47 protein-coding genes and 2 tRNA genes (1 of these 49 only partly in view) are annotated in these 57,671 nt (G+C 40.9%); 37 read left to right on the top strand and 12 right to left on the bottom strand.

Annotation, left to right across the window (positions count from 1 at the left end; translation table 11 throughout):
* Nucleotides 1–61: 61 nt before the first annotated feature.
* From KDU71_RS08555 to KDU71_RS08545, 3 genes are read right to left on the bottom strand one after another with little or no spacing between them, the layout of a single operon-like run.
* Nucleotides 62–1,549, bottom strand: coding sequence for a RagB/SusD family nutrient uptake outer membrane protein (locus tag KDU71_RS08555; protein ID WP_212189636.1), 1,488 nt, complete (start codon nt 1,547–1,549; stop codon nt 62–64).
* 20 nt (nt 1,550–1,569) lie between these two features.
* Nucleotides 1,570–4,575 (bottom strand): SusC/RagA family TonB-linked outer membrane protein, encoded by a 3,006-nt coding sequence (locus KDU71_RS08550; protein ID WP_212189630.1) that lies wholly within the window; start codon nt 4,573–4,575, stop codon nt 1,570–1,572.
* A 29-nt stretch (nt 4,576–4,604) separates the two neighbouring features.
* Entirely contained in the window at nt 4,605–4,994 is a 390-nt protein-coding gene (locus KDU71_RS08545) for a hypothetical protein (protein WP_212189628.1), read from the bottom strand.
* Between the two features lie 418 nt (nt 4,995–5,412).
* On the opposite strand from KDU71_RS08545, the gene KDU71_RS08540 reads away from it, so the two are divergent.
* A complete protein-coding gene (locus KDU71_RS08540; protein WP_212189626.1) occupies nt 5,413–8,214 on the top strand; it encodes a triple tyrosine motif-containing protein in 2,802 nt (933 codons plus the stop codon).
* Nucleotides 8,215–8,251: 37 nt separating this feature from the next.
* On the opposite strand, the gene KDU71_RS08535 is transcribed toward KDU71_RS08540, so the two are convergent.
* Nucleotides 8,252–10,174 carry a PD40 domain-containing protein gene (locus KDU71_RS08535; RefSeq protein WP_212189624.1) on the bottom strand — a complete coding sequence of 641 codons (1,923 nt, stop codon included), beginning with the start codon at nt 10,172–10,174 and terminating at the stop codon, nt 8,252–8,254.
* A 274-nt stretch (nt 10,175–10,448) separates the two neighbouring features.
* Here KDU71_RS08535 and KDU71_RS08530 point away from each other — a divergent pair, with 274 nt between their 5' ends.
* The 4 genes from KDU71_RS08530 (at nt 10,449) to KDU71_RS08515 (ending at nt 13,462) form a co-directional block, all read left to right on the top strand.
* Nucleotides 10,449–10,838 carry a hypothetical protein gene (locus tag KDU71_RS08530; protein WP_212189622.1) on the top strand — a complete coding sequence of 130 codons (390 nt, stop codon included), beginning with the start codon at nt 10,449–10,451 and terminating at the stop codon, nt 10,836–10,838.
* Nucleotides 10,839–11,054: 216 nt separating this feature from the next.
* A complete protein-coding gene (gene rbfA, locus KDU71_RS08525; protein WP_212189620.1) occupies nt 11,055–11,393 on the top strand; it encodes a 30S ribosome-binding factor RbfA in 339 nt (112 codons plus the stop codon).
* A 2-nt stretch (nt 11,394–11,395) separates the two neighbouring features.
* Nucleotides 11,396–12,217 (top strand): class I SAM-dependent methyltransferase, encoded by an 822-nt coding sequence (locus tag KDU71_RS08520; RefSeq protein ID WP_212189613.1) that lies wholly within the window; start codon nt 11,396–11,398, stop codon nt 12,215–12,217.
* 6 nt (nt 12,218–12,223) lie between these two features.
* Nucleotides 12,224–13,462, top strand: a complete 1,239-nt coding sequence (locus tag KDU71_RS08515; RefSeq protein ID WP_212189611.1) for an FtsX-like permease family protein — start codon at nt 12,224–12,226, stop codon at nt 13,460–13,462.
* On the opposite strand, the gene dusB is transcribed toward KDU71_RS08515, so the two are convergent.
* Nucleotides 13,438–14,436, bottom strand: a complete 999-nt coding sequence (dusB, locus tag KDU71_RS08510; protein WP_212189609.1) for a tRNA dihydrouridine synthase DusB — start codon at nt 14,434–14,436, stop codon at nt 13,438–13,440. The two genes, KDU71_RS08515 and dusB, sit on opposite strands and share 25 nt — an antisense overlap.
* A 157-nt stretch (nt 14,437–14,593) precedes the next feature.
* On the opposite strand from dusB, the gene KDU71_RS08505 reads away from it, so the two are divergent.
* The 3 genes from KDU71_RS08505 to KDU71_RS08495 all read left to right on the top strand — a co-directional run bounded on the left by KDU71_RS08505 (nt 14,594) and on the right by KDU71_RS08495 (nt 18,555).
* A complete protein-coding gene (locus KDU71_RS08505; protein ID WP_212189607.1) occupies nt 14,594–16,549 on the top strand; it encodes a histidine kinase in 1,956 nt (651 codons plus the stop codon).
* Between the two features lies 1 nt (nt 16,550).
* Nucleotides 16,551–17,306 carry a LytR/AlgR family response regulator transcription factor gene (locus tag KDU71_RS08500; protein ID WP_212189605.1) on the top strand — a complete coding sequence of 252 codons (756 nt, stop codon included), beginning with the start codon at nt 16,551–16,553 and terminating at the stop codon, nt 17,304–17,306.
* A gap of 166 nt (nt 17,307–17,472) precedes the next feature.
* Nucleotides 17,473–18,555 (top strand): hypothetical protein, encoded by a 1,083-nt coding sequence (locus KDU71_RS08495; RefSeq protein ID WP_212189603.1) that lies wholly within the window; start codon nt 17,473–17,475, stop codon nt 18,553–18,555.
* Here the strand turns inward: KDU71_RS08495 and KDU71_RS08490 are convergent.
* Nucleotides 18,552–19,070, bottom strand: coding sequence for a DNA-3-methyladenine glycosylase (locus tag KDU71_RS08490; protein ID WP_212189601.1), 519 nt, complete (start codon nt 19,068–19,070; stop codon nt 18,552–18,554). The genes KDU71_RS08495 and KDU71_RS08490 overlap by 4 nt on opposite strands.
* Nucleotides 19,071–19,340: 270 nt before the next feature.
* Here KDU71_RS08490 and rplM point away from each other — a divergent pair, with 270 nt between their 5' ends.
* From rplM to tsf, 4 genes are all read left to right on the top strand, one after another.
* Complete coding sequence (gene rplM / locus KDU71_RS08485; RefSeq protein WP_212189599.1) at nt 19,341–19,796, top strand: 50S ribosomal protein L13; 456 nt, start codon at nt 19,341–19,343, stop codon at nt 19,794–19,796.
* Nucleotides 19,797–19,801: 5 nt separating this feature from the next.
* Nucleotides 19,802–20,188: a 30S ribosomal protein S9 gene (rpsI, locus tag KDU71_RS08480; protein WP_212189597.1), complete on the top strand. Its 387-nt coding sequence runs from the start codon at nt 19,802–19,804 to the stop codon at nt 20,186–20,188.
* Between the two features lie 111 nt (nt 20,189–20,299).
* A complete protein-coding gene (gene rpsB / locus KDU71_RS08475) occupies nt 20,300–21,121 on the top strand; it encodes a 30S ribosomal protein S2 (RefSeq protein WP_212189595.1) in 822 nt (273 codons plus the stop codon).
* A 39-nt stretch (nt 21,122–21,160) separates the two neighbouring features.
* Nucleotides 21,161–21,988 (top strand): translation elongation factor Ts, encoded by an 828-nt coding sequence (gene tsf / locus KDU71_RS08470; RefSeq protein ID WP_212189593.1) that lies wholly within the window; start codon nt 21,161–21,163, stop codon nt 21,986–21,988.
* A 348-nt stretch (nt 21,989–22,336) separates the two neighbouring features.
* Here tsf and KDU71_RS08465 read toward each other — a convergent pair.
* Both KDU71_RS08465 and KDU71_RS08460 read right to left on the bottom strand, forming a co-directional pair.
* A tRNA-Gln gene (locus tag KDU71_RS08465) sits at nt 22,337–22,407 on the bottom strand.
* Between the two features lie 42 nt (nt 22,408–22,449).
* A tRNA-Gln gene (locus KDU71_RS08460) sits at nt 22,450–22,520 on the bottom strand.
* Between the two features lie 236 nt (nt 22,521–22,756).
* Here KDU71_RS08460 and KDU71_RS08455 point away from each other — a divergent pair.
* The 3 genes from KDU71_RS08455 to KDU71_RS08445 all read left to right on the top strand — a co-directional run bounded on the left by KDU71_RS08455 (nt 22,757) and on the right by KDU71_RS08445 (nt 27,580).
* Nucleotides 22,757–25,699, top strand: a complete 2,943-nt coding sequence (locus tag KDU71_RS08455) for a glycosyltransferase family 117 protein (protein WP_212189591.1) — start codon at nt 22,757–22,759, stop codon at nt 25,697–25,699.
* Nucleotides 25,700–25,822: 123 nt separating this feature from the next.
* Complete coding sequence (locus KDU71_RS08450; protein WP_212189589.1) at nt 25,823–26,401, top strand: helix-turn-helix domain-containing protein; 579 nt, start codon at nt 25,823–25,825, stop codon at nt 26,399–26,401.
* A 735-nt stretch (nt 26,402–27,136) separates the two neighbouring features.
* On the top strand, nt 27,137–27,580 hold the full coding sequence (locus KDU71_RS08445; RefSeq protein ID WP_212189588.1) for a YybH family protein: 444 nt from the start codon (nt 27,137–27,139) through the stop codon (nt 27,578–27,580).
* 289 nt (nt 27,581–27,869) lie between these two features.
* On the opposite strand, the gene KDU71_RS08440 is transcribed toward KDU71_RS08445, so the two are convergent.
* Nucleotides 27,870–28,385 (bottom strand): C40 family peptidase, encoded by a 516-nt coding sequence (locus tag KDU71_RS08440; protein ID WP_212189587.1) that lies wholly within the window; start codon nt 28,383–28,385, stop codon nt 27,870–27,872.
* Nucleotides 28,386–28,558: 173 nt separating this feature from the next.
* Here KDU71_RS08440 and KDU71_RS08435 point away from each other — a divergent pair, with 173 nt between their 5' ends.
* The 5 genes from KDU71_RS08435 to KDU71_RS08415 all read left to right on the top strand — a co-directional run bounded on the left by KDU71_RS08435 (nt 28,559) and on the right by KDU71_RS08415 (nt 36,263).
* Nucleotides 28,559–31,633, top strand: coding sequence for a glycosyltransferase family 117 protein (locus tag KDU71_RS08435; RefSeq protein ID WP_212189586.1), 3,075 nt, complete (start codon nt 28,559–28,561; stop codon nt 31,631–31,633).
* Between the two features lie 3 nt (nt 31,634–31,636).
* On the top strand, nt 31,637–32,257 hold the full coding sequence (locus KDU71_RS08430) for a polysaccharide deacetylase family protein (protein WP_212189585.1): 621 nt from the start codon (nt 31,637–31,639) through the stop codon (nt 32,255–32,257).
* 97 nt (nt 32,258–32,354) lie between these two features.
* Nucleotides 32,355–33,623, top strand: coding sequence for a phosphoribosylamine--glycine ligase (gene purD / locus KDU71_RS08425; protein ID WP_212189579.1), 1,269 nt, complete (start codon nt 32,355–32,357; stop codon nt 33,621–33,623).
* Nucleotides 33,624–33,628: 5 nt separating this feature from the next.
* Entirely contained in the window at nt 33,629–34,609 is a 981-nt protein-coding gene (locus KDU71_RS08420) for a hypothetical protein (protein WP_212189577.1), read from the top strand.
* 4 nt (nt 34,610–34,613) lie between these two features.
* A complete protein-coding gene (locus KDU71_RS08415; RefSeq protein WP_212189575.1) occupies nt 34,614–36,263 on the top strand; it encodes a carbamoyltransferase C-terminal domain-containing protein in 1,650 nt (549 codons plus the stop codon).
* Here the strand turns inward: KDU71_RS08415 and KDU71_RS08410 are convergent.
* The 3 genes from KDU71_RS08410 to KDU71_RS08400 all read right to left on the bottom strand — a co-directional run bounded on the left by KDU71_RS08410 (nt 36,258) and on the right by KDU71_RS08400 (nt 41,385).
* Nucleotides 36,258–39,362 carry a PAS domain-containing hybrid sensor histidine kinase/response regulator gene (locus tag KDU71_RS08410; RefSeq protein WP_317195163.1) on the bottom strand — a complete coding sequence of 1,035 codons (3,105 nt, stop codon included), beginning with the start codon at nt 39,360–39,362 and terminating at the stop codon, nt 36,258–36,260. The two genes, KDU71_RS08415 and KDU71_RS08410, sit on opposite strands and share 6 nt — an antisense overlap.
* A gap of 40 nt (nt 39,363–39,402) precedes the next feature.
* Nucleotides 39,403–40,224, bottom strand: a complete 822-nt coding sequence (locus tag KDU71_RS08405) for a substrate-binding domain-containing protein (RefSeq protein ID WP_212189571.1) — start codon at nt 40,222–40,224, stop codon at nt 39,403–39,405.
* Between the two features lie 90 nt (nt 40,225–40,314).
* Nucleotides 40,315–41,385, bottom strand: coding sequence for a lysylphosphatidylglycerol synthase transmembrane domain-containing protein (locus KDU71_RS08400; protein WP_212189569.1), 1,071 nt, complete (start codon nt 41,383–41,385; stop codon nt 40,315–40,317).
* Between the two features lie 152 nt (nt 41,386–41,537).
* Between KDU71_RS08400 and KDU71_RS08395 the strand changes: the two genes are divergently transcribed.
* The 17 genes from KDU71_RS08395 to KDU71_RS08315 form a co-directional block, all read left to right on the top strand.
* Entirely contained in the window at nt 41,538–41,732 is a 195-nt protein-coding gene (locus KDU71_RS08395) for a DUF1289 domain-containing protein (RefSeq protein ID WP_212189568.1), read from the top strand.
* An 18-nt stretch (nt 41,733–41,750) separates the two neighbouring features.
* Nucleotides 41,751–42,236, top strand: coding sequence for a DUF7004 family protein (locus tag KDU71_RS08390; protein ID WP_212189566.1), 486 nt, complete (start codon nt 41,751–41,753; stop codon nt 42,234–42,236).
* A 223-nt stretch (nt 42,237–42,459) separates the two neighbouring features.
* Nucleotides 42,460–43,134 carry a murein L,D-transpeptidase catalytic domain family protein gene (locus tag KDU71_RS08385; RefSeq protein WP_212189564.1) on the top strand — a complete coding sequence of 225 codons (675 nt, stop codon included), beginning with the start codon at nt 42,460–42,462 and terminating at the stop codon, nt 43,132–43,134.
* A 41-nt stretch (nt 43,135–43,175) separates the two neighbouring features.
* Complete coding sequence (locus KDU71_RS08380; RefSeq protein WP_212189551.1) at nt 43,176–44,840, top strand: L,D-transpeptidase family protein; 1,665 nt, start codon at nt 43,176–43,178, stop codon at nt 44,838–44,840.
* A gap of 158 nt (nt 44,841–44,998) precedes the next feature.
* Complete coding sequence (locus tag KDU71_RS08375) at nt 44,999–45,502, top strand: MarR family winged helix-turn-helix transcriptional regulator (protein WP_212189549.1); 504 nt, start codon at nt 44,999–45,001, stop codon at nt 45,500–45,502.
* A 112-nt stretch (nt 45,503–45,614) separates the two neighbouring features.
* Complete coding sequence (kamA, locus tag KDU71_RS08370) at nt 45,615–46,928, top strand: lysine 2,3-aminomutase (protein WP_212189547.1); 1,314 nt, start codon at nt 45,615–45,617, stop codon at nt 46,926–46,928.
* The gene (gene ablB, locus KDU71_RS08365; RefSeq protein ID WP_212189545.1) at nt 46,894–47,751 is read left to right on the top strand and encodes a putative beta-lysine N-acetyltransferase; all 858 of its coding nucleotides are present in this window, start codon (nt 46,894–46,896) and stop codon (nt 47,749–47,751) included. The genes kamA and ablB overlap by 35 nt, the downstream gene beginning before the upstream one ends.
* A gap of 192 nt (nt 47,752–47,943) precedes the next feature.
* Complete coding sequence (locus KDU71_RS08360) at nt 47,944–48,153, top strand: winged helix-turn-helix transcriptional regulator (protein WP_212189544.1); 210 nt, start codon at nt 47,944–47,946, stop codon at nt 48,151–48,153.
* Between the two features lie 203 nt (nt 48,154–48,356).
* Nucleotides 48,357–49,790, top strand: coding sequence for a sodium:solute symporter family protein (locus tag KDU71_RS08355; protein WP_212189543.1), 1,434 nt, complete (start codon nt 48,357–48,359; stop codon nt 49,788–49,790).
* A gap of 240 nt (nt 49,791–50,030) precedes the next feature.
* Nucleotides 50,031–50,483, top strand: a complete 453-nt coding sequence (locus KDU71_RS08350) for a GNAT family N-acetyltransferase (protein WP_212189542.1) — start codon at nt 50,031–50,033, stop codon at nt 50,481–50,483.
* 8 nt (nt 50,484–50,491) lie between these two features.
* Nucleotides 50,492–51,565: an alanine racemase gene (locus KDU71_RS08345; RefSeq protein WP_212189541.1), complete on the top strand. Its 1,074-nt coding sequence runs from the start codon at nt 50,492–50,494 to the stop codon at nt 51,563–51,565.
* Nucleotides 51,566–51,570: 5 nt separating this feature from the next.
* Complete coding sequence (locus KDU71_RS08340; protein WP_212189540.1) at nt 51,571–52,182, top strand: MarC family protein; 612 nt, start codon at nt 51,571–51,573, stop codon at nt 52,180–52,182.
* 211 nt (nt 52,183–52,393) lie between these two features.
* On the top strand, nt 52,394–53,524 hold the full coding sequence (locus tag KDU71_RS08335; RefSeq protein ID WP_212189539.1) for a hypothetical protein: 1,131 nt from the start codon (nt 52,394–52,396) through the stop codon (nt 53,522–53,524).
* Nucleotides 53,525–53,530: 6 nt separating this feature from the next.
* Complete coding sequence (locus KDU71_RS08330) at nt 53,531–55,108, top strand: BCCT family transporter (RefSeq protein ID WP_212189538.1); 1,578 nt, start codon at nt 53,531–53,533, stop codon at nt 55,106–55,108.
* A 279-nt stretch (nt 55,109–55,387) separates the two neighbouring features.
* Nucleotides 55,388–56,089: a DUF1361 domain-containing protein gene (locus KDU71_RS08325; RefSeq protein WP_212189536.1), complete on the top strand. Its 702-nt coding sequence runs from the start codon at nt 55,388–55,390 to the stop codon at nt 56,087–56,089.
* A gap of 48 nt (nt 56,090–56,137) precedes the next feature.
* The gene (locus tag KDU71_RS08320; protein ID WP_212189535.1) at nt 56,138–57,316 is read left to right on the top strand and encodes a hypothetical protein; all 1,179 of its coding nucleotides are present in this window, start codon (nt 56,138–56,140) and stop codon (nt 57,314–57,316) included.
* Between the two features lie 9 nt (nt 57,317–57,325).
* Nucleotides 57,326–57,671, top strand: partial view of a sensor histidine kinase gene (locus KDU71_RS08315; RefSeq protein ID WP_212189533.1) — the 5' end (the start) only. The gene runs 1,685 nt beyond the window's last position; only the first 346 of its 2,031 coding nucleotides appear in the window; its start codon is at nt 57,326–57,328; its stop codon lies off the right edge, out of view.

The following is a 57,671-nucleotide window of genomic DNA, read 5'->3' as shown; positions in this document are numbered from 1 at the left end:
TTTATTTATTGCATATTAAGTTTGGAAACAGGAGGAGGATAACTCCTCCCATCCACTATCGTTATTCGTCCTTAATTGGCCCGGCCAAATTTGGATTCAGATCCTCCTGAAACAAAGGAATCGGCAAATATTCGTGCTTACCCGTTTCGAAACCATCCAAAACACTGGCTGCTTTACCTGTTCGTACCAGATCGAAGAAGCGGTTACCCCACTCAACTGAAAGCTCTGCGCGACGCTCATCAAGGATATCATCAAGGGTGATACCAGAAATTGGATCCATGCCGGCTCTTCGCCTTACCTCATTAAATGGAGTTGACACATCACCGCCAATTTGCAATTTCGCTTCGGCATTCATCAGTAAAACATCAGCGTATCTCAAGACTCTGATATTATTGTTTGAACCATAATCGTTACGACCAGGCGTCATCTGGTCTTTGGGCAAATAAGCTTTCCCATTATAGTGGGCTTTAATATCCATATAGTTTGGTTCAAATATCTCTATTGCATCACCGGCAGGCGTAGTTGCCCCCGACTCTAAAACAGCTACATCCCAACGAACTTCCTCATTACGCCCTTTCATGAAGTCAAGAAACTCGGGACGCAATAACATGAATCCCCAACCACTAATAGGTGCGGGATTGTTTCGTGGTCCCTGGTGCTGAAACCATGCACCACCATATACCTGCTGTCCGTCACCTGTATCAAAATCAGTAAACTGTAGTTCATAAAGCGATTCCGGCGCTAATTTACCTGGCACTTTAAACAGGTTGTAGTAATCATCATACAGGTACAGGCCAGCCTTCTCAATGATATCATCCGTTAATGATGCCACCATATTATAATCGCTTTCCATTAAGGCTACTTTAGCCTTTAGAGCCATAGCTGCGTATTTCGTAACTGCCCCTTTTCTGTCGTTTTGTGTCTCAGGTAAATGCTCTATGCAGAAATCCAACTCCTCATAGATATATGCTCTCAACGATTCTACACTATTGCGATATGGTTGATAAGGGATACCATAGGTAATATCATCAGGATTAATAATAGGAGCATTCCCCCACAAGTTGCTTATAAAATAGTAAGCTAATGCACGATGGAATATAATCTCGGCATCGTATTGGTCAGCCAAGGCCAACTGTTCTTCAGATACCAAATGCTCTCTAAAGTTTTCAATCAGTTCCTGGTTATCATGTGTTGCAAACACAATCTTGTACAAGGACACCCAGGTATTGTTTAAGGCCCAAAAACCTTTTGCCTGGTTGTAGTTAAATTCCTCAAGGTATAAATATTCGCCCTGATCACTTTCTGAGCCTCCTCCTTTAGTTACTTCGTCACCGCGTATGTTTAAAAGTGGCCACATTTCCCATTGAGCCAATCGTTCGCGTGTTGTGGCGTATACACCTGAGACAGGCCCATACATCAGGCTGCTATCAGTGTAATCTATCTCGTCGCTTGGCACTTCACCTTCCTGGACAATATCCAGCCAATCGTTACATGAGCTTAATAGAATAAGTCCCATGAACAGAGCAATATATTTCGTTATCGGTTTCATAATATCTATGTTTAGCTTCATTAAAAATTAAGACGTAACCCTAATGAGAAGATGGCAGGAATAGGGTAAACTGATTCATCAATACCTCCTGGTACTTCAGGCGTAAAACCGTTTGATGAAAAGAAAGTGTATGGTCTGTCGGCATTCAGATACACCTGCGAAGCTCCTAATCCGAATTTATTCATTACAGAAGTTGGAATATCATACGATAAACGTACATTCTGAATACGGAAATAGGAACCATCCTCCAGGAAGAAATCATTTAAACGACCTGTATTCCAAGGGTTGTATAACCCTTCGGCCGAAGGGGTACTGTTAGTTGAGCCAGGACCTGTCCAAACACTGTTGGCCAGATTAGCATCAACGTTATTGGCACCGTGCTTATTAATATCGGCTCTGCGGCGGTTAAAAATAGTAACACCATGTACGCCCTGAAAAGTAGCTGCCAGTGTAAAGCCTTTGTAACCAACAGCCATGTTGATACCATAAGTAAAATCAGGATTTGGATCTCCTAATAAAACACGGTCATTGTCATCAATTACTCCATCGCCATTGGTGTCAACATATCTGAAATCACCAGGTTTTAAGCCATTGGCACGCGCAATCGGATCGGCATCAATTTCAGCCTGGGTCTGATACACGCCATCAGTTTTCCAACCATAGAAAGAGTAAAGAGCTCCACCCACGTATGAACGCTGAGGAAATTCAGCAGACCCGGTTTGTAGGTAAGGTTCACCTGACAGGTCGGTTACACGGTTTTTGATGGTGGTGATATTACCGCCAATTGAATAGTGAAAATCCTTACCAATCTTGTCAGACCAGTTTACCATCACCTCAACACCAGAGTTACGAACCGAACCGGCATTTTGCAACAGATTACCATTACCCATTGGCAAAGTGGTTAAAATTACCATATTGCGTGTTTCGCGATTATAATAATCAGCCTCAACATTTAGTCGATAGTCAAACATTTTGGTCTCAATACCAATGTTCTTCTCATCCACCAATTCCCACTCCAAATCAGTGAAAATACGGTTGTTAATCATCCCCGGCACTAAGGAACCTCCGAAAATACCTGAGCTACCTAAATCGCCACCGGCAATTGAACCAAAAGCACTATTAGCTGGTACGCGGTCGTTACCTAACAATCCCCACGATGCACGTACTTTTAAGTGATCAATCTTAGCACTTGTCAAACCAGATGCAAAATCTTCCTGCGAAACAACCCAACCAGCTCCTAAAGAAGGGAAGTAACCCCACTTTTGCTGGTATTTCGATGAGCCATCGGCACGCATTGTAAGAGATAACAGATACTTGTGCTGGTAGTCGTATGAGAAACGAGCAAAAACAGACATACCTCTAAAACGCGTACCTCCATCGTCAGATGTTCTTGTATCGGCAATACCCGAGTTCAAATAGTCTTTGTTAGTGACTCCTTGAGCTGTACCATTTAACCAACGGAAATTTTCTTCGCGTACAGATAAACCACCCATTGAGGTTAGGTTATGATCTCCCCAACTATTACGCCATGTAACGGTATTATCCCACACATAATCGTAATTCCAATTATTTGTCTTACTCAAAGAATTAAGCACTTGCTGAGTATTCCCCACTTTATATTCGGGAACATAGGCAGTTACAGCTCCATAGCGAAAATCCATATTCATGGCTGAACGAAATACAATATCCTGACTATCAAAAGGACGTAGCTCAGCATAAATATTAGGCATAAAACGCGTAATATCTGACTGATTGTCGCTATGGTAGTAAGCACGTGCTACAGGATTGGTGTAATACGTGTCGTAACCCAGGTTATGAGGATTACCATATGGCCTAGGAAATGATTCTCCATCGGCTAGATTATCATCATAAACGGCGTACATTGGATTATTGACATAGGCCTGAAACCACGCCGAACCATCGTCTGTCATGCGTTTTTCTTTGGTTAAGATGGTGCTAAACCCCACTTTTAACTTTGATGATACATCGTAATCTACTTTACCACGCAGGTTCAAACGGTCATAATACCCGGTTGAATTCATTATTCCATCCTGGCCGAAATACCCTAAACTAAACGCATAGGCTGACTTCTCATTTCCTCCATTCAGAGAAAGGTTGTGATTTTGAATAGGCGCAGAGCTTCGTATCAATTCATCGTACCAATCGGTTGACACTGCAGGAATACCATTAGTACCACCCCACCGAGCGATGGCCGCATCAACATATTGTTCATTGCCGGCTGCACGCATTAAAGTAGCATACTGCTCAGAGTTGGCCATATCCAAGCGCTGTGTTACCGATTGCACCCCATAGTAGCCATCATACGCTACCTGCATGTCACGGTTTTTAGAACCTCCTTTGGTGGTGATGAGTACCACCCCATTTGCTGCACGAACACCATAGATAGCAGCTGCCGATGCATCTTTCAACACCGACATTGTTTCAATATCGTTGGGACTTAAGAAGTTAATATCATCTAAGAACATGCCATCTACCACATACAAAGGATTGGAGTTTTGAATCGATCCAACCCCACGAATGCTTACCTGCGGGCCTTCACCCGGCACACCTGAGTTAACAATGGTTACACCAGCTACCTTACCCTGAACGGCTCCCATAGCTGATGATGCACTCATCGAGGTAATCTCTTCGGCCGATATGGTGGCAATTGGCGAAGTCAAATCTTTAGATTTACTGGTACCATAGCCAATCACCACAACCTCTTCCAAATCACTGGCATCGGCTCCCAAGGTCACTTCAAAATAATCTTTATCGCCAACTAATATTTCCTGACTAACCATACCAATGTATGAGATCACTAAAACATCATCGGGCGAAACTCCTTCCAGAACAAATTGTCCTTCAAAGTTAGTTGCAGTACCGGTGAGTGTTCCTTTAACAAGCACACTGGCGCCTGGCAGTTCAAAGCCGGCGTCATCGCGTATCACGCCTGTTACTGTTTTTGCATCTTGGGCTAGGGCAATATGACCAATTAGCCAAAATGCTATTAACAATCGTTTAATCATAATAATTGAAATTTATTTAGTTATTACTGTTAATCCTTTGAGAAAGGCAATTCCTTGCCTGCAAATTGTTGTTCAATCCTATTTGTATCCACATCAACTACATATGGCATCGTAAGACGGTGTTGTCCATCAACTATTTCTACTGGTGGCAGCCCACTTTCAAGAAGCGTACCATTTTGCCAGATATCTATCTTCTCATATGGATTTGATGATAGGTCATTATAACTACTGGTGCACATGCGCAGCATCTTTCCATTTAAAATGACAGTTGCTTTTGAGTTGACACCTTCAAAAAAAAGAAAGTGCTCAACCATTTCATCATCCGAACTTAAATGGAACTCCTTTTGATAGATTGCTTGACCTCGGCAGTATTCATGAGTTGTGTAGGTGCCGTTATTCCAATGATAAGGTAAAACCACCTAATCCGCCTTTTTATTAATACCTGATAAACTAAAGTTCCATCCTTTGTGAAAGGATATTTTTTGCAATTGGGCATTACTCAATCCCTGCCCAAAGAATGAGATCAGAAGTAATAATAAAGCATTTTTCATTTGCCTGGAATTAATGGATTTTTAGCTTCACAAATATTTTGAAAAGGGTATGATTTGCCTGATTTATTGATACATCATATATACATCATTTATTCTCAAATACCCACACCCCCCTGTTTTAATGACACTTATAAACCACATTACCTTTGTTAAAAAGTCTTACAGAGACGTATTGATTGCATCAAATACATCATTGATTGCATCACAAAATTGTGATTAAAACAAAATTTGAATAATATTGAAACAATTTATTTAGTGACCAATTAGCCAAATTAACATCGACTTAATGACTAGGATTGTTATCATATTCCTGTACTTACTCTACTCTATTAATTCCATTGCCACAGACATTATTAAACCTTCTACACAAAGGTTTATAATAACTCCCAGAATATCCAGTTTTACAAAGCATGATTATAACGCCGAGAACCAGAACTGGAGCGTTTGCAGTTCGGAAATTGGCGCCGTTTATTTTGCTAATTCAATGGGCCTGTTGCGCTTTGATGGCGAAAACTGGAACCTATATGAAACACCCAATGTTTTAAGAGCCGTTTACTGCAGCGGCGACACCATTTATGTTGGAGGAAATGGCATTATGGGCTATTTCTTAGAAAGTAACCTGAATGCCGGCTATCATGCCCTGGCTACTATTTATAATGATATCTGGAAAATATTCGCATCGGATAAATACGTCATATTCCAGGCATTTAACCGCATGTATCACCTTAATGAGCATGGCCATATAGGCATTGAACGCATTGAAGAAGGCAACACCACCTTTGCCTATCCCATTGATAACGAGATTTTTTATCAGCTTAGTCATGGCAAGCTGATAGCACTTACGCCCAACGCTAAAGAACGAACCCTATTAAATAGTCCCGCTCTTAATAAGTACATGATAAAGTACATTAGCAAAACAGTTCATAATGAGTATTTGCTGGGAACCCTTAATAATGGCCTTTTCCAACTAAAAGACGGGCGATTAACTCGCCTTCCATCGGCACTCAATGATTTTTTAATAAAATACCAACTTAACAAGGCCATATACCTGTATGACGGATACTATGCTTTTGCAAGCATGAATGGTGGTGTTATTATCGGCAATTTAGAGGGGGAAATTAAATACATCTTTGATAACAGTAATGGTTTAAGCAGTAACCGAATTCATGGCCTACACCATCAGAATGATGGTCAATTATGGATAGCAAGCGACAATGGCATAGCATTCGTTGATTTAAAAAGCCCTTTTCTATACTTTAACTATAAGAACAATCCTTTAGGCACTTATTATGATGCCCTTTCATACAACGGTAACTATTATATCGCCACTAATAAAGGCGTGTATGTAGCCAGGCCAGATACCTTTCATACAAATATATTTGATATTGAATTGGTTAAAAATTCAGAAGGACAGGCCTGGAATCTGGATGTCATAGACAAGGAACTGTTTGTTGGCCATAACAACGGCACATTTCAGCTGGTAGATGAGCAATTAACTAAGATAGCCGATGTTGCTGGTGGCTATCACTTTTTACAAAGTGATATAGATAGCAGCATAATGTATGAAACATCGTATTATGGATTAGCAGTTTACACCAGACAACAAGGTAAATGGCAGTTTGATTTTAACATTAATAATATGGAGGGACTAACCCATGATGTTATAGAACAGAACGATGGCTCCCTCATAGTCACGGGTTCGTTAAAAGAGGCTTATCATATTACCATTGACCATAACAGTAAGAAAGTACAGATTGAAGACATCAGCAAGCATGCTGCTTTTAATAGTTCTAACTGGATACGTGCCTTCAACTTAGATCATCAAACCTACCTGGTGGCCAGCGACACCACACTTCAATTTAAAGAAGGACAGCTCATTCCTGCTCATAAGGCTTTGGATAAAATAAGTTACATCTCCGAAGCAATAGGCAACTATTGCTTTATAAGAAAAAAAGGGGCCCTGGAGTTATTTAATTTTAAAAAGAATGAGTTGGTTGAAATCCCTTACAATTTAACACACATTGAGAATGAGCTGGTTTATAAATATGAAAACATTACAAAAATTAAGGAGCATGAGTGTTTCTTTTGCCTGTCTGAAGGGATTGCCTATACCAATATCGAAAACTTAACAACAGCCAAATACAAACAGAAACCCACACTCATCACCAATATTGAATACAGCAACAACCGAACCGGAGAAGTGGGCCAGCATGATACCATCCAATCGGCTGTTCCGCACATATACAATACGGTGAAATTCACGTTTACAGCACTTAATTATGAATCAGATGCGATTTATGAATTTTACCTGGATGGATATAGTCAGAATTGGCAACGAATAACAAGCAGCAATGAGGTCGTATTTCAGGATCTGCGAGAAGGCCAATACACCTTTAAAGTGAAACAAAAAGGAAGTTCGCTGTATGCCAAACATACCTTTAAAATAGCTCCGCCGTATTATCGAACCATCTATGCGTATTTTGTATATGGCTTGCTGATTGTTAGTTTGTATATAATCAGTATTTCTTTGTACCGCCATTTTATCAGAAAACAGACCTATAAACAACTAATTGCTAAACGAAAAAAGTTGCATGAACAAAACATGGAACTAAAGCAAAAACAGCTGGATGAAGAAGTAAAAGAACTACAAAGTGAAGTCACACTCAAAAATGATAAGCTCTCGAACTTGCTGCTGCAAAATAGTAAGAAGAAGGAAATAATAGATAGCATTCAGCAAGAGCTTCAACAAATAAGGCAAAATGAGAAGTATGTTAGCTCAAGACATATAGATAGACTGACTCGCATGATAAAAAGTAATTTTAATGAGCAAAAGGATTGGCTGATGTTTGAGGCAGCCTTTTCCGAAGCAAACAATCACTTTTTTAAAAAGCTCCGGGAAAAACACCCTATTCTGACGGATGAGGACTTAAAGCTGTGTGCTTACCTAAAAGTGAATATGTCATCAAAAGAGTTGGCTCCAATATTTCAGATTACAACCCGAAGTGTAGATCTTAAAAAGTACCGACTGAAAAAGAAATTGGGACTAAGTCGTGAACAAGGCCTAAATCATTATTTACAAATCTTTTAGAGACTAACCCAATCTACACTATATATCAACAAGAAAATTACTTGAGTTGTAAAGCCTCCACCTCACTCAATCGCCTCACAAACGAATCATCAAACTTACCCGATTGTTGAATTCTCTTTTGTGTGCGTTTGGCTGTTGGATAATCAATATATGCTCCGTATAAATAGCGGGTATAACCATCTTTACACTTGATCGTACGGATATCATCCACATCAAGACCTTTCAGATAGAGCGATGCAAATAGAGGACGTCTTTTCAAAGCCAACACCTGAAGCGTGAAATAAGGCGTGTATTCTATGTGTTTGATGTCTGCCTCAATAGCTGCCACGGCTGCAATATTCTGCTCAGAGAGTGTTTTGGCAACAATCACTCTTTTTAGAGGCGGTGTCATTTGTATCTCACTAAAAGAATATACTTTGGGTTCCTTTTGATAGGCCATCTCCGGCTCGACTGTAATTACTGATTCGCCCATTGGCTGGTTGATGGCCATCTGCTCAATGGAATATTCATGACCTGTTTCTAGAAACATTGTGTATTTCCCGCTTTGTTCATCAGGGCGGTAATCACCAACCAACTGACGGTCGGTCATGCGGGTTACCATTAATCGAATGGGTCCACGTTTCATATCGGCACTACTCACCTGCCCTTCAATAACCGCCAGTTCACCTTCAAAGGCCGCATCAAACTCCACCTTATAAATATCTGAACCACCATAATTATCATCAAAGCGTGACGATGCGTAATAAGCATGGCTCTTATCAAGACTGGGCAGGAAAAAGAAATCATCGTCAGGGGTGTTTATCGGGTATCCCAGGTTAACTGGCAATGACCATGTGCTATCAGAATTCATTTGGGCATAAAACACATCCAGTCGCCCCATAGAGTTATGTCCCTCCGAGGCAAAATACAAAGTACGGCCATCAGCATGTATCATGGAAGTTTCTTCATCAAACCTTGTGTTGATGGATGACCCCAGGTTACGAGCCTCTCCCCATCGTCCATAGGCATCTTTTTTACACATGTAAATATCCAGGCCGCCATAGCCCCCCTCACGGTCACTTGTAAAAAACAAAGTACTCCGGTCACCCGACAACGAGGCATGCGTTTCATCAGCTGGCGTATTGATAGGGTATGGTAATTTCACAGGCTCAGTCCACTCTCCTTTTTCCAGATAACTTACATATATACTTTTACCATCATTATCGCTACGATAAATAAACAGGCTATTACCATCGGGCGACAAGGATACTCCCGACTCATGCACCGGGTTCTTAAAAAAAACATTCAGGAGTTTGGCCTTTTCCCAATGTGCCTTTTCATTGGCCGATACATATACCTTTTCTGGAAACTGACCATCGGCTAATTCCGGCAGCTTGGCTTCAGGACGACGTGATGTGAACAACAATACATCTTCATATACATTAACTAACGGACTATGATCATCATACCTGCTATTCACAGCTTCCCCCAGGTTAGTAATAGTTAACTGTACAGGATTAGCTAAAAACACTTTGGCATTCCTACAATTATTGATTTCCTGCTCAATCTGTGCCTTAAAATCAAGGTCAGCATTATCAACTTTGGTTAGCAGAACATTATATACCAATATGGCGGAATCTGGCTTAAGCGAAACCTGATAGGCTTCTCCTAATGCCATCATAAAATCGTGCCCCAGAGGTGTTGCCTGGTCATCGGCACTTAGCTGACTTAAACCAGTTTGTAATGCAGGAATAGCTGATTCAGCTCCTTTGTTGGTATTTAAATAACATAAACCCAAATGCAAGTAGGCCTCTGTAAAGGTGGGAGAAGTCTTCACCAGATTTGAAAACGCACTAATGGCCTTTTCATAGTCATCTGATTCAGCATAATTTAATGCTTTAAAAAATGCCTTTTGTTCCTGGCGAACATTCTTCTTTTGCTGTGCTACTGACCAATTGCCAATCAATAACACAACTGCCAACAGAATTAGTTTAGTCCTAAAAATTATCATATAGTTATCCCGAACTACATATTCATCGCAAAATAAGTCAAATTTCCGTAAATACTTATCTATCAAACAAAAAAATGTTAACAAATGTTTACCAGGTCTTTTATCGCCGAAATGCAAATCCACTATACTCCTGAATACCTGAATCTTAATCCACATAAAACGACAAGTTTAATTTTCGACCAAACGCGCAGGAATAATATCAACTTGGCGTCCAAGGATTAATATTGAATAAAAACCGAACAAAATGAGCAATAAATTAGTTGTATTTACAGTTATTTTAATAGTTGCAGGCGCTTGCAACCTTAAAAGTAGTCAGAGGCAAAATTGGAGTGCCGAAGATATGGCCAAGAGGCAAACAATTATGATGCAGGAGGCTCTGCAATTAACTGAAGAGCAAAGGAGCAAGATTGAGCGTATTAACCTTAAGTTTGCAGACCAATTCAAAAAACTGAGGGACAATACTCAAGGAGATAGAGAAAAAATGCGTATATTGAGAGATGATTTACGTGACGCCAAATACAAAGAATTAGAAGCAGTGCTCAGTACTGAGCAGTTTGAAAAATATATAGTGCTCGAAGAAGAACGGGCGAAAGAAATGAGAAATGGGCACAGAGGTGAAAGAGGCGATAGATAGCCCATATTTTTTCATAATTGGTAAAAGTTTTGGTTTGAGAGACCTGTGATTCAAAGGAGTTGCAGGTTTTTTTTCGACCATATTATTGGTCATTCATTGATATGAGCCTGTTGTAAGAACAATATTTCCACCGAAAAAGCGTAATTTCGTGCTTTTAAACCAATGCAATAAATATGTGCATTGTTTGACAAGCATATTATATAGGAAACTAGTTACATGGATTCAACGAGACAAAAGAAAATATCCCGCCTTCTGCAAAAAGAAATAAGCGAAATCTTTCAGCGCGAAATGCGGGCTGTATGCCTTGGCACTATGGTTACAGTGACGGTTGTAAGAATATCACCAGATCTGGGGCAAGCCAAAGCATATTTAAGCATCTTCCCAACAGGAAATATTGACGAGGTGATGAAAGGAATTAATGAACAAAGTTCTCAAATCAGATTTGCCCTAGGTAAACGGGTTGGTAAACAAATGCGCATCATCCCGGAACTACGCTTCTTTGTTGATGACAGCCTCGATTACCTGGATAACATTGATCGTCTATTAAAAGATTAAGCATGCAGTACGATCCAATTAAACGTTCATTAGGAAAAGTATTTAATCAAACGCCTGCATTACGCATCTTTTTTTACCGCTTACTCGATCTTCTCTTACTCAGGGCCTGGTATATACGACGCGAGTTACGCCGGGTAGCGCGCCAGAATCAAAAAGAGATGCAAGTGCTGGATGCCGGAAGCGGATTTGGTCAATATGTGTATTATATGTCGTCGCTTGGCAAGCAGTGGACCATTAAAGGCGTTGATGTTAAGGAAGAACAAATTGCTGACTGCAACCAGTTTTTTGAGAAAATTAAACGCCACAACCGGGTGGTCTTTGAATATGCCGACCTCACAAAATTTGTTAATACAGAAGCCTATGATCTAATTCTTTCAGTAGATGTGATGGAGCATATCCTTGAAGACGAATTGGTTTTTGCCAATTTCTACCAGTCGATGAAAAAAGATGCAACGCTTATTATCTCTACACCATCGGATATGGGAGGCTCAGATACACATCACCACCACGAAGACGAAGGCGTGCATGGTTTTATTGATGAACACGTGCGAGATGGCTATAACGCCGAAGATATCAGAAAGAAACTGACAAAGGCAGGGTTCAGAAACATTCGAACATCCTATACATATGGGAAAGCCGGTAATATTTCATGGCGCCTTTCAATGAAATTTCCTATTAAAGCACTCAATACCACCAAGTTATTCTTCATTGCATTGCCATTCTATTACCTGGTTACTTATCCAATTGCCTTCGTACTCAACTGGATAGATATTAGCACACGTCACAGCAAAGGAACCGGTTTAATGGTAGTAGCCCAAAAGTAATAACGCATGAAGTTAGCCTTTGACATAGCGCGCCGGTATTTATACGCCAAGAAATCGCAGAACATTATTAACATCATCTCGATGATTTCGGTTTTCGGCGTATTAACAGGCAGTATGGCTTTGGTAATCGTGCTATCTGTCTTCAACGGGGTGCATGGTCTAATGGGCGATCTGTACACAGCTTTCGATCCTGATTTAAAAGTTGTACCCTTAACGGGGAAAGTAATATCTACCGACTCAATACCTTATGAAGATATTAAGCAAACCGAAGGTGTGCTAAGCATCTCAGAGGTACTGGAACATCAGGCACTACTTCGATTCCGCCAGCGCAAAATACCCGGCATGATTATGGGTGTTGATACCATGTTTAATAAGGTGAGCAGCATCGATTCAATAATGATTGATGGCAAGTATGAGCTAAAATACAAATCGGAGTTCAGAGGGGTTATTGGTAAACGTCTGGCCGATCAGCTGGCTATTCGGCTCAATTTTGTGACACCGCTTACCATGTATGTTCCCAAGCGCCTGGGCAATGTTAACATGATGGCACCACAAAATGCTTTCAGGCAAGAATACTTAAGCCCATCAGGTTTCTTTGCCGTCAATCAGGAAGAGTATGACGGACAATACCTGATTGTTGACATTGAACAAGCCCGAAGATTATTACAATACGATGACAAAACCATCTCGTCGCTGGCCATTAAGGTAGATGACAATGCCGACATAGCGAAAGTAGAAAAAGCCATTCAGGCATTGGCTGGTGAGCAAATGAATGTATTGAACCAACAGGAACAACACGAGGCGTTTTATAAAGTGATGAAGGTGGAAAAGCTCATGGCCTACATCATACTTAGCTTTATTATAGCCATTGCAGCCTTTAATATTGTGGCCAATCTGGCCATGCTTATTTACGAAAAGAAGGAAAGCATTTTTACGCTTAAAAGCATGGGTGCTAATAAGCGTTTAATCACCCGCATTTTCATGACTGAAGGCTGGTTAATTTCAGTTGCTGGCATTATCATAGGCTCATTGCTGGGAATTGTCATCGTTTTAGTGCAAGAACATTTCGGCATCATCAAATTTAGTGGCAGTGGCAATTATATAACCGATGCCTACCCCGTGGTGCTGCAATGGACAGATGTGGTCCTGGTCATTATTACCGTTTCCATTATCAGCGCCCTGGCAGCCTGGTATCCGGTAAGAGTGATTGTTGGCAGGTATTACGCCGAGTCAGCCTCTGAATAATCAGCATACTTATCGCCAATTTGCATAAGCACTTCTGATATCCCGGCAACTGTCTTTTCTCTTAACAGCTGGATACGCAATGGCCTGATATCAGGTAGATTTTTAAACGGAATGGCCAGATGGCGGCGGGCATGCAGTATTCCACGACGCTCTCCAATCATTGCGCAGGATTTTTGTACAATCTCATCCATCAATTGAGCCTGCTCTTTAATAGTCAAAGGCGGAAGCAATTCACCTGTATCCAGAAAGTGCTTTATCTCTTTAAATATCCATGGTCTTCCAATGGACGCCCTGCCAATCATCAAACCATCCACATTATAATCATCAAAAAACTGCTTGGCCTTCTGCGGGCTGTCAACATCGCCGTTACCAATAATTGGTATGTTGATGCGCGGATTTTCCTTCACTTTCCCAATCAGGGTCCAGTCGGCTATTCCATTGTACATTTGCTCTTTGGTGCGCCCATGAATACACAAGGCCTTTACGCCAACATCCTGTAATTGCTCTGCCACCTGCTCAATCACCAGCGATTCACTATCCCAACCCAATCGGGTTTTGGCAGTAACAGGTATATTTACAGCCTTTACAACAGCATCGGTAATCGCCAGCATCTTTGGGATATCCAGCAAAAGACCTGAACCACTTCCTTTACCGGCAATTTTTTTAACCGGACAGCCAAAATTCAAATCAATCACGTCAGGATTAGCCGCTTCAGCCATTTTGGCTGCCACCACCATCTTCTCTATATCATTTCCATAAATCTGTATCCCAACAGGTCTCTCCGCATCCATCAACTCCAGCTTGCGCAACGAACGATTAACATTGCGCACCAATGCATCGGCCGACACAAACTCGGTATACATCATATCTACTCCCTGCTCTTTGCAAAACACCCGGAATGACGGATCAGTCACATCTTCCATTGGTGCCAAAAACAATGGTTTATCCCCTAATTCAAGCTTTCCTATCTTCACAGCCTTCTATAATTTTCGTGCAAATATATATTTATTCCCGCCTTGGTAGTGTTTATAACTTGGTTAATAACTTTCTGTTCAAATAAAAACATTCACGCTTAAATTTTTATAATTTGTACTAAAGTGTAAATTAGCCGTTCACTAAAGTCGAAGAATTTTGGATCTGAGAAACACACTCATCATATTAATTACCTCGTTCGTATTATTCAGTTGCGACTTTCAAAAGGCGGAAGTTTCTGATGAACTGATAGAAACATCTGTATCTGCACAGGATTCATTGATGATTGAACAGCTTATTTTACAATCGAATGAAACGTATGATGCCAGCTCGGGCAACTTACCCGCTTTTGACAACTACCTGAAGGAGGCTGAAGATATGGCGATAAAAGGTGATTTCAACAACTACCTTTTCAATATTTATACACTTGTAGGTCAAAGGCTCCGCAACAAATCCTACTATTCTGATGCTATGAAGATGCTGCAAAAGGCACTTAACATAGCCGAAGCCTCAAACAACCTGCAGTTTCAAACAAGAGCTTATAACCAAATAGGCGTTATATTTCGACGAATAGATGAAAACCCACAGGCGCTGGATATGCATATGAAAGCGCTCCAACTAGCCGAACAATGCAATGACTCACTTAGCCTTAGCAAGGCCATTAACGGAATGGGTAATGTAAGTATAGCCATGGAAAGGTATCATTCGGCCATTGAATATTTCAGACGCGGGTTACACATATCCGAACGGATGAATAATATGCTGGGTATGGCCATTAATACCAATAATATTGGTGAAGCTTACATGAAGCTGAACCAGCTGGATTCGGCCATGTATTATTATTTTAAATCACTTGATTACAATACGCAAATCAACAGCCGGGTGGGCCAATCCATCTGCTACAACAGCATAGGCAGTGCCTATATAGCCAAGCAGCAAAACAGATTGGCACTCGACTACCTTTTAAAAGCATTAGAGATCAATCAGGAGTTGGAAGATCGTATGCTTACCTCGGTTAGCTACACACAAATAGGTAAAACATACCTGAATGACAATCTGCCAAACCGGGCCATCACCTACCTGGAGCAAGGCTTAAACATGGCCATGGAAATTGGCTCGAAATACACAGCCGAAGAAGCAGCATCACTGCTCTCAAAAGCCTATGAGCAAAACCAGCTATACAATCGCTCCCTTGAATACTACAAGCTGGCAACAAGTTTTAAGGATAGTATACTTAATGAGAAAAATCTGTTTCATATGGCTTCCATTGAAGCCAAATACAACAATACCCTGCAGCAACTGCAAATAGATGAATTGAACAAAGAAGCATTGTTGCAAAAAACATTGCTATCCAAGCAGCGCTCGGTGCTTGTGGCAACAGTAGTTGTAGTAATTGTACTGGTGGTAGTTGCCATGCTCATAATATTCCAGGGAAGACTGCGCAGTCGTTATAAAAACCTGCGCTTTCAGCAGCGCCTGCTGCGCTCCCAAATGAATCCGCATTTTATTTTTAATGCTCTAAGCGCCATACAGGTATTTATATTGGAAAACAACATGGAGAAGTCCAGCCGCTTTTTATCTGACTTTTCCAAGTTGATGCGACATGTATTACGCAGTAGCAACTATGAGTTTATCCCCATCCAGGAAGAAACCGAAATGTTGCAATACTACTTGAAAATACAGCAACTTCGCTTCTCCCCGCCCTTTACATTTGATATTATCATCAGCGACGAAATAAAGAACAACAAGGTAGTTATCCCGCCTATGCTGATTCAACCATTTGTAGAAAACGCAATAGAACACGGCCTTAAGCCACTGGGTGAAACTGGCAAGCTTATTGTTCGCATTCTCAAAAACGGGAATCAAATGATTCTGGAAGTAGATGATAACGGCCTGGGCATTGATTATCAGGATCGATTAAGCAAAAGCGAAAAACAGCACGAATCGATGGCTATAAAGATTACCCAGGAAAGACTTAGCATATTAGAGAAAGACACAAAACAGAAAACAACATTTGAAATCTTCGACAAAAAGAAGAAAGACCCGTTTGAAAGAGGCACAATAGCCCGCATATCAATACCTTTAATCACCCAGGAAACAACCTTAAAAACCTGAAATGAAACGAATAAAAACATTAATAATAGAAGACGATCCGCTCAATGCATTAGCTGTATGCAGGGTTATTGAAAAGCACTTCCCTGAGATCAACATCGTTGGCAAGGCTGAACGAGTGAATGAGGCAGTTGACAAAATAAACAGCCTTCAACCAGAGCTTTTATTAATGGACATTCACTTAATTGATGGAACCTCATTTGACGTTATCAAACTTTGTAAAAACATGGACTTTAAGATCGTATTTATGTCGGCCTATCATGAGTACGCGGTTAAAGCCTTGCAGCATGCTGCAGTTGAATTTGTATTCAAACCATTCGATATTAACGAATTGGTAATTGCCATTGACAAAGCCATTGACGAACTGCTTGACCAGAATTACAGACTCAAAATACAAACCCTTTTCAATAACATCGAACACAATGAGCATCAAATAATCTTACAGGGTAAAACCAACTTCAGAGTGTTCAATGTCAACGAAATTGCTTGGGGCAAAGCGATTCAGGGAGGAGCTAATTTCTACATGACTGACAACAGTTACTACTTTGCAGCTAAACCTTTGAGGCGCTATGAAGCCATGCTGACTGATCATTCTTTTTTCAGATGTCATCCACATTATTTAATCAACCTCAATCAGGTTAAAGAAGTTAAACCCGAATTACAGCGCATAAAAATGAACACTGGCGATGAAGTAATGTATGAAGATAGGCGTTACGACCAGTTAATTGAACTACTGGAGCTAAGTAAGATGTATGCGTAATTATTCCAAATAACAAATCGATTAAAAAAATTTATCTTTTTTTATAACTTTTTTATCGCAATAAAGTATTAGTAGGTGAGTGTTTAAAAATTGGGAAATCATCTAACTAATTAAGCAAATGTTTCGTGGGATTGGTGTACTTTGTTGTGTGGTATTTTGGTGCAGTATGAGTCTTGCACAGGTTGACCAAACCTGGCGATATTACTATCCTGAATTCAAAGAAAACGCAGGCAACAACCTGTATTTCAGACTTGAAAACAACAACTTCGTTAAAAACAACGAATACTTCGGCAACTACATTGAAGGATATACCCTAATGGGTTACACAGCCCAACCCTCATTGGTTTATTATGCAGGTTCCCGTTTACGAATAAAGGCAGGTGTGCATGTCATCCAGTTCAGTGGCATGAACGAATTCACAGAAGTACTACCAACATTTTCTATACACACAAAACTTACCGACAAACTTGATTTAATAATGGGGGGACTTAAAGGCGATATACACCACCGATTAATAGAGCCTTTATTCGATCCTGAAAATCAATATACACGCCCCATAGAAAACGGATTTCAGTTTGTATATACCTCTGATAAACTATGGTTGGACACCTGGGTAGACTGGGAGCAGTTTATCTTTTTAGGCGATGATAAACCTGAAAAATTTACCGCTGGTTTGAGTACCGAATTTACACTTACAAAACCAGAAAGCGATTTCAGTTTGAGCATTCCCGGGCAACTTGTGGCCACTCATCTAGGAGGACAGATAAGTAACTATAGTGAACGTATGCAATCATTAGCCAACCTGGCAACCGGACTAAAAATGAGCTACGATATTGGAGAGGGATTTATCCGAGACATTGGCATTGCCACCTATTTTGCTACTTATCATGATCTCACTGCTCAATCTGGCTGGGATTTCACCAATGGTAATGCCATATATCCGGTAGCAGAGGTCAACTACAAATACGGCACATTAATGACCGGCTTCTGGCGAGCGCACAATTTTCTGGCACCTAAAGGAAATTCTATATTTCAGTCAACATCCAACTACCAGCCAGGGTATTACACCGAATACCGCAACTTAATTACTTCAAAATTGAGCTTTACCAAAACGTTTATGAAGCAGATAAAGTTTAGCGCTATGGTAGAAACATACTATGATGTGCCAGCCAGTCAGTTTGACTATTCTTATGGCATTAACCTGGTATTTACACCTAACTTTTTTATTTCGAAAGTTAAGTTTGATTAAGGCATCAGCCATTCAAAACGCCACTTCTTATTTCGCCACTCTTCAGGAGCATAATCAATTCCGATTCGCTCGGTCCGGCGAACTGTACCTGCTACTATTTCTTTCGAGTCTTCGATCCACAAACGTGAAGAGATGACAATTGATTCGCCATAAAAGCTTTTGTCAAGATGCAGAACCTTCCCCACCCGGCCCGGTCCGTCTATATTTTTAACTGCACGAATTAATACCGCTTGTGGTTCATCATTTTGGCCGGTAACAATATTCAACATCCAATACATCCCATAAATTAAATAGACATAAACCACACCACCTTCGTGATACATGACTTCGGTGCGACTTGTTCTTCCTTTACTGGCATGGCAGGCACCATCTTCCTCACCACGGTACGCTTCAGTTTCAACAATCACAAATCGTTCTTCCCGGCCGTCATTAAAACGTCGAACCAGCACCTTACCCAGTAGAGAACTGGCCACCACCAAAACATCCTGGCGAAAAAAATCTACATCTAACCTCATAGTTTAAATATCAATCCCTGCCAACTACATATGAACCATTTAATAACGAAGTTGTCCCTTAATAATGATTTCAGCAAACATTAGTGCTTTTTTAATCAAATAATTAGCACAATAAAAATAAAAGCAGTAATTTTGCGGCCGATTATTATCCGAGCCGAAAGGTATGGCCTTCAGTTTCAAGGCAGTTGGGGTGGGACCTGATTGTTGCGATTCGAACGCGCTACCTTTGCAAACTGTTTATTAATAAGTCGAATTTTAAAAAGGAAGACTGTGGATACGTTAAGTTACAAAACGATTTCAGCCAACAAAGCGACTGCCAACAAAGAGTGGGTTGTGGTAGATGCTGCTGATATGGTATTAGGTCGTTTAGCTACAAAAGTTGCTAAACTACTTAGAGGAAAGTATAAGCCAAATTATACACCTCACGTAGATTGCGGAGATAATGTAATTATCTTAAACGCAGACAAAATCAAAATGACCGGTAACAAGTGGGACCAGCGTTTATTTTTCTACCATAGTGGTTACCCAGGAGGACGTCGCGACGTGACGCCTGCGGAAATGTTCGCTAAAAAGCCGGAAAGATTAGTTGAAAGAGCTATCAAAGGTATGCTACCTAAGAACCGTCTTGGACGTCAGCTTTTCAGAAACTTATATGTTTATACTGGAACTGAACACAAGCACGAAGCTCAACAACCTAAAGTAATTGATATTAACGCCATTAAATAAGTACTATGGAAGTAATTAATGCGATTGGTAGAAGAAAAGCGGCTGTTGCTCGTATTTATGTGAGCCAGGGAAGTGGTAATATCACTATCAATAAGCGTGAATTAGCGCAATATTTCCCAGCTGCAACATTACAATATATTGTAAAACAACCATTAAACACCGTTGGTGTTGCTGACAACTACGACATTAAAGTTAACCTTTATGGTGGTGGTTTCAAGGGACAGGCTGAAGCAGTTCGCTTAGCTATTGCCCGTGCACTTGTAAAAATTGATGCTGAAAGCAAGCCGGCTCTTAAGGCGGAAGGTTTCATGACTCGTGATTCACGTGTTGTTGAACGTAAGAAGCCAGGTCGTCCTAAAGCACGTAAGAGATTCCAGTTCTCTAAACGTTAATATTTATCAGGTGTGTTTAGTATCTAAATCTTTAAGACTTCTCAACGTATTATTGGGGAACTACTTGAAGATTGATTTAAACAGAAAGTAAACAACTTTAAAAAAATTACAATGCCAAGAGTTAATTTCGAGGAATTATTGGAAGCAGGTGTACACTTTGGTCACCTGAAAAGAAAGTGGAACCCAGCCATGGCGCCTTACATTTTCATGGAGCGCAATGGAATCCACATTTTAGACCTTCACAAAACTGCTGTGAAGATCGACGAAGCTGCTGATGCACTTAAACAGATTGCAAAATCGGGTCGGAAAGTGCTTTTTGTAGCTACTAAAAAGCAAGCTAAAGAAATCATCGCTGATAAAGTTGGTGGTGTAAACATGCCTTATGTTACTGAGCGTTGGCCAGGTGGTATGTTAACCAACTTCCCCACTATTCGTAAAGCGGTGAAGAAAATGACTTCTATCGACAAAATGATGGCTGACCCAAGTCAGTGGAAAAACTTGTCGAAGAGAGAAAGGCTTCAAATTACCCGTCAGCGTGCCAAACTTGATAAAACTTTAGGTTCTATCGCTGACTTAACACGTCTTCCTGCTGCAATGTTTGTTGTTGACGTAATGAAAGAGCACATTGCTGTAAAAGAAGCTATTCGTTTGAATATTCCTGTATTTGGTATCGTTGATACTAACTCAGATCCAGCACCAATCGATTTCGTAATCCCTGCTAACGATGACGCCACTAAGTCTATCGAGCTGATTACTGAGGTGATGACTAAGGCTATTCAGGAAGGATTAAGCGAGCGCAAAGTAGAGAAAGACAACGAAGGATCGAAAGAAAAGAAAGCTCGTGCTAAAAAAGCTGAACCTGCAAAGGAAGCAGCTAAAAAAGAAGAAGCTCCTGCTAAAGAATCTTCATCAGAAGAAACTGCAGGCGAGTAATTCGATTATTTTTGTCTAACAACTTTAAAAAATTATATCATGGCTATTACTGCTGCTGACGTAAGCAAACTAAGAAAAAGTACCGGTGCCGGTATGATGGATTGTAAAAAAGCTCTAACAGAAGCTGAAGGCGATTTCGACAAAGCTGTTGAAATCATCCGTAAAAAAGGACAGGCTATCGCTAACAAGCGTGCCGACCGCGAAGCTACTGAAGGAGTTGTTTTGGCAAAAGTTACCGCTGACAAGAAAAGAGGTGCGTTAATCGTATTAAACTGCGAAACTGACTTCGTTGCTAAAAACGAAAGCTATGTTGATTTCGCAATGACAATTCTTGATTTGGCAATTGCTGAAAATCCAGCTGACTTAGAAGCTTTAAAAGCGTTAGAATTGAACGGCCGTCCAGTTGCTGAGTTAGTTTCTGAGCAAAGTGGTGTAATCGGCGAGAAACTTGATTTAGCTGCTTACGAAGTAATCAGCGCCGAATCAGTTACTGCCTACATCCACGCTGGTAACAAGTTGGCTACTTTGGTTGCTTTCAACCAGGCTGACATTGACGAGCAAGTTGGTAAAGACGTTGCTATGCAGGCTGCCGCAATGGCTCCTGTAGCTGTTGACGCCGACAGTGTACCTGCTGATGTTAAAGAGAAAGAATTGGAGATTGGTAAAGACATGGCCCGTAACGAGGGTAAACCAGAAGCAATGTTGGAAAAGATTGCAATGGGTCGTCTGAACAAGTTCTTCAAAGAAAACACTTTAATGGAGCAAGCGTTTGTTAAAGACAACAAAGTAACTATTAAGCAATACCTTGACAATACAAGCAAAGGCTTAAAAGCTGTTGACTTCAAACGTTACACTTTGAACAACTAGTAGTTAATCATTCTACTTTATATAAAAGGGAGCAAATAGCTCCCTTTTTTTTGCTATATACCAAACCCATCATTTAAAGCCCTTACCTCATTCCATTATTAATTGGCTCAATCCCTTAGAGTACCTGAAATTTGCCAATTATTAAAGAGAAATTCAAATAGCCTAAGCTAAAACTTTAGATGAAAGAAGGCAATTTAGAGAGAACCCCGTGCGAATTACTTCGCTCTACAAATCGTTCATAAAAGAGGGCAAAAACTGGGAGTTCTAGTTAGGTTATTAGAAAAAGATACAAACAGAATGGTAGTAATAAAAAAACGCCTCCCAATCTATTGAGAAGCGTTTCGGACGTTGTCTCACAAGGATTCGAACCCTGACTAACTGGACCAAAACCAGTTGTGCTACCATTACACCATGAGACAAACTTATCAAAAATAAACCTCCTTTTTCAGGAGGTTAAGTTGTTGTCTCACAAGGATTCGAACCCTGACTAACTGGACCAAAACCAGTTGTGCTACCATTACACCATGAGACAATTCCCATGCTTTTGTTTTAAAAGCGATGCAAAGATAGAGAGTTTTTCTTTCAATGCAAGAAATTTTTTCAAAAATATTGGCTTGAATTCGTTAGCCTGTATGACTCAGAGAGTTTTATGACACCAACAACCAATAGAGTCTTAACTGATGTTACATACATAAAAACAATCACCCGGATGTAGTAAGTGAGTATCAGTGATAAAAACTATCTTTAAGAACAAAATAGCACGAAATCATGATTTCAACCAAAAAGCTTAACCTCGTATTGGGCTGGAGCCTCTTTATTATATCATCAATCCTGTACTGGAGCACCATGGCACCCACAGTTAGCTTGTGGGACTGTGGCGAATTCATCGCCTGCATGGCCAAAATGGAGGTCGGTCACCCACCAGGGGCACCCTTTTACCTGATTCTTGGCAAAGCCTTTAACCTATTCGCTTTTGAACCATCTCAAATAGCATATACAGCCAATATCTTATCGGTTTTTGCATCAGGTGCAACGGTTATGCTTTTGTATTTTTCGGCTGAGCACATGCTTCGTAAGCTATTTAGTCAACATACCCAGACACTTAAAGGCTATTTACTACTTGCTGGTTCAGCTGCCATTGGGGCGCTTGCCTTTGCAGTATCTGACACCTTCTGGTTTTCAGCTGTTGAAGCAGAGGTATATGCCCTATCTGTATTTTTTACAGCTCTTTGTTTCTGGCTATTCCTCAAATGGGAAGATGCCAATAGCCAAACAGGCTCGGGTACTCGCTGGCTGGTACTGATTGCCTATCTGATGGGCATTTCCGTAGGTGTTCACTTGCTAAACCTGCTTATCATTCCGGTGTTGGTATTGCTGATATTATTACGTCAAAAAGCATTCTCGTGGGCATTACTGGCCAAAGCAATGGCCATTGGTGGCGCTATATTAGGACTTTTACTTTTTGGCATCATACAAAACGGGCTTTGGCTGGCAGGTAAAATGGAAATTTTGATGGTCAGCAGCTGGGGGTTACCCATTAACGCGGGCTTATTAACCTTTGCTGTAATAGTGTTTGGTGGCTTGTTTTATGCGGTTTTTGCCACGCTAAAAAAGAACAACTGGCAACACATGCTGGCGGTATGTACCTTGGTATTTATGATTGGCTACTCTTCTTATGCCATGATTATTATTCGGGCCGATGCCAATACACCTATCAACCTGAATGATCCTTCAAGCGTTTTTTCGCTGGACAGTTTTCTGAACCGCGAACAGTATGCACAGAATCCACTTTTATACGGCCATTACTACAACACAGCTGCAGGCGATTTGCAATACAAAGATGCTTATCGCAAAAGCGGTCAAGGCTACGAATCGTATAAAAAATCAGACAGCTATGATTATGACGATAAGGGCTGTGGCATCTTCCCAAGGATGCATAGCAACAACCCTGCTCATAAATACGGCTATCAGCAATGGGCCGGGGCCAATCCTAATAGTACTGAGAAACCTTCATTCGTTACTAACCTGCGCTTCTTCTTTAATTACCAGGTCAACCACATGTACATTCGCTATTTCATGTGGAATTTTTCCGGGCGCCAGAATGACGAACAAAGCCACGGCGATATTCAGAAAGGCAACTGGATTACAGGCATTCCGTTTATTGACCATAGCATAGAAGGCAGCCAGTTACACAGCTTGTCCGTCAGCAATCCATCGCGCAATGTCTATTTTATGCTGCCCCTCATTTTGGGTTTAATAGGCATTGTGTCGCTGATAAACAAAGGCAAAAACAGCAAGAAGTACCTGGCCGTAACGGGCTTACTTATGCTGATGACCGGACCGGTAATTATCCTTTACCTCAATCAAACACCATTTGAACCCCGCGAGCGCGATTACGCATTTGTCGGCTCATTTTTTGCATTTGGCCTTTTCATTGCGTTTGGAGCTTTCGCGGTTATCAATTTCATCTACTTAAAAACAAAAAGCTATTTGTCGGCGGGACTGGGAAGTATTTTGGTGCTTGTAGCTGTGCCGCTTTTGATGGTGACACAAAATTACCATGATCATGATCGCTCGGGAAGAGAATTTGCACTGATGCAGGCCAAAAGCTATCTCAACTCTTGCGAACCCAATGCTATTCTGTTCACCTATGGCGACAACGACACCTACCCCCTCTGGTATGCGCAGGAAGTGGAAGACTACAGAACCGATATTAGAGTAATTAACTACGGCTTAATGGGTGCCGATTGGTGCATACAGCAGCTGGCGGGTGCCATTAATCAAACACCCCCTACTTCGCTAAGCATCGCACAGGAACGCTACAAAACAGGCAACCTTGACTACGCATTATTGCTGGAACAAAGTCCGGAGTATGCACCCTTGCAGAGTGTTGTGCAATTCATTGGAAGCAACAAGGAAACTTCGAAACTACCCATGCAAAATGGCATGAAGGTGGACTTTTCGCCGGTTAATCGCTTCACACTACCATACGATGATAAGGACACCCTTAAATGGCAATGTCCCAAGCGTGTGTTGTATAAAAATGACATTGCCCTGCTTGATATAATCGCCAGTAACAATTGGGAACGCCCCATTTACTTTACCATTGGTGCCGACCCGGAAATATTCAACGGCCTGGAGAAGCATTTAAGGTACGACGGATTGGTTTACAAACTTGTGCCCCAAAGGCAGCAAGACAACACCCCTATCTTTTACGATACTGATCAACTGCTCAACACCTTCATAAATAAAATTGATCTGGGAGATGGCTCACTAGCTTATTACGATCACTATTGCCGTCGTACATTTGATGTTATCAAATACCGTCAGATTGGCAACCTGCTTGCTGCCGATTTACTGGAGCAGAAAAGAATGGAGGAAGCACAGGCAGTCGTCTTAAAAAGCCTGAAGGAATTGCCCATTGAGGCTGGCCCTGATGTGGCCGGCAACCTGCCGCTTGTTCATTTAGCCTTTGAGTGCGGACTCGAAGAAAAAGCGCTGCAATATGCCAGTTACCTGTTAGGCCGACACCTGAACAACCTCCTATGGTATGCTGCTTTGCCCCAGCGTAAGCAACAATTTGCAGCCAACACCTTTCAGCAGGAGCTTGAAAAAGGCCAATTGGTGAAAATGGTTTTGGATACCATCAATGATCCGGTACTAAACCAACAATTAACCAACGTTTATAAGCAACTAGGCATAGAGCTATAAATCTAATTATTTGCCAATTAACGAACTATGTCGTGAAATTGTCATGAAAATGACACCATCAAAAAGTAATTGTCGATAGGGCATTCAACTAAATTAGCCCTTGAATCAATCACACAATCTACTATGAGCACACTGCATTCAGGTCTTAAAATTAAACAGGCACGAGAAGCTAAAGGATGGTCACAAGAAGTTTTGGCCGATCAAACTAAACTCAGTGTAAGAACCATTCAACGCATTGAACAGGGACAAACACAACCAAAAGGAAATACGCTGTTACAAATTAAACAAGTACTGTTTCCCAATACTGAGGCGCCGTTTAAAGATGAATATAAGAACAATCGCCTACTAACCATCCTGAATCTGTCTGCCCTGAGTTATCTGTTGTTTCCAATAATAAACATCATTCTGCCGGCCCTTATTTGGGTGGCCACGCCGGAAAAAGATGACCGATTTAATAAGAGTGCCAAAACCACACTGCTGATTCAAACCTTTTGGTGTGGTCTATTGGTTATTGGCTTCTTCTTTATTCGTTATATCGACAGCCTAATGTATCAACAAAATGGTGCTATTACGGCCACAAGAGTGATGGCATCAGAATGGTTTATAATTGGATGGGTGGCCATTATGTACCTGCTAAACGCTTGCATCATTGTCATACGCAGTATCAGGTGCTGTAAAACGCCACAGAAGGCTATTGTTTAAGTAATAACCTGAGTTCGATTAAAATTACAGAGCTCAAAATTTCTTAAATAACTGATTTACAATGCGAGTTTCAGAAGCGTAGCGAGCTACGGTGATGAAATTTAAAGCAGTAAATCAATTATTCAAGGAAAAGCTTAGAGTTTCACTTATAAATATTCATTTTCATCGTCATATCTGTTCACCATAGCTCGCTATTCTTTCACAAATATTCCTTGAAACTAAACATTTATAAGCGATTTGAGCCAGTAATTTTATGTCGAACTCAGGTTAATAGTGCAGCTCCCATTAGCCTTTAGTCATCAATACATGTATTCATTATAAAATACCATCCATATCGATACACCGTATATCCACCAACTTTTTATTTTTTTTCCGATACACGATGTATCGAGCCAAAATTAAAAAAACGTCGATACACGGTGTATTTTTGCTACTTGGAGCTTGTTGAGCCAAATACACGGTGTACTTTGCATTTTTGGACTTGGCGAAGCAAATACACGGTGTATTTTGACTTTTTGACACTCAGCGGGCCCGATACAAGTTGTATCCGGCCATTTTGATACTAAAACACGCAAATACACGGTGTATCGGGTCCACCAGATAGTAAAATGGTAAAATACACGGTGTATCGACTATTTTAATCTCCCGCCAACGATACATTTTGTATTATCCACACTTGACTTTAGGTTTTAAACCTTGCTACCTTTGCCTTTTCACACCCTAAAAAATGATACTATGAAACGTATTTTATTAATTAGCACCCTGCTTATTGGCTGGGGCATCCATGTGGCATATGCACAAAGTGCCGAGCAAGAAATTAAACAAACCATTGAAGACATGATTCAGGCTGGTCTGGACAAAGATGTCGACAAGACCTTATCATACTGGGATCAATCGCCTTCATTTACCTTCATTGCCGATGGCCATCAATATGATTTTATGGCCTTTAAAGACATGTATACCGATTTTCTGAACAAGGTGGAATCGCAAGAAGTCACCGAAAACAAACTGACTGTTAAAGAAATTGGGAAATACAAAGCACTGTGCATCTGGACTGGCACCGAAAAGGTAAAAATGAAGGAGCAAGAACCATTTGAATCGAAATGGATTTCAACCCTGCTGATGGAAAACAAAAAAGGTGGATGGGTTATCCTTCATGGACATACTAGTCACTTTTAATCTTATTTATCTGGATTTTAAAGGAGGATGTACGGAAATTAAGAGAGACATTTTTATACTAATAATCTATAACTTCATCACCTCATCCCAGCCTTTCCGCTCTGGCGGAATAAATCCTCCTCAAGGAGAAGGTGACATTATTTTAAAAGACATCCATCTCTAATACAAGATGTTATATTCATTTAGTAGTAGCTTCCTCTCCTTGAAGGAGAGGATTGAGGAGAGGTGTTTTCTTATAAATTATAAGTTTATTATTATGATTTTTTGATTTTCGGACCCCCCTTTTTTTTCACCACAATCTGGTCCCAAACAAAAAGCCCTTCTTCCAATGCTTATCGCGCAGGTTGGATATAATACATCCGTTCGAAGACGAAACATGGATAAACTCATCATCTCCCAGGTAAATACCCACATGGTTGACCAGTTTTTTACTCCAATCCATATGAAAAAACACTAAATCGCCTCTTCTCAGGCGGTTCACTGCATGCACCTGTTTACCATACCGACCTTGTTCTTCTGAAGAGCGAGGTAATTTTACCCCATGCTTCATGAAACTAACATAAACGAGTCCGGAGCAATCCAATCCTTTATGATCAGTTCCGCCCATCCGGTGCTTTACACCCAAATAATAGCGCGCTGAGGTCAACACCTCTTCAAGCTCCGCCCCACTAACATCTATCTTTTGCTCTACGCCACTTGCCCTATACAATTTCAGTTGCTTTTTCACTTCATTATTTTGTGCATCAATGGCGTTAGCACACAATAGAGTCATGATTAACAACATTAAACAATATTTCAGCTTCATTGGAAATGATTTTGTATAAAGTTAAAAGATTTTATTAAAGCATTGTCAGCTACCAATATTGCAAATAATGTAAAGGTCAAACAAACAAAAAATTGTATTTTTGGAACTTGTCTAAAGGAAAGGCTCGCACAGTCTTCTATCAACAGACTCTATTGTACTGAAATTAAGTAATTATGAAGCAATATACGCGTTTAAATCTGATACTCGGCTGGCTCACTTTTTTCATTTCCGCCACCGTTTATACCATGACCATTGAACCCACAGCCTCTTTTTGGGACTGTGGCGAATTCATTTCAACATCCTATAAGCTATTGGTGGGACACCCTCCCGGGGCACCATTTTTTATGATAGTGGGTCGTTTCTTCTCTTTATTCGCACCTGATACAGGTTCTGTTGCTTTTATGATTAACATGATGTCGGCCCTGGCCAGTGCATTAACCATCATGTTCCTGTTCTGGACCATTACCCATTTAGCCAAAAAAATATTTATCACTGAAGAAGAGCCGCCTATCTGGCGCACCTGGTCAGTAATGGGTGCCGGTTTGGTAGGTGCTTTGGCCTATACTTTTTCGGATACCTTCTGGTTCTCAGCTGTTGAAGGCGAAGTTTACGCCATGTCATCACTGTTTACGGCCGTGGTATTCTGGGCTATTCTTAAATGGGAAAATGTGGCCGGGCAGCCCTATTCAAACCGTTGGTTGATTTTAATTGCCTACCTGATGGGGCTTTCCATTGGCGTTCACCTTTTGAACCTGTTGGCTATTCCTGCTATAGTTATGGTGTATTACTTCAAAATGTTTGAAGTCAACCGAAACAATACCATCAAAGCTCTGGCACTGTCAGCGGTTATCCTTGGCGGCATTTTATATGGTATTATACCAGGTGTTGTAAAAGTAGCGAGCTGGTTTGAGCTGGCTTTTGTTAACGGATTCGGACTACCGTTTAACACCGGAGCCATCTTTTACATGATTCTTTTAGTAATTGCACTCATAGCTGGTATTCTAATCACCTACAAAAAGAAAATGGTGATTGCCAACACAATAATACTGGCCGTAACTGTTATCATGATTGGCTACTCATCATTTGCCATGATTGTGATTCGCTCATTCGCCAATCCACCAATGGATCAGAACTCACCTGAAGATGTATTCTCGTTGATGTCGTACCTGAACCGTGAGCAATATGGCGATCGCCCGTTATTTTTCGGACAGAACTACAACTCACCACTCGACCGCGAAGCAATGCGTAATCAAAAGGGAGCCCCTGTTCGCATTAAAAAAGACGGCGAATACAAAACAGTGGATCACCGTCCTAAATATGAATTTGATGATCGCACCACAACCCTGTTTCCACGTATGTATAGTCGCGAAGGCCGTCATATAAATGAATATCAAAAATGGACTAACCTGAAGGGTAAGCGTGTAACGATTGAGGACGAAACAGGTCGCCCAAGCACCTTGATGGTGCCTACCATGTGGGAAAACTTTAAGTTCTTTGTCAATTACCAGGTCAATCACATGTATTTCCGCTACTTTATGTGGAACTTCTCTGGCCGTCAAAACGATATTCAGGGTAATGGCGAAATACATAAAGGGAACTGGATAACAGGCATTAAATTCCTTGATGAATCTCGTCTTGGGGATGAAGAACTTCTGCCAGACACCTACAAAAATAACCCGGCACGTAACAAATATTACATGCTACCGCTTATCCTTGGTTTAGCTGGGTTATTCTTCCAGTATAACGCTGGCAAAAACGGCAAGCAAGGTTTTTGGATAGTGATGCTGCTATTCTTCTTAACCGGATTGGCGATTGTACTATACCTGAACCAGACACCATTGCAGCCACGTGAACGTGATTACGCCTATGCCGGCTCTTTCTATGCATTTGCCATCTGGATTGGCTTGGGAGTATTGACTATTGTCAATGGCATTAAACGATTTATGCCGGGTTCGGTAGCTGCCAGTTTGGCAACCGGTTTGTCATTGGTGTTGGTACCAGGCATTATGGCTAACGAAAACTGGGATGATCACAACCGTTCAGAAAGGTATGTTGCCCGCGATTTGGCCTATAACTACCTTAACAGTTGTGCGCCCAACTCCATCATATTTACCAATGGTGATAATGACACCTTCCCTCTTTGGTATGCCCAGGAAGTGGAAGGTATCAGAACGGATGTGCGCGTTTGTAACCTGAGTTACCTGCAAACCGAATGGTACATCGACCAGATGAAGCGCAAAGCGTATGAATCGGATCCGCTGCCATTCTCATTGGAGCACGATCAATATGTCACCGGTAGTCGTGATGTGGTGTACCTCTTGGATCGCATCAAGGGTGCAGTGGATTTGAAAGAAGCCATTAAGTTTGTGGCCAGCGACAATCCTAAAACCAAGCAAGTGCCAGAATATGCAGGATACCTGGAGTACCTGCCTTCTAAACAGTTTAAGCTACCTGCTGACAGTTTAAAGGTGCTGCAAAGAGGCATCGTATCCGAAGATGCTGCTCACTTAATCACTTCAGAGTTAGACATCAACCTTCAGAAAGACATGATTCTGAAGAATGAATTAATGATACTGGATATGCTGGCCAATAACGATTGGGAACGCCCCATCTACTTTGCTGTTACAGTAGGTTCAGATAACTACGTTAGCCTGCAGGATTATTTCCAGCTAGAAGGTTTTGCCTACCAGGTGGTACCTATCAAAACGCTTAATAACGACGGACAATATGGCCGCGTTGAGACCGAGCGTATGTATCAACATGTAATGGAAGACTTCAAGTGGGGTGGTTTTGAAAATCCAAATGTATACCTGGATGAAAACCATCTGCGGATGGCAACCAATATCCGTAATAACCTGTCACGCCTGGCTACGTCGCTTATTGATGAGGGCCAGAACGACAAGGCCAGAAACATTCTGGATAAAAGCATGGAAGTATTAAGTGCCGAGCGTGTGCCTCACAACTATTTCAGCATCTTTTTGGCTGAAGGTTACTTCCGCATTGGTGAATTTGAGAAAGGTGATGAGATACTAACAGCACTGGCCAATGAACGCCTGAAAGAGTTGGAATACTTCAACTCATTGCCATCTTTCAAACGTGCAACAGCCGGAAGAGAACCAGAAACAGCCATGGCTATTTATATGGAAGTAGTGAAGATGGCTCAACGATATAACCGAGAGGACTTAATGAAGTTCCTGGAGAAAGATTATGAGAAAAACATGCAACGCATGGGCTTCTTCAACGAGTAAAACATGAGTTGGAAAGTTCAGCCACCAGCTGCACTCAGGGCCTTGTTCCCCCACACACTGTGGCGACAGAAAGGTGTAGGTAAAACACTTTACCTCACCTTTGATGACGGTCCGGTTGAAAAGGAAACGACTTGGGTGATGCAGTTACTGGAGCAATATCAGCTCAAGGCCACGTTTTTTTGCGTCGGCGAAAATGCCCATAAAAACCAAGGGTTACTGGCTGAACTCGTAAAGAAAGGTCATAGCGTGGGGAACCATGCCTATAACCATTTGCCTGCGTGGAAATGTTCACGCGAGGCCTATTTTGACAATATTGAAAAAGCAAAACCATATATACCTGGCGGGTTGTTTCGGCCTCCGCACGGACAATTGTATCCTTGGTATATGCGAGCACTCAATGACCAGTTTAAGCACATCGTCATGTGGGATGTTCTATCCATGGACTATGACAATCGCCTGAGTCAGCATGAAGTACTGGCCAATGTTATGGACCATACACGTGATGGCTCTATACTGCTTTTTCATGATTCGAAAAAAGCCTGGAAACGGATGAATTATGCGCTTCCTGCTGCTTTGGAAAAATTGTTGGAACAGGGCTACCAGTTTAAACCACTGGAAATGTGACGTTGAACACGCATTTATTGAATTGATAAAACATTAATACAATAACCAGATTATTGAAACCATCTTGTTTCGGTAGGCTGATATTAATACCTAGAACATGAATATTTTACTATTAGGCTCGGGAGGACGTGAGCACGCATTGGCTTGGAAAATGGCACAAAGTGAAAAACTAACACAATTGTTTATTGCCCCTGGTAATGCAGGCACCAAAGAAGTAGGCACCAATGTCAACATCAATCCTAATGACTTTGAAGCCATCAAAGCTTTTGTTATTGACAACAACATCAACCTGATTGTTGTAGGTCCCGAGGAACCTTTAGTAAGAGGTGTGAAGGATTTCGTATTAAACGATCCTCAAATTGCACATGTACCGGTAATAGGTCCAGGTAAAGAAGGTGCTAAACTGGAAGGCAGTAAAGAATTTGCCAAAGCATTTATGATGCGCCATGACATCCCAACTGCAGCCTATCTGTCAGTCACACAAGCTAACCTGGAAGAAGGGCTTGCTTTCCTGAAAACACTAAAAGCACCTTATGTGCTGAAAGCCGATGGCCTGGCAGCCGGTAAAGGGGTGCTTATATTAGATGAAATAACCGAAGCAGAAGCTGAGTTGAAAGAAATGCTCAGTGGTAAGTTTGGTGATGCTTCCAGCACCGTGGTGATTGAAGAATTCCTAAGTGGTATCGAGCTATCGGTATTTGTATTAACCGATGGCCATGGCTATGTGGTTTTGCCCGAGGCCAAAGATTATAAACGTATTGGAGAAGGCGACACAGGCCTTAACACTGGCGGCATGGGTGCAATCTCTCCGGTACCATTTGCCGATGACGTATTCATGAAGAAAGTTCACGATCGCATTGTTAAGCCAACGATAGATGGTTTAGCTAATGACAACATCCCATATAAAGGTTTTGTGTTTATCGGCTTAATGAGCGTTGAAGGCGAACCTTATGTGATTGAATACAATGTACGCATGGGCGACCCGGAAACAGAGGTGGTGATCCCACGTATTAAAACAGATTTAGTTGACTTGTTTGAGGCGGTTGCTGCCGGCGAATTGCGCAAGAAAACCATTGAGGTTGACGAGCGATTTGCTACTACGGTGATGTGCGTTTCAGGAGGTTACCCTGAAGCCTATGAAAAAGACAAAGAAATAAGCGGACTCGAGAAGATAAGCGAAGGCCTGGTTTTCCATGCCGGAACAGCCGATAAGGACGGGCAGGTAGTGACCTCTGGCGGTCGTGTTATTGCCATGACAGCCTATGGAAATACCAAAGAAGAGGCCTTAAAGCAATCTTTTGCCAACGCGCAAACAGTCACTTACGAAGGAAAATATTTCCGTTCAGATATCGGATTTGATTTATAGTACTTATGCTTTTTAGAACACTCAACAGAAACGACATTGTCGCATTGGCCCTCATGCCTTTGCTACTGATAGGGTTTTGGATCAATACCCTTTTGTTTGATCAATCGCCCAGTTTCCCATACGATCATAATCCAATGCCTCTTTGGGACTTGGTGATCGGTGTTCTGAAAAGTAATCATTTACTGGCATCAGTTATCAGCCTGCTTATTGCGCTGATAATGATGTTCAGTGTCAATAGGGTGGTCAACAGGTATAACCTGTTTAACGGACAAACCAATCTGCCCGGCTTTATATATATGCTTTTGGTCAGCGCCTACCTGATGGCCCAGAAGCTGCACCCGGTATGGTTTTTCACGCCACTCCTTATTTTAGCCATTGAACGCCTCTTTTCGGCTGCCGGACAGCGCAAAGCGATGACCTGGTGCTTTGAGGCGTCATTCGCGCTATCACTTGGTACGCTGTTTTATGCCAAAGGTATCTATTTTATGGCCTTCTTATGGATGATCATGTTTATCCTACGCCTCCTAACGATTCGCAGTTTCATGGCATCCATCATTGGTCTGGCGCTTCCATATTTGTTTTCATTTGCCTATTATTTTTGGTTCGATCAGGCAGATGTGTTTTTAGAAACTGTGGTAGAAAACTTTATTTCACCCATTGCCTTTTTCAATCATACTATTTACTCGCAGATATACAATGGTTTCATCATTTTCCTGGTATTCGTTTCAATTCTTTCGGTAGTCAGAATACTGCCAGCCATTAAAATTATCACGCGAAAGCACTACCGGATATTTATTTGGCTAATTGTATTGTGTGTTGTGGCCGCTATTACCCCCTACTATTCGCTGGAAGTGATGCCCATTTGGGCCATTGGCACATCAATCGTTTTAGGAAGGTTTCTGTCGCTTATCAGGCGCCGGTTTATCCAGGAGTTGATCTTATTTATTATAGTGGCAATCACTATTGCCGGCCAGTTTCTTATCTAATCACATGCATCGTTCAAAGCCTACATTAGCCATATACGGTATTCAGGATCGTATAAATAGTGATACGCCTTTTTATGTACACGACCATGCCTTGACATTAATGGATCAGGGCAAAGTGATTAAACACCTCACACTGGAGCGGCTAACCCGTAAAAAGCATGATAACACACTGCATGAACAGATTTATGAACTACTGAAACAAGCCGGATTATTAAACGATACCGACTACGACCTGGTTTTTATAGATAATGTGGTTGGCCGAAGCTTTATTTCTACTTGCGGCCGCTTTCGCTTCGAAGCCCCCTTGCACGATTCATTAGCTGTTAAACCTGAGAAAGGTCGGTGCTGGTGGTTAGATAAAGAAAAAGAAGCTTATGCCCTCAACCACGAACTGGCTCATATAGGTGCCTGTCTGCCATTTTATGGCGCGTTTAAAAACGACAGTCTTCTTGTTCATTTTGATGGTGGAGGGAGTCTGAGCAACTTCTCGGCTTTTGGTTATTCAAATAAGCAACTAACAGCATTGGAACACCACTGGGATTTTAAATACCTGTCAGGCTTGTTTAATGCCAATGCGCTTGTTTTTGGTATTATAGGGGCAAAGTTTAAAGAGCAGAACAGTGTACCCGGAAAGATGATGGGACTAGCGGCTTATGGTACTTACCGCAAAGAACTGGAAGAATGGCTAGTCGCTAATAATTACTTTTCAGACATTTGGGGTTCTAAGAAGGTATTTTTTGAAGCTGTTAAATCTGACTTTAATATTGATATCCAACACCTTAACCTGGATAACACCTTTCTACAGGACATAGTAGCCACCATGCAAGGTATTTTTCAGCGCGAACTATTCAGCAAGCTCAGTGCTTTAAAAGAGGATGGTGACTACAAACAGCTCTACTATTCGGGAGGCTCAGCACTTAACATTGTGGCGAATACACAGATTGTGGATGCTAACTTATTTGACGATGTGTACATACCTCCTTGCACGGAGGATAGTGGCCTGTCACTTGGAGCTGCTGCACTTTTTGAATGGAATAAAGGCCATGAGGTATCACTCCATTCACCCTACCTTAACAACTGGCTGCCTGATGAAGTAAACTGCGAATTTGGCGCTGCCGATATAGAGGCTTGTGCACAGGCCTTACTCCAACAAAAGGTAGTGGCTGTATGCAACAATGCTGGCGAAATTGGACCACGCGCACTTGGGAATCGTTCTATACTGGCACTGGCTAACTCAAAAACCCTAGCCGATAAGGTCAGCATGACACATAAAAAACGCGAATGGTACAGACCGGTAGCACCAATTATGCTGGAAAAGAATGCCAGGTATTTTACTAATCGCAATTCTATAAATCACCTGGCGAAATACATGCTACTTGACTTTGAGATAGCAGAAGATAAGCGAGCAGAAATCGAAGGCGTTGTGCATGTAGATGGCACTTCACGTATTCAAACCATCAGTGAGACAGACAATGCCTACATTTATGCTTTATTGAGCCTGTTGGATGAAAAATATGGCATTAGAGCACTGATTAATACATCCTTTAATGTGCGTGGCGAACCAATCGTTCATTCCAAGGAAGGTGCGGTAAAATCAGCTAAGAACATGCAGCTGGACGGTCTGGTATTAAATGGTAAATACCAGGATTTATAACCATTTATCAATTATATTTTCCAAGTCATCCATCTTCACCGGTTTGCCTATGTAATCATTCATCCCGGCTTCTATACACACTTCCCGGTCACCTTTAAGCGCATTGGCAGTCATGGCTATGATGGGTAAATCAACTTTCTCTTCGCGCAACTTACGAGTTGCATCAAGTCCATTAAGCACAGGCATCTGTACGTCCATAAATACCAAATCTATCTGGTCCTGTTCTTCACCCGTTAGCATATCAACCGCTTCCTGTCCGTTATTGGCAATATTAGTCTGAAGCCCTAAACGGGACAGCATCTTCTCGGCAATCTTCTGGTTAATGATATTATCTTCAACCAACAGAATCTTTTTGTCTTTAATCCGCTCCTTTAGCTCAGCTACCTGTGCTTCAGCAGTACTCACATCATTCTTTCCTTCCACCAGCAGCTTCTCAATCGCACTGAATAAATCAGCATGTTTAACCGGCTTTTGCAACACGGTATCCACCCCTTTGAATTCCTCCGGATTTTTCCATCTGTTTTCAGATGAGAATAAGATGATCTTAATTCCTTTTTGCTTGCGCTTTACGGTTTTAAGGAAGTTATCGTCTGCCTTACTAAACACATGGCTATCAATAATCATCAGGTTGAACTCAGAATGCTCCTCCAACATCGACAAGGCCGATTTCTCATCGTTCACTGTATCAGATTTAATCTGCCAGTTATTAAGGGTTTTCTTAAGCAGTAATAAGTTGGTTTTATGATTATCAACAATCAAGGTGTTGACATGTGCAAACTGCTCCGTATTGAGCTCAAGCGTCTTATGGTTTTTATCGATCACAAATGGCAGCGTAAAATGGAAAACCGATCCTGGATTTTCCTTCGACCACATGAAATTTGGATTTGGACTCTCCACCCAAATTTTACCTCCCATGAGCTCCACCAACATTTTAGAGATGCTGGTACCAAGGCCGGTGCCGCCAAACTTGCGTGTGGTTGAACCGTCCGCCTGTGTAAATGATTCAAATATCTTTTCCAGCTTATTCTTAGGGATGCCAATACCAGAATCTTCCACCGAGAAGTGCAAAGTCAGATTAGTACCTTTCTGCTGTTCAATTTCCACTTTTAGCACTACCTCACCCTCAGAGGTAAACTTAACCGCATTACCCATCAGATTAACCAACACCTGTATCAGACGACTCTCATCACCGATCAGTACAGGCGGAATGGTTTCCTCTACATCATTTAATATCTCAATGCCTTTCTCGAGCGATCGGAATGACATTTGGTCCATCAGGTAATCAACCGTAGAGCGTAGATTAAATGCGTAAGATTCAATCTTCATTTTACCGGCTTCAATTTTCGAGAAGTCGAGTATGTCGTTAATAATATTGAGTAAGTTATCACACGAACGGCCAATAATTGACACCACATTTTTCTGCTCTTTACTTAAACGTGTTTTGCCAAGTAATTCAGTGGCCCCTATGATACCATTCATTGGCGTACGTATCTCATGACTCATATTGGCCAAGAACTCCGACTTCGCTTTATTCGACTCTGCTTCTTTTTTCTGAATCTCTTTTTGCGCACTAATATCCATAAAGGCCTCAAGGAACACTTCTTTTTGATCCAGCGAAATCGGAATAATGTTCTTCAATATCTCGCGTGAAATATTATTCTCTTTTATTTCCAAACGCTCTTCCAAGGACGCCACAATAACTCCTGTTTGTTCATCCTTATACTCCTCCTTTTTGGCCGTAAAGAAAAGTTCATCGTATGAGCTATTAATCAGGTGTTGCAAGGCTTCCTCACCGTTGGCAAAACCCATTATTTTAGCGGCCGTTTTATTAATCTGGATAATTTGCTTGTCTTTATCTACAATCATTACACCTACGGGCAGATTATCGGTAATGGTAGATAAGGCTTTATTTGATTCTTTCAACGACTCAGTCAACAGCCTTTTCTCTGTTGTATCCTCCTTGATAGCCACATAATTAGATATGGTCTTATCCTTACTCAATACTGGCGAGATTAACACCTTCTCCCAGTATACGTTACCATCATCTTTAGCACTGGATATCTCTCCCTGCCACACCTGGCCTTCTTGTATGGTTTGCCACAACATATCGGCCAGCTCATTTTTCTTATTCTGAATCTGAAAGAAGTTAGCATTTCCACTTTCCAACTCACTTTTTGAGAAACCATCCAGCGACTTAAAGCCCTTATTGACATACTCTACGTTTCCTTGAGTATCGGTAATCATTATAGAAATAGGACTCTGTTCAACCGCCTGTATCAGCTTCTTATTGTTTTCTTCGGCTTTTTTACGATACAGAATAACACTACGTATCTGAGAAAACAGAAAGTATGAAAGAAAAATAACAAATAAGGAGAATAGGATGAGTGAGGCATACTTCAGCTTATTGTATCTGCTTAATACATTTATGGCTCTGTTATTCAACTTCACCAAACGCTTATTGATTTCGTAGGCAATGGTGTTTTCAATCTCGAGCATACGGCCAAACTCAGGATCTGCACCTTTTATAAGTTGTTCCACATTGCCTTTCAGATGCTCATTCTGTCCACCATGAACCGTAATATTTTTCAGCACCTGGTCCGATATACGTGCCGCCTGGTTATATAAATCATCTATGATGGGGATTAAATCGCTGACTTCAGATATACTACCGGTAAACTCATCTTCAAGGTAGTGTATTCGCACAGTAATGGAGTCTTTCGAATAATCCTTTACAGGCCGGACATCTTCAATAACACCTCCCTGATCAATAACATTCAATATCGCCTTACTTTTCCTAGTAAGTTCTTCTATTTCGACATTATTATTCTCAAGTGCTTTTACAAGGTTAATAGAAGCATAGGATTTAAAGGCCAAATTGAGCTTGAGCAAGCTGTGGTTGAGCATGTTTTCCAGCTTCAGCAGCTTTTCCTGATTCTCAATCGCACTTCTGTATTTCGAACTATACGACTGGTCAAAATAGTTTTCAATGGTTAGAATGGTGGCAATGGTCAACAGAAAGATAGCCAATAACAAGTATAATTTATTGATTATTGGCTCTTTAAAATATGCTAGCTTGGATTGTTTATTGCTCTTACTCACAAATATGAATTTTCCTAAAAATAGAGTTTTTAGAAGTAATTTAAAAAATAATGGTTGGTCTTTTCGTAAATCCATAACGACTTAATGCGGATTCACTGAGCTCTTGAGAAGCCAGATGAAGAAAAGCTCTGGCTAATAGTGGTTCTGTAGAACAAGAAATAACAGCGGCATACATAGGAATAGCGTTATTGTATGGCGACTGTGGATTGACAATTTCAATATGATCACTATTTCCATTCACATGAATATCACTCTGCCAATTGACGGCCACATCGGCCTGATTCCCAATCAAGCCCTTAACCAAACCTTTTGAATCAGAGGTTAGAGATACTACACTTTCAAGTACATCGTCATAGGCATTCTGCCGTTGTAAAAACTGTTTAGTTTCGTATCCAAGAGAACTCGTTTCAGGATTAGCTATGATAATGGCGTATCGTCCTTTACGTTTTAGTGGATTTGTACTCCCATTAAACTTTTTAGGATTACCTTTTTTAACCATATAAACCAAATGATTATACCCTAAGAACAATGAATCGGTCAACTGATAGCCTGTATTTCTTTTAAAATGTTTAAACGACGAAGATGAAGACGGTATATAGATATCACCTTTAGCCGCATAATTTATTATTCCCATCAGGTTTTTAGAACAATCATTCTGGATAATCACCTTACAGTTATGCTGCTGTTCGAATTGATACTTCAGGTCAAGTACCATATTCAGCATCGAATTTTCGCAATAAATAATAAGCTCCTTAGGTGGTATTCTTATTTTCTTACCTTTTTTAGGCTGCTGCCGATGACAACTTCCCATGAAGAAGAATAACCCAATTGTTAGAGTGAGAATATATTTGGTTAGAGGCATAGTTATTCATTTAATGCTAAGCAAGTTAGTGAATAGCACTATCCCAATACAGTCATTTATCACCAAAAAAGACCTGTTTATCAAATAGAATCAGGCATTAATGAAGTGTTTCCGGATCCATTTGGGCACCACAAACGCGCCAATAACCAAATATGGGTAGTAACTCACCAGTCTCCACATAAAGGCCATTGCCATGCCGGTTCCCAATGGTATCATATTAGATAAAAATTCTTTAAACACCCACTCTGCAAAGCCACTGCCACCAGGTGTAGGGCTCACCAACATCATTATCCACATCACCAGTTGCTTGCCAAAGATGAGAATATGATCGTTCCAACCCAGGAGCTGAAACCCGAAAAATGCCAGTATTAAAGTGTTAACTATCCAATATCGGGCAGTCCAGCTTAATGCGGTGGCAGCAAAAGCTTTTAACCAGCTGGATAATGGCCAGCGCCGAAATTCTTCCGAGGTAGCTATTAAGTCGGAGCCTGACTCATTGGCCTGTGGACGCCAGCGCTTGATAATGGGCAGTTTAAAAATCCATAACAGCAACCATTTCAGCCCACGCGGATTAAAAAATAACCCGTAACTAATGATGACGGTATAAGCCAGCTTTAAAAAATAACCCGTTAGTGCAAACATAAAGAACTGATTCTTATACCAGGGCAATCCTTCCATCATGCTATCTCCAAAGGCAAAAATATCGGTTCGACCAATAAATAGCAGTATCAGTGGAAAGGTGAGTATGAAATACAACTCATCAAGAAATGAAGTAACCATAACAACAGCTGTACTACGCCCCAGCTTAACCCCTTCTTTATTAATAAAGAAGATAGCCACACTGGTACCTCCGATGGCCGATGGTGTTATGGCCGAAGTGAATTCCCACAACATTATTGTATTAAACGCCTTTCGCCAGCTCAATAAATTATTTGTCAGTAAGCGTATCCGAATGATGTAGCCCAAATCGCGAATAGCCATCATTAAAAATGATACAAAAAACCAAAATAACGATTGCAGGGTAAACGAAAAATAATCTAATACAGCCGGATCGAACTCCTGATATAAAAAATAGCCTGTTACACCTAAGCCAATCAGTATGGGAAAGGTTATTCTGCCGGGTTGAATGCTTTTTAATATTTTGCCTGAATTATCAGCCATAGTTTGTAAAGTTATGGTAATCCATGCAGCCAATGAAATACTCAGTTAATTAAAATTCCTAAGGCAATTAATTTTATGATTTTTTAAAGATTTCATCAGTTAAAATAAACTTAAGCCTGGCCTTTGTGTTATTGATGTAAAGAATTATAAACATGAAAGAAGTTCCCTCTCCTTGCATTAGTGTATGCCAATATGATAGCCAGGGCGTTTGTTTTGGATGCCGACGAACCATTGACGAAGCTGGCAATTGGTCGAAGTTTACCAATGAAGAAAAAGAAGCTATCGTAAAAGAGCTTTCGCTCAGGCGCAATGTAGATGGCGAAGAGCCTACCATATTTTTGCGTTGACATACACCTGACTATTAGATGACAACACTGATTAAACATCTCGACAATAAGTCGCAAGTAGTATTTGACAAGGGCAAATTTGACCATTGGTGCGTTTACATCGCCAGTGAAAAACGTAAAGAAGCACCTACCGACATTGACTATTTCAGTCAATTGAAATTATTGAGCTATCGTTATCCTCAGGGTAAAATTTACAATGATTTCCTGAAAATATATGCATTAACATCCCGGCACATCGAAAGCAAGGTTATACGGCTCATTGACCAGATATGTCTCAGCTATAAATGGAACGATGCAAGCATTATTGAGCAGTTGCTAACGGTGCTTTATGCAGCCATGGTAGCTGAAGAAAACAAAGAAAAAGCCATCCTCAAGAAACGCATCAAGCGCCTGGGACTTTACCAACTGTTTTTTCAGGACTTCAGCGCCAGCGAAGCGGCCAATTACAGCAAAGGCAAGAGCTGGCGAGAACTCGATAAAACAATGAAAACGCTTGGTTTCTAATCAACATTACCTCCTATAATCAAAAAAATATTCAGCTAAACACAACATTTTTAGCAAGTCGCCGTATTCAACACTGTATGGGACCAAAATCACTTTTAGATTAAAGTATGCTACAAAAGGTTAAATGCTGAGGCAGTTACCTCTATTTTTATACCTTTGGGCGCTTTGATGCTTTATTATAAGGATTTAGATTATTAAGTTGTTGATTTGAAGAGTTGTAAGAATGATCTTTACTTTCCTAATTGTATTTTTAACATTTAGCGCACCCGACAATCTGCCAGAAAAGGCAGTAAATGAGACAAGTGAAACACTTAGTGGTGCACAATTGATTTACCAGGAGCTAAACAATAACAACCTCCCTTTTGAGGCTTTTGAAATAGCCTACAACGGGTGGCTGAAACTTAAAGACTCCGTTCATTTTGAAAAAAATATTATAACGCTGGTTGATTTCAGTCAACCATCCACCCACAAACGTTTTTTTCTTATTGATGTTGATTCTAAATCAGTTATCTATCAAAACTATGTGGCACATGGCAAGAATAGTGGCATGCTCAATGCCGAAAAATTTTCGAACATTGCCAATAGCAATCAGAGCAGCCTTGGTTTTTACAAAACCGGCGAAACCTACTATGGCAAGCACGGTTTATCGTTAAAACTGGATGGCCTTGAGAAAGGCATTAACGACAAGGCACGCGAAAGACACATTGTGATACATAAGGCCGACTATGCCGAAGAGTCGTTCATCAAAAAATATGGCCGTCTTGGCAGAAGCTTTGGTTGTCCGGCAATTCCTTCAGCCAACTATCAGTTTGTGATTGATAATATTAAAGAAGGCACAATGCTTTTTATTTATCATCCGAAAGAGACATACATCAAAACGTCGTCGATATTGAACTGATTTTTTGGTAAATTAATACCTCAACCAAATAATAGTGAGGTATGAAATGGGTTTCATTGGGCATATTAACGATGCTACTCTCTGGCACGCTCCACAGCATTCACAATGCAGCCATTGGTTATTCATCAGTGCCCATTGACGACAATTTATCCGACATCTTTCCTGTCGATACCTTTATTGCCAGGTTTGTAAATGAGATGGCCACCAAAGAAGTTCTTAAACTAGCTGGTGAAAAAGTCTATAGTAATGCGGTTATCGCATCTATATACGAAGAAGCCGGTTATGCCCCTCTATGGCAACTCGAACGCAATCGAATGGACTTAGAGAATATACTGGAAAGTGCCTACTATGAAGGGTTAAATCCCAAGGATTACCATTTGGAAGTCATCACTAACTACAACTCACTGTCGAGGGTTTATAAAAACCGTAAAGCTGTGCACGCAGCCATGGCCGACCTTTTAATGACCGATGCCATATTGAGCTACACCCATCACCTTATTCACGGAAAGGTGGACCAGAAAGATTTAAGCCCCAATTGGGACTACAGCATGCAACCCACCGATGCCAGGAAAAAGTTTGACCTTCCCAAAGCCCTTAAACAAAATGCTCTTCACCAATTCGTTGACAGTGCTCGCTCGCATTTGCCATTTTACGATAAACTCAAACACCTGTTTATTGAATACGACTCCATTCAAAAAGCTGGTGGTCAACTACCTGAGATTAAATATCCCGGTAGATCTCTCAAACCAGGCGATACCATACCCTCTGTATCACTATTAAAACAACGCCTTAAAGCAGATGCCTACACAATTGATTCAATTAATGAGGTATTCGATAAAGAACTAGAGTCTGCACTTATGAGCTTCCAATCATTAAATGGTCTGCCACCCGACGGCATTGCCGGCCGAAAAACCTACCAAGCTTTAAACCTATCATTGAGTGAACGTTTGAATATATTACGGGCAAATATGGAACGTGTACGCTGGATCAACTATGATTATCCAGATGAGTTTATATTGATCAATATAGCCAGCTATCAACTACAAATGATAAAAGGCAATGAGGTGAAGTTCGAGTGCCGCGTTGTTGTTGGCAAAGAGCACACGCAAACACCTGTTTTCTTTTCCTACATCCGCTACATCGTTTTCAATCCCAGCTGGCACATCCCCTACTCCATAGCTTCAGAAGAAATACTGCCAAAACTTAAAACCGATAAGCATTACCTCCAAAACCGCAACATGCTACTGATGAGAGGTTCCTCAGAAGTCAACCCTATGAGCATTGACTTTACTAAATACACAAATACTAACTTCCCCTATTCCATTATTCAGGAGGCCAGTGCCAGCAATGCACTGGGCAAGGTTAAGTTTATCATGCCTAATAAATACTCAGTTTACCTGCACGATACACCTTCGAAATCTCTCTTTAAACGAATCGACAGAGCTTTTAGTCATGGATGCATCCGATTAGAAAAACCTTTTCAACTAGCCGAACTGCTATTGCAAGAGCAGGGTTATGACCTGGCAGCTATTCAGGAAATTATTGACAGTAAAAAGCCAAAAACAGTAGTGCTTAACAAAGGCATGCCCACACTGATTATCTATATGACCTGCAATGAAAACCTGAAAAACAGACAAGCCATCTTTTACAACGACATATATGGATTGGACAAAGAACTATTAAATGGATTAAATACATCAAGGTAAACAGCTATCAGAAACCCCTGCATCAATAAGAAACTATACAGGCAGCTGACTCCATGAATGCTTTCTACACAAACAATATCCGAGTTTAACCTTCTAATAGTTAACTTTGGCACAAAAACATTACCTTTAAATCTTCATCAACCTTATGCAATAGCGCAATGGATACGCAAGAAATCTTAATTAAAATCAGAAAGATAGTTCGTTCAATCGACATTGAATCGAAGAAAATACAAAAGGAATATGGCGTTAGCATTCCGCAGGCGCTTTGTCTTAACTACCTTAAAGACGCCCCCAACTACCAAGCTACTCAAAGTGAGATTCGCAAATTTGTAAACCTCAACTCCAGCACGGTTAGCGGAATCATTAATCGTCTGGAAAAAAGAGGTTATCTTGCCCGCCTGCCAAAAGCTGGAGACAAACGCGTGGCCAATATAGTGCTAACATCAGCGGGCGACGAACTTCTTAAGCGCATCCCTCCTTTGCTACACGAACAATTATCAAAGCAATTAAAATGCCTGGACAGTGATGAACTAATCGTTCTCGAGAAAGGTTTAGACACGCTTGTATCCATTCTGGATATTGAACAAGTAGATGCCTCCCCGATAATCATGCTAAAGATTGATAATGAACAACAAATAGACCAAGACACCCACTTCGAATAACAACTTTTTCATTTTTATCCTATCACTATAATCGCACTAAGCTTTTTCTGCGATTAGGCCACTTCATGTTTTTTTTCTATTTTTGTTCGCATAGAAACAATCTGCAAGTTGAATGATTTATAATGACACACAACAAGAAATCGCAAACAAAATTGAAACAACCAGCCAGGCTAACAACTGGAAGGACTGGAGGTGGCAACTCCGAAACACGATTAAAAATCTAGAGCAATTCGAGCGCTTAACCGGCATACAGTTCAATGCTGCAGAGCGAACAGATCTGAAAAAGACCTTTGAAAAATTCCCCCTTTCAATAACGCCTTATTATTTATCATTAATAGATAAAACCGATTACAAAAACAATCCGGTATTCAAGCAGGCATTTGGCGGCATCGAAGAACTATCTGTTCTAAATACAGACATGTCAGACCCACTTTCAGAAGACAAAGACAGTCCTGTAGAAGGCATAACTCACCGCTACCCCGACAGAGTACTGTTTCATGTCAGTAACATTTGTGCCATGTACTGCCGCCATTGTACGCGCAAACGCAAAGTGGGTGACAAAGATCACATCCCATCAACCAGTCAACTAAAAAAAGGTATAGAATATATTGCCCAAAATAAGCAAGTCAGAGATGTTCTTCTTTCAGGGGGCGATCCATTTATGCTACCAGATGACAAAATAGATTGGCTATTGAGTGAACTTAAAAGAATTCCACACATTGAAGTTATTCGTATAGGAACAAGAATGCCTGTGGTGCTGCCCTATCGCATCACCGATAATCTGGTAAAAACGTTAAAAAAGTACCAACCTCTGTGGATAAATACCCATTTCAATCATCCCAATGAAATAACTACCTCTGCTATGGAGGCATTGACTAAGCTGGCTGATGGCGGATTTCCCTTAGGCAATCAATCTGTTTTACTCGCAGGTGTTAATGATTGCCCTAAAATTATGCGAACACTACTTCATCAGCTGGTTCAAAACAGAGTTAGACCTTACTACCTGTACCAATGCGATTTATCGGAAGGACTATCACACTTCAGAACACCAATTGGTAAAGGCATCGAAATAATGGAAAGCCTAATAGGTCACACCAGCGGCTTTGCCCGCCCAACCTATGTGATTGATGCGCCAGGCGGAGGCGGTAAAATACCGGTGATGCCGAATTACATAATATCGTGGTCAACCAACAAGGTTATCCTGCGCAATTACGAAGGCGTTATAACCACCTATAAAGAACCCGACAACTACGAGCAAAAAACATGCAATCAGGCATGTGATAATTGCAATCTTGAATTGAGTTTAAATAAAAAAGATGAATCAGAAGCCATTGGCATTGAGAAACTTCTCTCTGATTCATCAAGTGTAATATCCTTAATACCAGAAAACAATGAACGCGTACAAAGAAGAAGTAATAGTAAGTGATGTGGTAGAAGAAATTGGCAACGGTTCTTTGATTCAACATGGTAAGCACAATGATCGTATCTACCTGATGAAAATGGATAAACGGGATGCAATCTCACTTCCGGAAACATTAACTAAAATGGCCAGGAAGGAAGGATACACAAAGGTATTTTGCAAAATACCCAAATGGGCAGCTCCGCTTTTCTATTCGAATGGCTTTATAATGGAAGCCTCCATACCTCAGTTCTACAACAATGAAGAGGATGTATTCTTTGTCTCAAAATTTTTAAGCTCCGACAGGCTTCTCAATCTTGAAACAGAAAAACTTAAAGATTTAGGCGAATTACTGTATATCAAAAGGAATGGCAAACCTTCAGCCACTTCGCAATATACCATACGTCCGCTCAACATCAAAGATGCCGGCACAATAGCTGATATCTACGAACGAACCTTTGCCACCTATCCGTTTCCAATACAAGATGAAGAATTTCTGATGGAAGCCATGGAAAACGACACCTTCTATTTTGGTGCTGAATACAATGGAAAGATAGTAGCTGTAGCATCGGCCGAGATAGACCGCAAGGGTGGCAATGCCGAAATGACTGATTTTGCAACCTTAAAAGCTCATCAAGGCAACCGCCTGGCCAGCTTGATACTTCAGACAATGGAATGGGAAATGAAAAAGCAGGGTATCGATTCATTATATACTATCGCGCGCCTAAACTCCATCCCTATGAACAAGACCTTTTTAAGAGCCAACTACCAATACGCTGGCACTTTAATCAAAAATACCAATATAGCTGGTAATATAGAAAGTATGAATATCCTTTATAAACACATCTAATCCCAATTATAACATGCCCCAACTACTATGTCCATTCGCTTCAGATTGTAAGATATTTAAAGGCCTGACACCAAAACTCTAGCCACATCTTCAAATCTACCAAAACGTATTTTGCCGAAGAGGACTGAAAGGCTGGAGTAATTGTGAGCATTACCAGAAAACTAAAAAGTCAACCCAATAACACTTATCCCCATGAACAAAGCACAAAGCATCCAACTTGAAAGCATTGATGATCCAAAAGAGAAAGAGATTTTGGCACTCCTGAAAGAAGATGAAGAGTGCATATACGGTGAAATAATAAAACGTACTAACCTTTCATACAGCAAAGGGAAAGAGCTCATTTTCTCGCTCATATCCAAGGGTTACATTCAGTACATAGGCCGCACAACAAAGCTCAGCTAGCCATTGAAGTGATCTGACCATACTCTTAACATTTTTAGCACACTGTTCTTATTATAGCAAGACTGAATAACCCAGTCTAGCTACTACAACAGGCATTGCATGTTAGTTTCTATTATGCATATCTGAAAATCAGATGCGAATAAAAATGTCCGGTGCAATCTGTGCCGTTATAAAACCTATGCTTGTATTAAACCTCTTATTGTATGCATACAATTGATTTGATAATTTTCTTTGTTTACCTCATTGCCATGTTAGGCGTCGGTTTTTTCTTTATGCGACGCAACAAAACACCAGATGATTACTATGTAGGCGGAAGAAAACTAAAGGCCGGACACATAGGCCTTTCAGTGGTTGCAACAGATGTGGGTGGCGGCTTTTCCATTGGACTTGGCGGCCTTGGCTTTTTGATGGGTTTGTCGGGTAGTTGGCTACTATTTTCGGGACTAGTAGGTGCCTGGCTGAGCGCCGTTATCTTAATCCCCAAAGTATCACGCCTGGCTCGTGAACGCAACTTCTTAACTTTCCCCCAATTTCTGGAACATGCTTTTAATAAGAAGGTGGCATTGTTTGCCGGCATCATTACGGCCATTGGTTATATTGGCTTTACCTCGTCTCAGATATTAGCCGGAGCCAAACTGGCATCATCCACTTTCCCGGCTTTATCAATGGATACCGCTTTGCTAGTGATGGGCACTATAGCCATCGTTTACACCGCAATAGGCGGTCTCAAAGCCGTTATTTACACCGATACCGTGCAGTGGATTGTATTAATGGGTGGCTTACTGTTTGTGGCCTTGCCTTTTGCCTACTTTAAAATAGGTGGTATAGAAATCATTACCTCCACCTTAAAGCCCGATTTTTTAAGCCTGACAGCCATATCATGGTCACAAATTGTCAACTGGCTATTTACAATTGTTCCCATCTGGTTCATTGGCATGACACTATACCAACGCATCTATGCAGCAAAAGACACAAAAACAGCGCAGCGAGGCTGGCTGATTGCCGGCTTATTTGAATACCCGCTAATGGCTTTTCTAGGCGTTACACTGGGGATGTTTGCCCGAGTAGCTTTCGAAAGTGGCATTATTACCAACTATGCGATTGCAGACATAGATGCCGAAATGGGGTTGCCGATTTTATTGCGCACCATACTGCCTGCAGGTCTTATGGGCATAGTATTATCGGCATACTTTTCAGCCATAATGTCTACCGCAGATAGTTGTTTAATGGCAGCATCGGGTAATATCCTTACAGATGTGTTCAAGCTACACAACAAACGTCATAACCTACGTTACTCGCAGCTCATCACACTGCTTATAGGTATTCTGGCTCTGTTCATCGCACTAAAAGTCACCAGTGTACTCGATCTAATGTTGCACTCGTATTCCTTTATGGTATCAGGCATGTTTATTCCGGTAGTAGCCGCGTTATCTGCCAGAAAACCCAATCCCGAAGCAGCTCTGGCTGCCATGCTTATTGGCGGTGGCACCACCTTAATCTTAATAATATTCGACATTAAGCTGGCATTTGGATTGGATGCTAACATTGCAGGCATTGCAGCTTCAGGCATTACCTATCTAATAGAAAACTTCATTTCCAGACTGCAGAAGAACGATTCAATCATACCGAACAATTAAGTAGACAACGTCAAATACCATAAAGAAAATGAATGATAGATTTAATCTGGTGAGGTATTATACACGACAAAAAAACAGAAATTTTAAAAAGCAGAAAAATCCGCCCGATTCAATTGATAATCGAAAGCAAACGAGTCGGCTCAGACACTTGATTGACCAGTTACAACTATTCCTTTCAAAGGAGCTATAAACAATTTAAGGTACATATTACCCAATAACAACAATATAAACCTCATGATTATGTTAGAGTTTGAAAAATACACTTCCAACACTGATTTTAATGCCATTAGCCGGGAAGAATATGTCGATTTCCTGCACACGCACCTAGGCCAATATGGCGATCCTAAAGCCGACATAAACAAATGCCTTGACTACGCCTTTTCAACAGAAAAGGGCGAGGGCGGCTTTGGCCTGGCAGCTTTCTACCAGGGACAATTAGTGGGTGCGCTGGTTATGAACCATACCGGCATGAGCGGCTATATACCAGACAATATATTGGTGTACGTAACTGTGGATGCCAGCTACCGCGGCAAAGGTTTCGGACAGCAAATAATTGAAAAAGCATTCTCTCTTTGCAAAGGCGATATCAAACTACATGTGGAATATGACAACCCAGCCAAACGACTATATGAGCGAATAGGCTTTCAGTCAAAATATGCAGAAATGAGATATACACATAAGTCCAACAATTAAGATCAGATATGGCATTTATTACTTTAGAAACAGACAAACTAAAAAGGAACTTTAACTATCTCAATAAAATATTCAGAGGCAACAACATCCAATGGTCGGTTGTGTCGAAATTACTTTGTGGCAATCGCGATTATTTGAAGGTACTGCTCGACATGGGCATTACCAGCTTTTGCGACTCACGCATCTCAAATTTAAAAATGATTAAACAGCTGAATCCTGAAGTTGAAACTATTTACATTAAACCACCAGCCAAGCGCTCCATTGCCAATGTTATTAAATATGCCAACATCAGCCTTAATACAGAGATAAACACCATCCGCCTGTTATCTGAAGAAGCGATTAAGCAAAATATAACCCATAAAATCATCATCATGATTGAACTGGGCGAGTTGCGAGAAGGTGTGATGGGCGATCATTTTATGAGTTTTTACAAGCAGGTTTTTAACCTTAAAAATATTGAGGTGGTAGGCATTGGCACCAATCTCTCATGCCTGTATGGTGTATTACCTAATCATGATAAACTCATACAACTTTGCCTGTACGAACAATTAATTGAGGCCCGCTTCAATAAGCAAATACAGTTTGTTTCGGGTGGCTCATCAGTAACCATTCCCCTCATCTTTCAAAACCTGCTTCCTAAAGGAATTAATCACTTTCGCGTGGGAGAAACTTTGTTTTTGGGCACCGATGTATACAACAATACACCCTACAAAAAAATGCATTCAGATGTATTTAAGCTCTATTCTGAGATTATAGAATTAAGCGAGAAACCAGCCGTACCAATGGGTGAAATGGGCGTAAATGTGGAAGGACACGAGGTGGAATTTGATGATAATCAAATAGGGCAGACATCATTTCGGGCCATATTAGACCTTGGCCTGCTGGACGTAGATGAGCAACACATCACCCCTGTTGATGAACAAATCAGCTTTGTTGGCGCCAGTTCCGATATGCTAGTTATCGACCTGAAAGAAAACAAGCAGAATTACAAAGTTGGTGACCTAATCGAGTTTAAAATGGACTACATGGGTGTTCTGCGCATTATTAATTCTAAATACATCGACAAACGAATTAAAAATTAATCATCATGGAAGAATTTGGAAAATCAGTTTTGCTTCTCCTGGTTCTGCTTAATCCCTTTCTGTTAATTGTTTACCTCATTGACATTGTCAAGAAAAAGCCAAAGGACCTCTTTGCGAGAATCCTCCTAAGAGCCGGAATAATCAGTTTTGTTGTTTTCTCCTGCTTTGCCATTATGGGCGACAGCATCTTTAGCAGCGTATTTAATGCCCGCATGGCTTCCTTTCAAATATTTGGCGGCATCATATTTTTGCTCACCGGTATACAGTTTGTTTTTAAAGGCAATGCCTCTATAGAGTCTCTCAGGGGCGAATCAAAACACATTGCCGGTGCCATAGCCATGCCCATCTTTATTGGTCCTGGCACCATTAGTTACAGCGTACTTATTGGCGAACGGCTAGATAAGCCGATGGCCTTAGGCGCCATAGCCACAGCTATACTTTTGTGCATTACCATAATTATCCTGCTAAAGTTCGTTCACGATCATATTCATGCCAAAAAGGAAGAACTAATTGAACAGTACATCGATATTGCCGGACGTGTTATTGCGCTCTTATTAGGCACTGTATCAATTGAACTTATTATGTCCGGTCTAACATTCTGGATGAAGAACTCTTAGCCAATGTGATTCAAACTGCCATTTATGTTCGCATAGAACCTTTTTGGTGGTTTAAAATATTGTGGCTATTTTTGCACCCTCAAAAACTTACCAAGTCGATATTTTTAAGCCTGTTAACTTACTCTGATAGCACTACTAAAGTTTATAAGAATGCTATTTCGTACAGGATACATTTACTTATAACAGGTATAATTAAAACTCATTTAGCTGAATGAAAAACAGAAAGGTATACACACTGCTTATATTGGTAACGATTTGTTTTGCCGGATACGCCCAGAAAGAACAACTTCCAAAAGTAAAAATTGGAGGTGCCATCCGCTTCAACTACAATCTATCCGACTGGAAAGCAGAACAAGTGAAAAGAGGCGGTGATTTTGGCTACGATGTTTTCAGACTAAATGCCACCGGTACATACAAGCAGCTTGGCTTCAATGCCGAGTATCGTTTCTACTCCAACAGTTTTGGTGGCGGCATGCTGAAACAAGGATGGATCGAATATTACATTAATGACTTTAGCTCAATTCAACTGGGCTTGTGTCAGGTGCCTTTTGGCCTGCAGCCCTACAATTCTAATAATTGGTTTTTCAGCTTACCCTACTACATTGGCCTTGAAGATGACCATGACATGGGTATCAAATGGATAAAACATTATGAGCATTTACTGGTACAAGCAGCTTTCTTTAAAAACGCCGAAGAACTAAACTTTGGCAATACCTCAGCCATTTCACCTAATCGCTATTCCTACGACGTAGCCGGCAGAAACAAAGAAGTGAACCAGGGAAACATTAAGCTTGCCTACAGCCCCGATGGCGATTTCAACACCAGCATTGAATTTTCTGCCATGTACGGTGGACTTTACAACCTTGTATCCAATAAGATGGGTAATCACTCAGCCCTGGCCCTTGGCTTTCGGCACAAAATGAATAACTGGGAATTAAAGCTGCAAGCTCTAACTTTCAGTAAAAACCCAAAGGACTCGGCACAATATAAAAATACCATTGAAATGGGAGCCTATGGCGCCATTTACAAAGTAGCCGCCAAGGGGCAGGTAGTTAGCTCATCCCTTTCATACACAATCCCCTGCAAGAGCCAACACATTGATTACCTAAAACTCTATAACGATTTCTCCTGGTTTAACAAATCGGAAGAGACCTTCCATGATTCATACATGAACGTGTTAGGCTGCATGATAGCGGCCGGCCCAATATACACCTACATCGATTCAGCCTGGGGTAAAAATCATGCCTGGCTAGGGCCTGAATGGACGAATGCGTTTGCTGAAGGCTCAAAAGACGCTGGATGGCACATGCGATTTAACATTAATGTTGGATACTATTTTTAAAGGATTATGACAGAGCAGAAATATAAAAGAAGCGATAAGCGAACATTTTTAGGCATTAAAGCCAACGGACCGGTTTTTGTTACATCACTGTTGGTGATTGCTATTTTGGTAGCTACTACCATACTGGTGGGCAAGCCAATGGAGAAGTATTTTTCTCAGATTCAGTCAACCGTATCCAATAATACAGGATGGTTCTTTATTTTGGTGGTTAACATCCTACTACTGTTTGCAGTATTTCTTGGCTTTAGCAAATTTGGCAAAATTCGTTTAGGAGGCAAAGATGCTAAACCTGAATTCTCTAAAAAAGGCTGGTTTGCCATGCTTTTCAGTGCCGGTATGGGAATTGGCCTGCTATTCTGGAGCGTTGCTGAGCCCATATTTCATTACAATAGTAACCCACTGATTGATAACTCAGATAAGATTGAAGCCGCTAAATCGGCCATGGGCATTACATTCCTGCATTGGGGTGTGCATGCATGGGCGGTCTACGCCATTGTTGGGCTAGCTTTGGCTTTCTTCACATTCAACAGAAAGCTTCCTTTAACCATCCGCTCCATTTTTCACCCTCTTTTAGGCGATAAAATATACGGCCCACTGGGCGATGCTATTGATATCATTTCAGTTATCGCCACAATCTTTGGGCTGGCCACCTCACTTGGCTTTGGAGTGCAACAGGTCAATGCAGGGCTTCATTATTTGTTTGATTTTAACCTCAATACAAATGTCCAGATTGTGTTAATCATTATCATAACCGGCATGGCTACTCTATCGCTGGTTCTTGGACTTGACAAAGGCATCAGGCGTCTAAGCGAATGGAATATGCGAATTGCGATTGTATTATTGCTATTTGTGGTTATAGTGGGGCCATCGGTTTTCATCTTTAAATCATTCGTCCAAAATGTAGGTCACTATCTGAATGAGTTTTTTGAGTTAAGCTTCTGGACCGAATCATACAAGGGCGTTAAAGAAGCTAAACACTGGCAGAACTCGTGGACGGTGTTTTATTGGGCCTGGTGGATTTCATGGTCACCATTCGTTGGGATTTTTATTGCCCGCATTTCCAAAGGCAGAACAGTTAAGGAGTTTATACTAGGCGTTTTACTTGTGCCAACGCTCTTAACGTTCATCTGGATGTCGGTATTTGGTGGCAGTGCCCTTTTTCAGGAGCTAATAGGCAACTCCGCTATTACAGAAGCCGTTAATGAAGATGTCTCCACCGCCATCTATAAATTATTGGAACAATACCCATTTGCTTTTCTTTCTTCATTCATAGCGGTATTGCTCGTTGCCAGCTTCTTTATCACCTCCTCCGATTCCGGATCGATGGTGGTTGATACGCTTACCTCAGGAGGTCGACACGATGCACCAGTTGGTCAGAAAATATTTTGGGCTTCAATGGAAGGAACCGTGGCGGGCGTTTTATTAATAGGTGGAGGATTAACGGCGCTACAAACCGCATCTATCCTAACCGGACTACCATTTGCCATTCTATTACTCATCCTCTGTTATAGTTTTTACAAGTCTCTCAAATCATATTACCACACAAACTTTCCGGGTCCAACACGAAAGGATATCCATCCATAACATTAGGAAGCCTTTAAAACTTACCAAATATAGAATGGGATCGATCCCATTCTATATTTAGTATTAATACCACCTTCATTTTTGCATTCTACTAAAAAAAATGATTCATCACCGCCCACCTACCCCCTTAAAAAACAGAAGAATCTGACCAGAATCTACTTCAAGCCCTGATTATAGGTCAAGCTAATAACTTGGAAATATGCAATGACTTATTTATTTTTAGTCGCAACCTTATTGCCTTAGCACAGTTAATTAGTTTTAACCTATAATTTTCTTGCATTGAAGAAAAGACCATCTCTAGTAAGTATGGTGCTGCTGCTTACTCTTGCGAACCTTTTAATTCTTGTCATACGCAATGTTATTGTTGGCAATGATTTTTACTCATTTCTAAGATCGAACCTATTTATTGGTTCCTTCCCGGTGATTGCCATTTCGAGCTGTCTCTACTACTTTAATCATAAAATTAACACACCCCTTTTTTGGATTGGCAGCTTTCTTTGGTTTATTTTCTATCCCAATGCGCCATATATGATTAGCGATCTGATACACGATTCACAAGATCCGATTTCCAAGTTGCACCCTGAAATGATTAAATATGATACACTAATTATCTTTTCTTTGGCAATGCTATCGGTTTTTTATGGCTTTTTATCGCTAAAAATGATGTTCCAGCTTTTTAAAAAACGCTACAGCAACACCCTTGCACACATAGCTATACATTTTACGATTGTTATGAGCTGTCTTGGCTTTTACATGGGGCGGGAACTGCTATCAGCCATTAAACTGGGTAACGGTTATCTATATTCATGGGAAATTTTTCTTGAACCCATTCAGATTATTAAGATTGTGTGGAAAGCCCTGTGGCCAATCCATGAGCACTGGCCAGCCTATGCTATGATGCTGCTATTTGGTGCCGTTCAATATCTTTTACTAATCATCTTTCATTACATCAACAGCATTGAAATTGCACCGGAAAAGTGAAGTAATCCTTGCACCTCATAGTATATCCTTACACAAAAACTAAACAATATGACCATATCTCGAAAAATTCTATACCTGCTGCTTGCCATGGCCGCTTTATTGTTTTTGCCCTGGCTTGGTGGTTACTTCTTTTATAATGGTGAATTTCCAGCTGACTTTTATGCGTATCCTCCTCTAAAACCTATTTCAAAACCTGGTTTTAATCTGCCTATTTTTGCGTTTGTCGCCATAGTATGTCTGGGCATTACAGCTATATACATCATGCCCAAGTGGTTTGGCTTTAAGAAAACTATCATAGAAAATACAAGAAATATACCTCGTGTTAAACTACCTATATGGTTTTGGTTTGGCCTTATTTGCTGGGCCATATCACTCACCTTTCTGGCTCTGCACCTTAAACAGCCTGCCTGGTTCATTCACTGGAGTGACGTTCCGCTATTTTGGGGTGCTGTTTTAGTACTTGACGGCATTGTTTACAAACGTACCGGAGGAAAGTCATTGGTAGCCATCATCCCACAAGAACTTATTGGTATTGGCATAGCATCAATGACGGGTTGGATGATATTTGAGTTCATGAATTTCTTTGTGGATGATAACTGGTACTATCCATGGGGAAATATCCTCGATAGAGAGGAATTCTTATTATATGCTTTTATCATTTCATCAGGCCTGCTGCCACTTGCATTTGAGTGGTACCTGTTGTTTCTGACATTCCCAAAATTGGCAAATAGATTTCGGAATGGTGTTAAGATAGTGCTTAGTAACGGCTTAAAGAATGGTATTCTCATTATCTCCCTTGCCTCCATGTTTGCTGCCGGCCTATTCCCTAATTACTTGTTTTTTGTACTCTGGGTATCTCCTCCTGTGGTACTGGGAATAGTCCTCAATAAAATTGGCATATGGACACCTTTTGATCCTATTGCAAAAGGCAATTGGGCACCTGTGCTTCTCTCGGCACTTACTTATCTGGTGGCAGGTTTTACGCTTGAAGGCCAAAACTACCTTAGTGCTATTCATGATGGGCAGACAGCTCTGTTCACAAACGATCCGGCCTACTGGCAGTATAGTATTCCTTTTGTGAATGTTGCCCATATTTTTGAAATGCCTGTACTGGGCTATTTTGGTTATTTACCATTTGGGGTATATTGCTGGGTATGGTGGATAGCATGCGCCACATTACTGAATATTCCAGCAAAATTCCTGAAAGAAAATCCTCTGGACATTTAACTCATTGTTATGAAATACCTGATATGGCTTCTCATTATTTTTCCATTCACGTGTAACGCTCAAAGTATTAGATGGGATGTAAAAAAAGAATTTTCATCAATCGGTGATCAGGTTGAGCTCCTTGAAGATCAAAGTGGTCAACTTACATTCAAAGACGTTAGCTCAAAAGCCTTTGAGGAGCAATTCAAACCATCTGAAAGCAAAATACTAAGTCTGGGTTATACCGACTCGTATTTTTGGCTCAGGATGACTATCCATAATCAAACAAATGAAAATGCAATTCTTGAGCTGGCTCAGGCTGGCATCCCCTCTGCCGATTTTTATTACCACGAAGATTCCATCCGCGTGCATCATA

The sequence above is a fragment of the Carboxylicivirga sediminis genome (assembly GCF_018156225.1).
GTDB lineage: Bacteria > Bacteroidota > Bacteroidia > Bacteroidales > Marinilabiliaceae > Carboxylicivirga > Carboxylicivirga sediminis.
Note: the sequence above shows the minus strand (reverse complement) of the source record. Positions and strands in the feature narration are given on the sequence as shown.

Coding starts and splice junctions, on each gene's coding strand:
- KDU71_RS08530 (WP_212189622.1), top strand. CDS start 10,449: ATGAGCAATAAATTAGTTGTATTTACAGTTATTTTAATAGTTGCAGGC.
- KDU71_RS08385 (WP_212189564.1), top strand. CDS start 42,460: ATGATCTTTACTTTCCTAATTGTATTTTTAACATTTAGCGCACCCGAC.
- tsf (WP_212189593.1), top strand. CDS start 21,161: ATGGCTATTACTGCTGCTGACGTAAGCAAACTAAGAAAAAGTACCGGT.
- KDU71_RS08335 (WP_212189539.1), top strand. CDS start 52,394: ATGAAAAACAGAAAGGTATACACACTGCTTATATTGGTAACGATTTGT.
- KDU71_RS08430 (WP_212189585.1), top strand. CDS start 31,637: ATGAGTTGGAAAGTTCAGCCACCAGCTGCACTCAGGGCCTTGTTCCCC.
- KDU71_RS08340 (WP_212189540.1), top strand. CDS start 51,571: ATGGAAGAATTTGGAAAATCAGTTTTGCTTCTCCTGGTTCTGCTTAAT.
- KDU71_RS08450 (WP_212189589.1), top strand. CDS start 25,823: ATGAGCACACTGCATTCAGGTCTTAAAATTAAACAGGCACGAGAAGCT.
- KDU71_RS08355 (WP_212189543.1), top strand. CDS start 48,357: ATGCATACAATTGATTTGATAATTTTCTTTGTTTACCTCATTGCCATG.
- KDU71_RS08405 (WP_212189571.1), bottom strand. CDS start 40,224: ATGCCTCTAACCAAATATATTCTCACTCTAACAATTGGGTTATTCTTC.
- KDU71_RS08490 (WP_212189601.1), bottom strand. CDS start 19,070: ATGAGGTTAGATGTAGATTTTTTTCGCCAGGATGTTTTGGTGGTGGCC.
- KDU71_RS08515 (WP_212189611.1), top strand. CDS start 12,224: ATGAAGTTAGCCTTTGACATAGCGCGCCGGTATTTATACGCCAAGAAA.
- KDU71_RS08350 (WP_212189542.1), top strand. CDS start 50,031: ATGTTAGAGTTTGAAAAATACACTTCCAACACTGATTTTAATGCCATT.
- KDU71_RS08330 (WP_212189538.1), top strand. CDS start 53,531: ATGACAGAGCAGAAATATAAAAGAAGCGATAAGCGAACATTTTTAGGC.
- KDU71_RS08375 (WP_212189549.1), top strand. CDS start 44,999: ATGGATACGCAAGAAATCTTAATTAAAATCAGAAAGATAGTTCGTTCA.
- rpsI (WP_212189597.1), top strand. CDS start 19,802: ATGGAAGTAATTAATGCGATTGGTAGAAGAAAAGCGGCTGTTGCTCGT.
- KDU71_RS08395 (WP_212189568.1), top strand. CDS start 41,538: ATGAAAGAAGTTCCCTCTCCTTGCATTAGTGTATGCCAATATGATAGC.
- KDU71_RS08420 (WP_212189577.1), top strand. CDS start 33,629: ATGCTTTTTAGAACACTCAACAGAAACGACATTGTCGCATTGGCCCTC.
- rbfA (WP_212189620.1), top strand. CDS start 11,055: ATGGATTCAACGAGACAAAAGAAAATATCCCGCCTTCTGCAAAAAGAA.
- KDU71_RS08345 (WP_212189541.1), top strand. CDS start 50,492: ATGGCATTTATTACTTTAGAAACAGACAAACTAAAAAGGAACTTTAAC.
- KDU71_RS08400 (WP_212189569.1), bottom strand. CDS start 41,385: ATGGCTGATAATTCAGGCAAAATATTAAAAAGCATTCAACCCGGCAGA.
- rpsB (WP_212189595.1), top strand. CDS start 20,300: ATGCCAAGAGTTAATTTCGAGGAATTATTGGAAGCAGGTGTACACTTT.
- KDU71_RS08500 (WP_212189605.1), top strand. CDS start 16,551: ATGAAACGAATAAAAACATTAATAATAGAAGACGATCCGCTCAATGCA.
- KDU71_RS08555 (WP_212189636.1), bottom strand. CDS start 1,549: ATGAAACCGATAACGAAATATATTGCTCTGTTCATGGGACTTATTCTA.
- purD (WP_212189579.1), top strand. CDS start 32,355: ATGAATATTTTACTATTAGGCTCGGGAGGACGTGAGCACGCATTGGCT.
- KDU71_RS08435 (WP_212189586.1), top strand. CDS start 28,559: ATGAAGCAATATACGCGTTTAAATCTGATACTCGGCTGGCTCACTTTT.
- KDU71_RS08520 (WP_212189613.1), top strand. CDS start 11,396: ATGCAGTACGATCCAATTAAACGTTCATTAGGAAAAGTATTTAATCAA.
- KDU71_RS08390 (WP_212189566.1), top strand. CDS start 41,751: ATGACAACACTGATTAAACATCTCGACAATAAGTCGCAAGTAGTATTT.
- KDU71_RS08540 (WP_212189626.1), top strand. CDS start 5,413: ATGACTAGGATTGTTATCATATTCCTGTACTTACTCTACTCTATTAAT.
- KDU71_RS08495 (WP_212189603.1), top strand. CDS start 17,473: ATGAGTCTTGCACAGGTTGACCAAACCTGGCGATATTACTATCCTGAA.
- KDU71_RS08445 (WP_212189588.1), top strand. CDS start 27,137: ATGAAACGTATTTTATTAATTAGCACCCTGCTTATTGGCTGGGGCATC.
- KDU71_RS08415 (WP_212189575.1), top strand. CDS start 34,614: ATGCATCGTTCAAAGCCTACATTAGCCATATACGGTATTCAGGATCGT.
- KDU71_RS08320 (WP_212189535.1), top strand. CDS start 56,138: ATGACCATATCTCGAAAAATTCTATACCTGCTGCTTGCCATGGCCGCT.
- KDU71_RS08380 (WP_212189551.1), top strand. CDS start 43,176: ATGAAATGGGTTTCATTGGGCATATTAACGATGCTACTCTCTGGCACG.
- ablB (WP_212189545.1), top strand. CDS start 46,894: ATGAACGCGTACAAAGAAGAAGTAATAGTAAGTGATGTGGTAGAAGAA.
- KDU71_RS08360 (WP_212189544.1), top strand. CDS start 47,944: ATGAACAAAGCACAAAGCATCCAACTTGAAAGCATTGATGATCCAAAA.
- KDU71_RS08455 (WP_212189591.1), top strand. CDS start 22,757: ATGATTTCAACCAAAAAGCTTAACCTCGTATTGGGCTGGAGCCTCTTT.
- KDU71_RS08440 (WP_212189587.1), bottom strand. CDS start 28,385: ATGAAGCTGAAATATTGTTTAATGTTGTTAATCATGACTCTATTGTGT.
- KDU71_RS08550 (WP_212189630.1), bottom strand. CDS start 4,575: ATGATTAAACGATTGTTAATAGCATTTTGGCTAATTGGTCATATTGCC.
- kamA (WP_212189547.1), top strand. CDS start 45,615: ATGATTTATAATGACACACAACAAGAAATCGCAAACAAAATTGAAACA.